This is a genomic window from Bradyrhizobium sp. HKCCYLRH3059 (genome assembly GCF_051168035.1).
Taxonomy (GTDB): Bacteria; Pseudomonadota; Alphaproteobacteria; order Rhizobiales; family Xanthobacteraceae; genus Bradyrhizobium.
On sequence record NZ_JBNPUF010000007.1, the window covers coordinates 344,087 to 398,715 of the forward strand.

General features: G+C 65.3%; 61 protein-coding genes (2 of these 61 running past the window's edge). 18 read left to right on the top strand and 43 right to left on the bottom strand.

The window, feature by feature from the left end; translation table 11 throughout:
* Positions 1–859, bottom strand: the 5' portion of a protein-coding gene (locus ACQR13_RS23205) for a quinone oxidoreductase family protein (RefSeq protein ID WP_315752890.1). 116 nt of this gene lie to the left of the window's left edge; the window shows 859 of its 975 coding nt (coding positions 1–859); its start codon is at positions 857–859; its stop codon lies beyond the left edge, outside the window.
* 211 nt (positions 860–1,070) lie between these two features.
* Here ACQR13_RS23205 and ACQR13_RS23210 point away from each other — a divergent pair, with 211 nt between their 5' ends.
* The 3 genes from ACQR13_RS23210 to ACQR13_RS23220 all read left to right on the top strand — a co-directional run bounded on the left by ACQR13_RS23210 (position 1,071) and on the right by ACQR13_RS23220 (position 3,345).
* Positions 1,071–1,331 (top strand): hypothetical protein, encoded by a 261-nt coding sequence (locus tag ACQR13_RS23210; protein WP_315825146.1) that lies wholly within the window; start codon positions 1,071–1,073, stop codon positions 1,329–1,331.
* Positions 1,332–1,508: 177 nt separating this feature from the next.
* Complete coding sequence (locus ACQR13_RS23215; protein ID WP_315713012.1) at positions 1,509–1,832, top strand: DMT family transporter; 324 nt, start codon at positions 1,509–1,511, stop codon at positions 1,830–1,832.
* Positions 1,833–3,123: 1,291 nt separating this feature from the next.
* Positions 3,124–3,345 carry a hypothetical protein gene (locus tag ACQR13_RS23220; RefSeq protein WP_315752889.1) on the top strand — a complete coding sequence of 74 codons (222 nt, stop codon included), beginning with the start codon at positions 3,124–3,126 and terminating at the stop codon, positions 3,343–3,345.
* Between the two features lie 47 nt (positions 3,346–3,392).
* Here ACQR13_RS23220 and ACQR13_RS23225 read toward each other — a convergent pair whose 3' ends face one another.
* The 9 genes from ACQR13_RS23225 to phnG are packed head-to-tail and all read right to left on the bottom strand — an operon-like array spanning position 3,393 to position 10,350.
* Entirely contained in the window at positions 3,393–4,004 is a 612-nt protein-coding gene (locus tag ACQR13_RS23225; RefSeq protein WP_315752888.1) for a pyridoxamine 5'-phosphate oxidase family protein, read from the bottom strand.
* Positions 3,982–4,623 (bottom strand): phosphonate metabolism protein/1,5-bisphosphokinase (PRPP-forming) PhnN, encoded by a 642-nt coding sequence (gene phnN, locus ACQR13_RS23230; protein ID WP_315752887.1) that lies wholly within the window; start codon positions 4,621–4,623, stop codon positions 3,982–3,984. The genes ACQR13_RS23225 and phnN overlap by 23 nt, the downstream gene beginning before the upstream one ends.
* Positions 4,620–5,777 (bottom strand): alpha-D-ribose 1-methylphosphonate 5-triphosphate diphosphatase, encoded by a 1,158-nt coding sequence (locus tag ACQR13_RS23235; RefSeq protein WP_315752886.1) that lies wholly within the window; start codon positions 5,775–5,777, stop codon positions 4,620–4,622. Before ACQR13_RS23235 ends, phnN begins: the two co-directional genes overlap by 4 nt.
* Before the next feature lie 14 nt (positions 5,778–5,791).
* Positions 5,792–6,490, bottom strand: a complete 699-nt coding sequence (gene phnL / locus ACQR13_RS23240; protein WP_315752885.1) for a phosphonate C-P lyase system protein PhnL — start codon at positions 6,488–6,490, stop codon at positions 5,792–5,794.
* 18 nt (positions 6,491–6,508) lie between these two features.
* Entirely contained in the window at positions 6,509–7,303 is a 795-nt protein-coding gene (gene phnK, locus ACQR13_RS23245) for a phosphonate C-P lyase system protein PhnK (RefSeq protein WP_434863276.1), read from the bottom strand.
* Positions 7,296–8,180: an alpha-D-ribose 1-methylphosphonate 5-phosphate C-P-lyase PhnJ gene (locus ACQR13_RS23250; RefSeq protein WP_315752883.1), complete on the bottom strand. Its 885-nt coding sequence runs from the start codon at positions 8,178–8,180 to the stop codon at positions 7,296–7,298. Before ACQR13_RS23250 ends, phnK begins: the two co-directional genes overlap by 8 nt.
* Positions 8,177–9,280: a carbon-phosphorus lyase complex subunit PhnI gene (locus ACQR13_RS23255; RefSeq protein WP_316192888.1), complete on the bottom strand. Its 1,104-nt coding sequence runs from the start codon at positions 9,278–9,280 to the stop codon at positions 8,177–8,179. The genes ACQR13_RS23250 and ACQR13_RS23255 overlap by 4 nt, the downstream gene beginning before the upstream one ends.
* 3 nt (positions 9,281–9,283) lie before the next feature.
* Positions 9,284–9,895, bottom strand: coding sequence for a phosphonate C-P lyase system protein PhnH (phnH, locus tag ACQR13_RS23260; RefSeq protein WP_315752881.1), 612 nt, complete (start codon positions 9,893–9,895; stop codon positions 9,284–9,286).
* Positions 9,895–10,350 (bottom strand): phosphonate C-P lyase system protein PhnG, encoded by a 456-nt coding sequence (gene phnG / locus ACQR13_RS23265; protein WP_315713029.1) that lies wholly within the window; start codon positions 10,348–10,350, stop codon positions 9,895–9,897. The genes phnH and phnG overlap by 1 nt, the downstream gene beginning before the upstream one ends.
* Before the next feature lie 119 nt (positions 10,351–10,469).
* On the opposite strand from phnG, the gene phnF reads away from it, so the two are divergent.
* A complete protein-coding gene (gene phnF, locus ACQR13_RS23270; protein ID WP_315752880.1) occupies positions 10,470–11,195 on the top strand; it encodes a phosphonate metabolism transcriptional regulator PhnF in 726 nt (241 codons plus the stop codon).
* 35 nt (positions 11,196–11,230) lie between these two features.
* Here the strand turns inward: phnF and ACQR13_RS23275 are convergent, their stop codons facing one another.
* The 9 genes from ACQR13_RS23275 to phnC form a co-directional block, all read right to left on the bottom strand.
* A complete protein-coding gene (locus ACQR13_RS23275) occupies positions 11,231–12,073 on the bottom strand; it encodes a phosphodiesterase (RefSeq protein WP_315752879.1) in 843 nt (280 codons plus the stop codon).
* A 7-nt stretch (positions 12,074–12,080) separates the two neighbouring features.
* Complete coding sequence (locus ACQR13_RS23280; protein WP_315752878.1) at positions 12,081–13,133, bottom strand: ABC transporter ATP-binding protein; 1,053 nt, start codon at positions 13,131–13,133, stop codon at positions 12,081–12,083.
* 5 nt (positions 13,134–13,138) lie between these two features.
* Positions 13,139–13,924: an ABC transporter permease gene (locus ACQR13_RS23285; RefSeq protein WP_315752877.1), complete on the bottom strand. Its 786-nt coding sequence runs from the start codon at positions 13,922–13,924 to the stop codon at positions 13,139–13,141.
* Positions 13,925–13,928: 4 nt separating this feature from the next.
* The gene (locus ACQR13_RS23290) at positions 13,929–14,744 is read right to left on the bottom strand and encodes an ABC transporter permease (RefSeq protein WP_315752876.1); all 816 of its coding nucleotides are present in this window, start codon (positions 14,742–14,744) and stop codon (positions 13,929–13,931) included.
* Between the two features lie 52 nt (positions 14,745–14,796).
* Positions 14,797–15,804 (bottom strand): ABC transporter substrate-binding protein, encoded by a 1,008-nt coding sequence (locus ACQR13_RS23295; RefSeq protein ID WP_315752875.1) that lies wholly within the window; start codon positions 15,802–15,804, stop codon positions 14,797–14,799.
* Between the two features lie 159 nt (positions 15,805–15,963).
* Entirely contained in the window at positions 15,964–16,812 is an 849-nt protein-coding gene (gene phnE / locus ACQR13_RS23300) for a phosphonate ABC transporter, permease protein PhnE (RefSeq protein WP_315713042.1), read from the bottom strand.
* The gene (gene phnE, locus ACQR13_RS23305; protein WP_315713044.1) at positions 16,809–17,693 is read right to left on the bottom strand and encodes a phosphonate ABC transporter, permease protein PhnE; all 885 of its coding nucleotides are present in this window, start codon (positions 17,691–17,693) and stop codon (positions 16,809–16,811) included. The genes phnE (ACQR13_RS23300) and phnE (ACQR13_RS23305) overlap by 4 nt, the downstream gene beginning before the upstream one ends.
* Before the next feature lie 95 nt (positions 17,694–17,788).
* Positions 17,789–18,721 carry a phosphonate ABC transporter substrate-binding protein gene (gene phnD, locus ACQR13_RS23310; protein ID WP_315741002.1) on the bottom strand — a complete coding sequence of 311 codons (933 nt, stop codon included), beginning with the start codon at positions 18,719–18,721 and terminating at the stop codon, positions 17,789–17,791.
* Positions 18,722–18,800: 79 nt separating this feature from the next.
* Positions 18,801–19,610 (bottom strand): phosphonate ABC transporter ATP-binding protein, encoded by an 810-nt coding sequence (phnC, locus tag ACQR13_RS23315; protein ID WP_315752874.1) that lies wholly within the window; start codon positions 19,608–19,610, stop codon positions 18,801–18,803.
* A gap of 174 nt (positions 19,611–19,784) precedes the next feature.
* Between phnC and ACQR13_RS23320 the strand changes: the two genes are divergently transcribed.
* From ACQR13_RS23320 to ACQR13_RS23350, 7 genes are all read left to right on the top strand, one after another.
* A complete protein-coding gene (locus ACQR13_RS23320) occupies positions 19,785–20,447 on the top strand; it encodes a DapH/DapD/GlmU-related protein (RefSeq protein ID WP_315752873.1) in 663 nt (220 codons plus the stop codon).
* A complete protein-coding gene (locus ACQR13_RS23325) occupies positions 20,444–21,628 on the top strand; it encodes an alpha-D-ribose 1-methylphosphonate 5-triphosphate diphosphatase (protein ID WP_315752872.1) in 1,185 nt (394 codons plus the stop codon). Before ACQR13_RS23320 ends, ACQR13_RS23325 begins: the two co-directional genes overlap by 4 nt.
* Before the next feature lie 6 nt (positions 21,629–21,634).
* Entirely contained in the window at positions 21,635–22,345 is a 711-nt protein-coding gene (locus ACQR13_RS23330) for a DUF1045 domain-containing protein (protein ID WP_315752871.1), read from the top strand.
* A gap of 770 nt (positions 22,346–23,115) precedes the next feature.
* Positions 23,116–23,670: a peroxiredoxin gene (locus ACQR13_RS23335; RefSeq protein ID WP_315713058.1), complete on the top strand. Its 555-nt coding sequence runs from the start codon at positions 23,116–23,118 to the stop codon at positions 23,668–23,670.
* Positions 23,671–23,672: 2 nt separating this feature from the next.
* Complete coding sequence (locus tag ACQR13_RS23340; protein ID WP_315752870.1) at positions 23,673–24,218, top strand: carboxymuconolactone decarboxylase family protein; 546 nt, start codon at positions 23,673–23,675, stop codon at positions 24,216–24,218.
* 503 nt (positions 24,219–24,721) lie between these two features.
* Positions 24,722–25,639, top strand: a complete 918-nt coding sequence (locus tag ACQR13_RS23345; protein ID WP_315752869.1) for a sel1 repeat family protein — start codon at positions 24,722–24,724, stop codon at positions 25,637–25,639.
* 103 nt (positions 25,640–25,742) lie between these two features.
* The gene (locus tag ACQR13_RS23350; protein WP_316192886.1) at positions 25,743–28,088 is read left to right on the top strand and encodes an ABC transporter substrate-binding protein; all 2,346 of its coding nucleotides are present in this window, start codon (positions 25,743–25,745) and stop codon (positions 28,086–28,088) included.
* 13 nt (positions 28,089–28,101) lie between these two features.
* On the opposite strand, the gene modD is transcribed toward ACQR13_RS23350, so the two are convergent.
* Entirely contained in the window at positions 28,102–28,977 is an 876-nt protein-coding gene (gene modD / locus ACQR13_RS23355) for a ModD protein (RefSeq protein WP_316192885.1), read from the bottom strand.
* Positions 28,978–29,050: 73 nt separating this feature from the next.
* On the opposite strand from modD, the gene ACQR13_RS23360 reads away from it, so the two are divergent.
* The gene (locus tag ACQR13_RS23360) at positions 29,051–29,614 is read left to right on the top strand and encodes a DUF2478 domain-containing protein (protein WP_315768941.1); all 564 of its coding nucleotides are present in this window, start codon (positions 29,051–29,053) and stop codon (positions 29,612–29,614) included.
* A 27-nt stretch (positions 29,615–29,641) separates the two neighbouring features.
* Here ACQR13_RS23360 and ACQR13_RS23365 read toward each other — a convergent pair whose 3' ends face one another.
* The 11 genes from ACQR13_RS23365 to nifH all read right to left on the bottom strand — a co-directional run bounded on the left by ACQR13_RS23365 (position 29,642) and on the right by nifH (position 38,721).
* Complete coding sequence (locus tag ACQR13_RS23365; RefSeq protein ID WP_315713067.1) at positions 29,642–29,848, bottom strand: TOBE domain-containing protein; 207 nt, start codon at positions 29,846–29,848, stop codon at positions 29,642–29,644.
* A gap of 152 nt (positions 29,849–30,000) precedes the next feature.
* On the bottom strand, positions 30,001–30,297 hold the full coding sequence (locus tag ACQR13_RS23370; protein ID WP_172112536.1) for a ferredoxin family protein: 297 nt from the start codon (positions 30,295–30,297) through the stop codon (positions 30,001–30,003).
* Positions 30,298–30,338: 41 nt separating this feature from the next.
* A complete protein-coding gene (locus ACQR13_RS23375) occupies positions 30,339–31,646 on the bottom strand; it encodes an FAD-dependent monooxygenase (protein ID WP_316192884.1) in 1,308 nt (435 codons plus the stop codon).
* A 22-nt stretch (positions 31,647–31,668) separates the two neighbouring features.
* Positions 31,669–32,775, bottom strand: coding sequence for an electron transfer flavoprotein subunit alpha/FixB family protein (locus tag ACQR13_RS23380; RefSeq protein ID WP_315713073.1), 1,107 nt, complete (start codon positions 32,773–32,775; stop codon positions 31,669–31,671).
* A 36-nt stretch (positions 32,776–32,811) separates the two neighbouring features.
* Positions 32,812–33,657 (bottom strand): electron transfer flavoprotein subunit beta/FixA family protein, encoded by an 846-nt coding sequence (locus tag ACQR13_RS23385; RefSeq protein WP_316174146.1) that lies wholly within the window; start codon positions 33,655–33,657, stop codon positions 32,812–32,814.
* 261 nt (positions 33,658–33,918) lie between these two features.
* Positions 33,919–34,257 carry a nitrogenase stabilizing/protective protein NifW gene (gene nifW, locus ACQR13_RS23390; protein ID WP_315713078.1) on the bottom strand — a complete coding sequence of 113 codons (339 nt, stop codon included), beginning with the start codon at positions 34,255–34,257 and terminating at the stop codon, positions 33,919–33,921.
* Positions 34,254–35,045: a serine O-acetyltransferase gene (gene cysE / locus ACQR13_RS23395; protein WP_315825159.1), complete on the bottom strand. Its 792-nt coding sequence runs from the start codon at positions 35,043–35,045 to the stop codon at positions 34,254–34,256. Before cysE ends, nifW begins: the two co-directional genes overlap by 4 nt.
* A gap of 2 nt (positions 35,046–35,047) precedes the next feature.
* Complete coding sequence (nifV, locus tag ACQR13_RS23400; protein WP_315752865.1) at positions 35,048–36,187, bottom strand: homocitrate synthase; 1,140 nt, start codon at positions 36,185–36,187, stop codon at positions 35,048–35,050.
* A gap of 316 nt (positions 36,188–36,503) precedes the next feature.
* On the bottom strand, positions 36,504–36,998 hold the full coding sequence (irrA, locus tag ACQR13_RS23405; protein WP_315713082.1) for an iron response transcriptional regulator IrrA: 495 nt from the start codon (positions 36,996–36,998) through the stop codon (positions 36,504–36,506).
* A gap of 17 nt (positions 36,999–37,015) precedes the next feature.
* Positions 37,016–37,750, bottom strand: a complete 735-nt coding sequence (locus tag ACQR13_RS23410) for a nitrogen fixation protein NifQ (protein ID WP_315752864.1) — start codon at positions 37,748–37,750, stop codon at positions 37,016–37,018.
* An 83-nt stretch (positions 37,751–37,833) separates the two neighbouring features.
* Positions 37,834–38,721, bottom strand: coding sequence for a nitrogenase iron protein (gene nifH / locus ACQR13_RS23415; RefSeq protein ID WP_315713086.1), 888 nt, complete (start codon positions 38,719–38,721; stop codon positions 37,834–37,836).
* A 449-nt stretch (positions 38,722–39,170) separates the two neighbouring features.
* Here nifH and ACQR13_RS23420 point away from each other — a divergent pair, with 449 nt between their 5' ends.
* Both ACQR13_RS23420 and ACQR13_RS23425 read left to right on the top strand, forming a co-directional pair.
* Positions 39,171–39,563 (top strand): response regulator, encoded by a 393-nt coding sequence (locus ACQR13_RS23420; protein WP_315752834.1) that lies wholly within the window; start codon positions 39,171–39,173, stop codon positions 39,561–39,563.
* Positions 39,564–39,608: 45 nt separating this feature from the next.
* Positions 39,609–40,070: a SufE family protein gene (locus tag ACQR13_RS23425; RefSeq protein ID WP_315752833.1), complete on the top strand. Its 462-nt coding sequence runs from the start codon at positions 39,609–39,611 to the stop codon at positions 40,068–40,070.
* A 270-nt stretch (positions 40,071–40,340) separates the two neighbouring features.
* Here the strand turns inward: ACQR13_RS23425 and ACQR13_RS23430 are convergent, their stop codons facing one another.
* The 7 genes from ACQR13_RS23430 to ACQR13_RS23460 form a co-directional block, all read right to left on the bottom strand.
* On the bottom strand, positions 40,341–41,582 hold the full coding sequence (locus ACQR13_RS23430) for a cysteine desulfurase (protein WP_315752832.1): 1,242 nt from the start codon (positions 41,580–41,582) through the stop codon (positions 40,341–40,343).
* Positions 41,583–41,585: 3 nt separating this feature from the next.
* On the bottom strand, positions 41,586–42,911 hold the full coding sequence (gene sufD, locus ACQR13_RS23435) for a Fe-S cluster assembly protein SufD (RefSeq protein ID WP_316183909.1): 1,326 nt from the start codon (positions 42,909–42,911) through the stop codon (positions 41,586–41,588).
* A gap of 14 nt (positions 42,912–42,925) precedes the next feature.
* The gene (sufC, locus tag ACQR13_RS23440) at positions 42,926–43,687 is read right to left on the bottom strand and encodes a Fe-S cluster assembly ATPase SufC (protein ID WP_315752830.1); all 762 of its coding nucleotides are present in this window, start codon (positions 43,685–43,687) and stop codon (positions 42,926–42,928) included.
* Positions 43,688–43,724: 37 nt separating this feature from the next.
* The gene (gene sufB / locus ACQR13_RS23445) at positions 43,725–45,245 is read right to left on the bottom strand and encodes a Fe-S cluster assembly protein SufB (RefSeq protein ID WP_315768880.1); all 1,521 of its coding nucleotides are present in this window, start codon (positions 45,243–45,245) and stop codon (positions 43,725–43,727) included.
* A gap of 38 nt (positions 45,246–45,283) precedes the next feature.
* Positions 45,284–45,478 carry a 4Fe-4S dicluster domain-containing protein gene (locus ACQR13_RS23450; RefSeq protein WP_008961670.1) on the bottom strand — a complete coding sequence of 65 codons (195 nt, stop codon included), beginning with the start codon at positions 45,476–45,478 and terminating at the stop codon, positions 45,284–45,286.
* Positions 45,479–45,937: 459 nt separating this feature from the next.
* The gene (nifA, locus tag ACQR13_RS23455; RefSeq protein ID WP_315752828.1) at positions 45,938–47,677 is read right to left on the bottom strand and encodes a nif-specific transcriptional activator NifA; all 1,740 of its coding nucleotides are present in this window, start codon (positions 47,675–47,677) and stop codon (positions 45,938–45,940) included.
* 422 nt (positions 47,678–48,099) lie between these two features.
* A complete protein-coding gene (locus ACQR13_RS23460) occupies positions 48,100–48,948 on the bottom strand; it encodes an SDR family NAD(P)-dependent oxidoreductase (RefSeq protein ID WP_434863277.1) in 849 nt (282 codons plus the stop codon).
* Positions 48,949–49,345: 397 nt separating this feature from the next.
* Between ACQR13_RS23460 and ACQR13_RS23465 the strand changes: the two genes are divergently transcribed.
* Together ACQR13_RS23465 and ACQR13_RS23470 are read left to right on the top strand one after the other, a co-directional pair.
* Positions 49,346–50,200, top strand: coding sequence for a xanthine dehydrogenase (locus tag ACQR13_RS23465; RefSeq protein ID WP_315752826.1), 855 nt, complete (start codon positions 49,346–49,348; stop codon positions 50,198–50,200).
* Positions 50,201–50,265: 65 nt separating this feature from the next.
* Positions 50,266–50,508, top strand: coding sequence for a (2Fe-2S)-binding protein (locus ACQR13_RS23470; protein WP_315752825.1), 243 nt, complete (start codon positions 50,266–50,268; stop codon positions 50,506–50,508).
* 81 nt (positions 50,509–50,589) lie between these two features.
* Here the strand turns inward: ACQR13_RS23470 and ACQR13_RS23475 are convergent, their stop codons facing one another.
* The gene (locus ACQR13_RS23475; RefSeq protein ID WP_434863278.1) at positions 50,590–51,450 is read right to left on the bottom strand and encodes an SDR family oxidoreductase; all 861 of its coding nucleotides are present in this window, start codon (positions 51,448–51,450) and stop codon (positions 50,590–50,592) included.
* A 135-nt stretch (positions 51,451–51,585) separates the two neighbouring features.
* Here ACQR13_RS23475 and ACQR13_RS23480 point away from each other — a divergent pair, with 135 nt between their 5' ends.
* A complete protein-coding gene (locus ACQR13_RS23480; protein ID WP_315713176.1) occupies positions 51,586–51,756 on the top strand; it encodes a hypothetical protein in 171 nt (56 codons plus the stop codon).
* A 229-nt stretch (positions 51,757–51,985) separates the two neighbouring features.
* On the opposite strand, the gene ACQR13_RS23485 is transcribed toward ACQR13_RS23480, so the two are convergent.
* From ACQR13_RS23485 to ACQR13_RS23500, 4 genes are all read right to left on the bottom strand, one after another.
* The gene (locus ACQR13_RS23485; RefSeq protein ID WP_315752823.1) at positions 51,986–52,141 is read right to left on the bottom strand and encodes a hypothetical protein; all 156 of its coding nucleotides are present in this window, start codon (positions 52,139–52,141) and stop codon (positions 51,986–51,988) included.
* Positions 52,142–52,167: 26 nt separating this feature from the next.
* The gene (locus ACQR13_RS23490) at positions 52,168–52,356 is read right to left on the bottom strand and encodes a DUF2934 domain-containing protein (protein WP_315713177.1); all 189 of its coding nucleotides are present in this window, start codon (positions 52,354–52,356) and stop codon (positions 52,168–52,170) included.
* Positions 52,357–52,493: 137 nt separating this feature from the next.
* Positions 52,494–52,850: a hypothetical protein gene (locus tag ACQR13_RS23495; protein WP_315713178.1), complete on the bottom strand. Its 357-nt coding sequence runs from the start codon at positions 52,848–52,850 to the stop codon at positions 52,494–52,496.
* A gap of 103 nt (positions 52,851–52,953) precedes the next feature.
* On the bottom strand, positions 52,954–54,300 hold the full coding sequence (locus ACQR13_RS23500) for an ATP-binding protein (protein WP_316166064.1): 1,347 nt from the start codon (positions 54,298–54,300) through the stop codon (positions 52,954–52,956).
* Between the two features lie 154 nt (positions 54,301–54,454).
* Between ACQR13_RS23500 and ACQR13_RS23505 the strand changes: the two genes are divergently transcribed.
* Positions 54,455–54,629, top strand: the 5' portion of a protein-coding gene (locus ACQR13_RS23505) for a response regulator transcription factor (protein WP_315713180.1). 446 nt of this gene lie beyond the right edge of the window; only the first 175 of its 621 coding nucleotides appear in the window; its start codon is at positions 54,455–54,457; its stop codon lies beyond the right edge, outside the window.

Consider the following 54,629-nt stretch of genomic DNA (forward strand, 5'->3'; position numbering starts at 1 on the left):
TGACCACGTCGAACAGCTCGTTGGCCATCGCGACCAGGCTCTCGCGCTTGGCGGCGTAGGTGAACAGCGTCGGCCGGGTCACGAACAGCGAGCCCTTCTGGGCGAGCAGCCCGAGATTGAGCGGATCGACCGTGCCGGAGGACTGGCCGAACAGCACGGCGTAGCCGAGCGGCGCGAGGCAATCGAGCGATTTCAGGAACGTGTCCTTGCCGACGGAATCATAGACCACGGGCACCTTCTTGCCGCCGGTGATCTCGCCGACGCGCGCGACGAAGTCCTCCCGCGTATAGATGATGGTGTGCTCGCAGCCGTGGGCCTTGGCCAGCTGCGCCTTGTCATCGCTGGATACGGTGCCGATGACGTGAACGCCGAGATGCTTGGCCCACTGGCTGAGGATGAGGCCGACGCCGCCGGCGGCGGCATGCAGCAGGATGGTCTCGCCCGCCTTGACGCGGTAGGTCTGCCGGATCAGGTACTGGGCGGTCAGGCCCTTGAGCATCATGGCAGCGGCGGTCTTGTCGTCGATCTCGTCGGGCAGTTTCAACAGCAGCGCGGCCGGCATCAGCCGCGCCTCTGAATAGGCGCCGAGCGGCGACGAGCCGTAGGCGACCCGGTCGCCCACCTTCAGGTCCGTCACCCCTTCGCCCAGTTCCTCGATCACACCCGCGCCCTCGCTGCCCAGTCCGCTCGGAAGCTGGACCGGATAGAGCCCGGAACGATTGTAGATGTCGATGAAGTTGAGCCCGACCGCCGTGTGGCGGATACGCGCCTCGCCGGGGCCGGGCTTGCCGACCTCGATCTGCTCCCAAGCGAGAACCTCGGGACCGCCGGTCTTGTGGAAACGAATGGCGTTCGTCATGGGTTATCCTCCCTGTCGGATCGCGCGACGCTGCGCCGCTCGGCCGCGCGCCGGCCCCCCTTGCGGGCCGTTCGAGCTTTGTTTTTCCGCGACCGAACCTCGGTCATCCGTAGCCGCTGTCGGCTCGGTTTGGCAATCGGCTTTGCCAGCCGGCACAGGAACAACGTTCACCGTTCCAGCGTTCATCGGCCATAGCGTGGAGTCCGAGCCCATGCCGCCCAAACGACGCAGCGCAGTAGTCAATCCGGCCATGCTGATCGAGCTGGCCTGCCACACCTTGATGGGCATCGCCATGGGGCTCGGCTTCGCCTTCGGGCTGACCCAACTGGATGCGTTCGGCATCTCGACCCTGATCGCCCACAGTGTCGATCCGCACGCGACGCTCGTGATCTTCGTCGGTGTATTGACGCTGTCCTTTGCTGTCGGCGCAACGCTGACAGGATTCGTATTCACGATGATGGAGGAGAGATAGACCCGACGCGCGCCCAGCTTGTCATATGCGCGTCGCGCAAACCATGCAGATGGACGGCAGGTTCGACCGGCGCGGAGATGACGAAATGGCCGGACTGCTCGGTGCAGGCGATCCGCGGCTTCGCGAGGCCCGCCTCGGATCTGTGGGCGATGTTACACCGTTGGGCGCGCGGCCCTCATGAACGGCTGGCTAGCTCTGTTCGCGGCCGGAGCTCTCGAGATCATCTGGGCGCTTGGCCTGAAGCATTCCGACGGCCTGACGCGCTTCTGGCCCAGCGTCGCCACCGTGATCGCCATTCTGCTCAGCTTCGCGATGATGTCGCTCGCGCTGCGCTCACTGCCGTTTGGCACCGCCTATGCGGTATGGACCGGGATCGGCGCGGCCGGGAGCATCCTCGCCGGTATGATCCTCTACAGCGAGCCGGCGGACCCGACACGGCTGATCTGCCTCACGCTGATCATCACCGGCATGATCGGGTTGAAGCTGAACTCGCCGGTCTGACACCATCGACGACCTCCGGCAGGAGCGCGACAGCTCGACGCTGCCGAACACGACCAGGGCGAGCACAAACGGCAACAGGTGATAGAGCGCGCGGAAGATCAGCAGCGCCGCCAGCAGGCGCTCCTGGTCAACGCCGCCCAGGCCCAGCAGGATCGTTGCGTCGAACAGGCCGATGCCGGCTGGGGCATGGCTGGCAAATCCAAGCAAGGTCGCGGCAATGAAGACCGCCATCAGCCGCGCGAGGTCGATGCCGAGTTCCGGCGGCATGAGGACGTACATTGCCAGCGCCGCGGCGCTGAGCTCGAACAGGCCGACCACGATCTGCAGCAGCACGGCGGGCCCGGACGGCAGTCGAACGGGCCAGCGCGCACTTCGCCGCCCGGGCCAGCTCCACACGACGAAGGCGGCAACGGCGCAAAGCAGTGCCGCGGCAACGAGACGGTTGATCGCCGGCGGCCAATATTCCATCCATCCGAAGGCATCCGGATCGATCATCAAGCTCAGGCCGAGCGCGGTGAGATTTCCGAGCCAGAAGGTCAGGCCGGTCAGGAAGCTGATATTGGCAATGTCGATCGCACCGAGCCGGTACGGCGCGTAGATCCGATATCGCACCAGTGGCGAGACCAGCGCGACCGCACCGATGCCGTGCGCGATCGGGTAGCTCGTGAAGCTGCCGAGCGCGGCGGCGCGATAGGGAATGTCCCGGCGGCCGATCGTCCGCAACGCGAACAGGTCGTAGAGCGTGAGGCTGGCGTAGGAGAGGACGATGAACGCCAGCGCCATCGCGATCAGATGAAGGTCCGTGGCCTCGACGATCGACAGAACATGAGCAAGGTCGAGCTTCTTGACGGCGCGTGCCAGGACATACACGGCCGCAGCTGCAATCGAGAGGCTCAAGGCCAGTCCGCCCAGACTGCGCAACCAGATTCTGCGGTTCGATCGCAGCGGCGGAACGTCGGTCAGGTCAGCCATTCAACGTGTTTCGCTTCAAACATGCGCCGGCCGATTCGAGCAGGACGATGGCGCCGTTTGACACACCGATGTGACAGCGGCGTTACCGTTGTGCGCTGCCCACATCGCTTAATTATCTGTTAACGACGGACGATCGTTCACCGCTACCAACACGGCGAGCTGCAATGCAGCACCACATTCGCGATCATTCAAATTTGAATTAATCGCGGGCGGGTTCGAGCGTAATGACGTGGACCGTATCAGTACGGATGCATGAAGGTCGCATCTTCGTCACGCGGACTTTCTAAGACGAGTGCCGGACGTCAACATTCGAGGCAGCATGAACGCGGAATTCGAACACGAACTCACGCCGGACCAATGGGAGACGCTGAAGGCGCTTCGCATTCCCGCGCGTGAACGCCGCAGGCTGAACGGCATGATTGTCGACGAGCTCACTGCATTTGGACTCGCCTCCATCGACAATGGCGCGGCAACACTCACAATGGCCGGCCGCAAGGCGCTCGTCAGGGGATCCTCACGCCTGCTCGATGTCGCAGCCTGATCTTTAGGAGCGCGGCCTCCCCTTTTTTGAAGAGCCGCGCTCCGAATTCACCACATCGATTTCCGCGCACGCTCGGGCCACTCGCGATCGTACGCCGCGCCGTCGATGTCGTTGGCCGTCATCGCCGCAAGGATCTGTCCCGGCGTAGGCAGTTGCTGCGGGTCGACCCGCTTGTCCGGGTTCCAGAGATCGGCACGAACGATCGCGCGCGCACATTGGAAGTAGATCTCTCCCACCGTCATGACCAGGACGGAGCGCGGCAGCTTGCCTTCCATCCGGAACGACTCCAACAGATCGGGAGCGGTCGACAGGTGACCGTGCCCGTTCACACGCAGCGTGTTGCCCGATCCCGGAATCAGGAACAGCAGTGCGATCCGCGGATCGCGCACGACGTTGCGCAAGGAATCCACGCGATTGTTGCCGCGGCGATCCGGCATCATCAGCGTCTTGTCGTCATGGATGCGGATGAAGCCGGGAAGATCGCCGCGCGGCGAACAGTCGAGACCTTCGGGACCACACGTCGCCAGCGCCACGAAAGGCGACTTCTCGATCATGATCCGGTAGTGCGGCGTCACGCGATCAGCCACCTTCGCCGTCGATGCCAGCCCCGTCTCGCCATAGATCGCCTCGAGCTGCTCAATCGTGGTGATGATCGACATGGCCGCTTCCTCCCTCGGATCCGATCGGTTCTGCGTCGATCGGTCGCTTGATGATGTTCGCCAGCCTGTGACCGTGCGGCTCGGGATCGCCGACATTGACGATCGTGACGTCCGCTGCGGCGTCCTCGCTCACCGCCCGGTGAAGACGCTCACCGATATCGCCGTCACTCGGGCGGTGCCGCTTGCCGAGCCGTTCGGCGAGAACATCCGCCGGCGCAGTGATGGCGATGACGACGACGTCGGCATAGTCCCGCCGCGCGGCGGGAATGATCGTTCGCGAGACGTTCACGACCACGATGCGGCCGGCCAGGATGTCATTCTTGATCGCGCGCGGCACGCCGTAGTCGTGTCCGTGGGCCTCCCAATGCAGCGCGAACTCACCGGCGCTGAGCGCCTCACGAAAAGCGGACGCGCTCATCTCGAGATTATCCTCGAAAGCCGAGGCCTCGCGCGTGACGATCCGCCGCGGAAAAACGATCCGGTCGTCGCCAGCGCATTCGCGGCGCGCCACATTGAGCAAGGTGTCCTTGCCCGCGCCGCTCGGCCCGACCACCAGGATCAGGCGGCCGGGACCGAGCTTCGCGGGCGTCTTCGCCGATGCAACCTCGGTTTCGCTCATGCCACCCGCTGTCCTTCCCGCCAGACGCTGCGCACGACCGACAACTGGCCCGCGACATGGACGCGGATCAGGTCCGCACGCTTGCCCACCGCGATCTCGCCGCGATCATGCAGGCCGACGGCGTCCGCAGGGGCCTTGGTGACGGTGCGGACGGCCGCCGCAAGACCGATGGACGGCACCCGCTGCGGCAATTGCAGCGCGCCCATCAGCAGGCTCGACGGGACGTAGTCCGACGACAGAATGTCGAGCAGGCCCTCGTGCGCCAGGTCCACGGCGGCGATATTGCCGGAGTGAGACCCGCCGCGCACCACGTTCGGAGCGCCCATCAGAATGCTGATGCCCGCCTGGTGAAGGCCCCGCGCGGCTTCCATCGTGGTTGGAAACTCCGCGACGGCGATGCCGTCCTTGATTGCATCGGCGACGTTCTCCTCCGTCGTGTCATCGTGACTGGCCAGGGGCACGTCATGGGTCTTCGCCAGTGCAACGATGTCGCGCATGTTCGGCGCCGCATAGGCCTGCTGATAGGCGAAGCGGCGTGCGAACATCACGTCGAGCTCCGCATCGGTCTTGCCGCCGCTCTTGCCGCGATAGTAGTCGCGCAGCTTGCCTTCGTCGCGAAACTGGCGCTGCCCGGGCGTATGATCCATCAGCGACATCAGCCGCACATCCGGACGCCCCGCCAGTTGCCGCGCCTCCTCGACCACGGTCGGCATCGGCACCTCGCAGCGCAGATGCAGGAAGTGATCGGACCGCAGCAGCCCGCCGTCGCGCGCCGTCGCGATCGCTTCCGCGAGCACATTGGCCTGGCCGTCGACGCCCTCGGCGCCCTCCTCGCTCCACACCCGCAGCGAATCCAGCACCGTCGTGATGCCCGCGGTCGCAAGTTGCCCGTCATAGGAAATGACCGCAGCAACGGGATCCCAATAGACCTTGGGGCGGGGCACGAAATGCGCCTCGAGGTGATCGGTGTGCAGTTCGACCAGCCCGGGCATCAGCAGGTCGCCGCCGGCATCCAGGCTGCCGGCCGGCGCCGCCCCCTCGCCCAGTTCCGCGATCAGGCCTCCGGCGATCGCCACCCAGCCCTGCTCGACGACCCGGTCGGCGAGGACCAGCCTGGCATTGCCTATCACGATATCGGACATGTTCGCGCTCATCTGCAATGTGTACCTCATGCCGCCGCAGCGAATGTCGTGACGTCGACCGTACGATCCGCAATCTGCGCACGGATATCGTCATCATGCACGATCGCGAGCATCGCCACCCCGTCCTTCTTCTTCGCCGCAATCAGGTCGACCACGACCGCACGGTTCGCCGCATCGAGCGACGCGGTCGGCTCATCGAGCAGCAGCACCGGGACGTCGGAGATGAAGCCGCGAGCGATGTTGACCCGCTGCTGCTCGCCGCCCGAGAAGGTCGATGGCGGCAGCGACCACAGCCGCTCGGGAATGTTCAGCCGCCGCAGCAGTCCTCCCGCCCGCACCCTCGCATCGTCGCGCGGCAGGCCGGCCGCGAGCAGCGGCTCGGCAACGACATCGAGCGCAGGGACACGCGGCACCGCGCGCAGGAACTGACTGACATAACCGATGGTCTGCCGCCTCGCATGGAGGACAAGGCGCGGCTCGGCGCCGGCGAGATCGGTCATCTCGCCGAGGTGCCGGACGCCGATGCGTCCGCCATCGCAACGGTAGTTGCCGAAGATCATCTTCAGGATCGACGACTTGCCGGCACCCGACGGTCCCGACAACACGACGCATTCGCCGGCCTTGACCTGGAACGACACGCCGCGCACCACGGGCAGCGATATGCCGCCCTGCAGATGCATGGTGAAGGTCTTCTCTGCACTTTCGACATCGATCATCACGGTCATCGCATTGGGCTCATTGCATCATGGCGGCAGGATCGAGGATACGAGTAGCTGCGTGTAAGGCTCGCGCGGATCGTCGAGCACCTGGTCGGTGAGGCCGGTCTCGATCACCCGCCCCTCCTTCATGACCATCACACGATGAGACAGCAACCGCGCCACGGCCAGATCGTGGGTCACGACGATGGCGGCGAGGCCGAGCTCGTTGACGAGGCTGCGCATCAGATCGAGCAGGCGCGCCTGCACGGACACGTCGAGTCCTCCGGTCGGCTCATCCATGAACACGAGCCTGGGCTCGGTCACGAGATTGCGCGCGATCTGCAGCCGCTGCCGCATGCCGCCGGAATAGGTCCGCGGCGCATCGTCGATGCGGGCAACGTCGATCTCCACGCGCGCGAGCCAGGACGAGGCGGTCTGCCTGATCTGACCGTAGTGATTCCAGCCGACCGCCATCAGCCGCTCGCCGACATTGGCGCCGGCGGAGACCGCCATGCGCAGGCCTTGCGTCGGGTCCTGATGGACATAGCCCCAATCGGTGCGGAACAGAAAACGGCGCTCCACCTCGCCAAGGCCGGCAAGATCGCGCAGCACCCCGTCCCGCATCCGATAGGACACGCGGCCCAACGTCGGCGCCAGTTGCGCCGACAGCATCTGCAAGAGTGTCGATTTGCCCGAGCCGGACTCGCCGACGATGGCGAGCACCTCGCCGGGATAGAGCACGAAGGAGACGTCGCGGCAGGCTGCCATCCGGCCGTAGCTCTTCGCAAGCCCTTCCGCGACGAGCAGCGGCTGATCGGATGCGCTGATCATCTCAGCCATGGGCGCTCTCCTTGTGCGGGGCGGCGCTCTGCTCGCCACGATGTCCGGACGCCTGGCGGCCCTCGCAGTAATCGGTGTCGGAGCAGACGAACATGCGGCTGCCCTTGTCGTCGGTCACGATCTCGTCCAGGTAGGAATCCTCCGCGCCGCACAGCGCGCAGGGTGCATCGAACTTGTAGCGCGTGAACGGATGGTCCTCGAAATCCAGCGAGACGACCGGCGTATAGGGCGGAATGGCATAGATTCGCTTCTCGCGTCCCGCACCGAACAATTGCAGCGCCGGGCAATTGTCCATCTTGGGATTGTCGAACTTCGGCGTCGGCGACGGATCCATCACGTAGCGCGCATTGACCTTGACCGGATAGGCGTAGGACGTCGCGATGTGGCCGAAGCGTGCGATGTCCTCATAGAGCTTGACGTGCATCAGGCCATATTCGGCCAGCGCATGCATGCGGCGGGTCTCGGTCTCGCGCGGCTCGAGAAAGCGCAGCGGCTCCGGGATCGGCACCTGATAGACCAGCACCTGCCCCTCGTGAAGCGGCGCCTCGGGAATGCGATGCCGGGTCTGGATCACGCTCGCCTCTTCCGTCGACGTCGTGGTCGCAACGCCCGCGGTCTTGGCGAAGAACTTGCGGATCGAGATCGCATTGGTCGTATCGTCCGAGCCCTGGTCGATGACCTTGAGCACGTCGTCGGGACCGAGAATGGCGGCGGTGACCTGTACGCCGCCGGTGCCCCAGCCATAGGGCATCGGCATCTCGCGGCTCGCGAACGGCACCTGATAGCCGGGAATCGCGATCGCCTTCAGGATCGCGCGACGGATCATCCGCTTGGTCTGCTCGTCGAGATAGGCGAAATTGTAGGTCGGCGCGTTCATTCCGCAGCCTCCTTCAATTCGGGAGCGGCATTGGCCTCGGCGAACTCCTGGCGCAGCTTGCGCAGCAGGCCGAGCTCGGACTGGAAGTCGACATAATGCGGCAGCTTCAGATGCTCGACGAACCCGGTCGCCTGCACGTTGTCGGAGTGCGACATCACGAACTCCTCATCCTGCGCCGGCGCAATCACATCCTCACCCAGCTCACGCGCCCGCAAGGCGCGGTCGACCAGCGCCATCGACATCGTCTTGCGCTCGCTCTGGCCGAAGGCGAGACCGTAACCGCGCGTGAAGCACGGCGGCTCGGTGGCCGACCCCTTGAACTGGTTCACCATCTGGCATTCGGTCAGCTCGATCGATCCGAGCGGCACCGCGAACCCGACCTCCTCGGCCACGAACTCGACCTCGACTTCGCCGAAGCGGATTTCGCCGGCAAAGGGATGGTTGCGGCCGTAGCCGCGCTGGGTCGAGTAGCCGAGCGCGAGCAGAAAGCCCTCATCACCGCGTGCGAGATTCTGCAACCGCAGATCACGATCGGCGGGAAAGCCTAGGGGATCGCGGGTGAGATCGCCGACCGGCGCGCCAACATCGGCTTGCGGCGACGGCTCGATCAGCCCGTCCTGGCCGAGAATATCGGTGACACGTGGCGTCGGCGCATTCGGCGCCTCGGCACGGGCCGGCGGCTCCGGCTCGGCGGCGGCCGCCAACTGCGGATCGAGCAGCCGATGCGTATAGTCGAAGGTCGGCCCGAGCACCTGGCCGCCCGGAATGTCCTTGAAGGTCGACGAGACGCGCCGCTGCACCCGCATCGCACCGGTGTCGACCGGCTCGGTCGCACCGAAGCGCGGCAGGGTCGCGCGGAAGGCACGCACCAGGAAGATCGCCTCGATCAGATCACCGCGTGCCTGCTTGATTGCGAGCGACGCGAGCTCGCGGTCGTACAGCGAGCCCTCGGCCATCACGCGATCGACGGCAAGCCCCAACTGCTCGGAGATCTGCGCCAGCGAAAGTTCGGGCACATCGCGATCACCCCGGCGTTCATGCGCCAGCAGCCGGTGCGCGTTCTCGATGGCGCGCTCGCCACCCTTGACGGCAACATACATGCCTCACTCTCCTGCGGAAACGAGTCGGGTCGTTCGCGGGATGGCGACGATGGACGAGCCATCGACCAGCACCACATCGACACCACGCGGAAACAGCTTCTCATTGATCGACAGCCGCTCGAACAGATCGGCGGGCGCGACCGTTGCACGGAACGATGTCGTCCCGTCGATGCCTGGACCGCGCAGCTTGAACGCCGGCCCTCCGGACAAGCTCGGCACCTGCAGGATCAGCGTCGTCGAGCGATCAGGGTATTCAGCACTGCCGAGCGCGAATGAATCCAGATCAGGCAGCGCTTCGGGGTCCGCCGCCACCGCAAAGCAGGCGAGCGCGGCATCGGCGACGATCGGCGCCCCGGTGTGAAACTTGAGCCAGGCGCCGACCTCGGGCGTGCCGGCGAGCGGCGCATCGAGCCAGATCGGCGTATCGTGATCGAACAAGGTCAACGCGATCGCGGCAGCACCAGGCATCAACGACGACGGCCGGCCGACATTGCCCTCGACCTGCCGCACATTGCCCGGACGCGCCATGGCCTCCATGACGGTACGGAAGGTGGATTGCGCGGACAGAACATTGTCGGCGAAACCGTGTTGCAGATCGGATGCCGCGAGACCCATCAGCCCTCTCCTCGCACCATGGTGTAGAAATCGACACGCGTGGCCGCAGCCTCCTCCGCTCGATGCTCCCGCGATGCGCGCATCTGCTCCTGCAGCGGCGCGACCACCTGAGTCTCGATCGATCGCGCATGGCTCGACGACTGGATCATCGCGTCACACAGCGCCATCAGACGCGCCTTGCCGGCGTCTCGTCCGAGCACATAGCCGAACCCGACCTCGCCGCTCTCCAGCCGTACCGCGGCGCGCGACACCGTCGCTTCGCCGACATTGAACGGCGCGCCATCACCGCCGATCCGGCCCCGCAGCATCACGAGACCATTCTCCGCCGGACGCAGGTCGCGATACTCAGGCAGCGCCAGTCCGTCGAGCCTGGCGCGGATGTCCGCATGCGAGGCATGCGCCAATACCCGCATCGCCGTCCTGCGCCGGTCCTGCATCGCGGTCTCGCCTTCCATCTTCACCCCGAACTTGCTATCGCGAAGTTGTCTATGTTAATAGACAACTTCGTAACGAAGCGCCATGACTGTTTGATGACATGGGCGTGATTTTCAGGTCGCGCAGCGGAGAACCGCAGATGAGCATGCAGGGCGCTGACTCGGGCGTGGCACTGTGGCGCCGGGTGGCCGACGGCATCGAGCGCGACATCGCCGACGGCCGCTTCGCGGCCGGCACCCGCCTGCCCGGCGAGACCGAGATCGCCGAAACCTACCGCGTCAACCGTCATACGGTGCGTCGCGCGCTCGCGACCTTGGCCGAGCGCGGCCTCGTGCGCGCCGAGCGCGGCAGCGGCACTTATGTCGAAGCGCCTCGTCTGTCATATCCCCTGAGATCGCGAACCAGGTTCTCCGAGATCGTGGGCGCCGGCGGGCGCGAGCCGCGCGGACAGTTGATCGCAGCGTCCGAAGAGTCGGCGACGCGCGAACTCGCGCACGCGCTCCGACTGAAGACGGGGGCGCCGCTGGTCCGAATCGAGGCACTGCGTCTTGCCGACAAGACCCCCATCTGCGTCAGCACGTCCTGGCTGTCGTCCGAGCGATTTCCCGAGGCCGGCCACATCTTCGCATCGCTCCGCTCGATGACGGCGCTGCTTGCGCATTACGGCATTCGCGACTATCGCCGCGGCGCGACCAGGATCACGGCGGCCATCGCCGACGCGAGCGACGCCGCACGGCTCGACCTCGCGCTGGGCCGTCCGGTGCTGGTGGTCGACAGCACCGACATCGATGCCGATGGGACGCCGCTGGTCAGCAAGCGCTCGCGCTTCGCGGCGGAGCGCGTGACGTTCGAGGTCGAGAGCTAGACCAGACCCCGCCGCCTCGCTTCGTTCTTGCGCCCTCAGTCGATGAGCGTGCCGTCCTGATTGAAGAACGGATGCGGCCCGTCGAAATCCCCGATCGGCACCTGATGCGTGACGACCGTTCCAAATCCCGGTCCCGGAAACCAGGCATGTAGGTGAAAGGCCGGTGGCTCGATCCGGAAGGATGGCGGGCGAAGCTCGGCCAGGTCGAGCGCGACGGCATGGTTCGGTGCCGGGCAGATCGTGCAGGGGATGCCCGCAAACCGGGTCAGCGTCGCGCGATGAACGTGACCGCACCCGATCAGTTGCACCCGCGGATGGCGCGTGAGGACGGCCGCGAGATCGTCGGCGTTGCGCAGGTTCTGCCGGTCCATGTGCCAGATGCCAGTGGCGAACGGCGGGTGGTGCAGAAACAGCAGGGCCGGCCTTTCGCTGGATCCGGCCAGCGCGGCGTCGAGCCATTGCAGACTCGCTTCATCGAGCTCGCCATGCGGATGGCCGGGCACGCTGGAATCGAGCAGAAGCAGATCGAGATCGGCCAACTCCACGCACCGGTTCAGCGGACCGGTGGGTTGACCATGCAGAGCGTCCGGAAACGCCGCGCGCATCAGCTCGCGTGAATCGTGATTGCCGGGCACGGCGACGAATGGAGTTTCGAGCTCGGCGAGAAGATCCTTGAGATGATCGTACTCGGCCGACGACGGCGTATCGACGAGATCGCCCGAGATCACCACCAGATCGAATTTCGGCTCGAACCGGTTGAGCTCCGTGATGCAACGGGCCAGCGCGCGCGCCGTATTGACGCGGCGGTAGGCGAGCCGGCCGGGCGCCTTGATGTGCAGGTCGGATATCTGGGCGATGACGACGGGGCTCTTGGTCATCAGCAGATCAGCCTTTCTCCGGCAACAGCCGAATGGAGTCCGGGGCAATCCATAGGCCGATCCGCTCTCCCGCAGCGACCCTGATCGAATTCGGCGCGTCCACGGTCAGTGCAATTGAGGCGGCGTCGCGGACGATGATCCGCTGCCGGTCGCCGACAAAGCGGACGCTGTCGACGACGCCAGTCAGACTCGATGCCGCGGCGTCGACGATCCCGATCGTTTCCGGCCGAACCATCGCCACCGCCAGGTTACGTGGACCGGGATCGGCGATCGGCTGCCGACCTCCCGGCAGAACGAGCTGGGCGCCGTCGATCGGCGCCTCGATGATGTTGGCCGCGCCGACGAACTCCGCGACGAATCGATCGGCGGGCGAGAAATAGATTTCGCGCGGCGTCCCGATCTGGGCGATGGCGCCCTTGCGCATCACGACGATGCGGTCGCCGAGCTCCATGGCTTCGGCCTGGTCATGCGTGACGTAGATCGCCGTGATGCCGAGCGTGCGCAACAAGCCGTTGAGCTCGCCGCGCAGGCGCTCTCGCAAGGCCGCATCGAGCGCGGTGAGCGGCTCGTCGAGCAGCAGCACGCTCGGCCGTATCGCGACCGCGCGCGCCAGCGCGACGCGCTGGCGCTGGCCGCCCGAGAGCTGATCGATTCGCCGATCTTCGAGGCCGGCGAGGTTGGTCAGCGTGACCAGCTCCGCGACCCGCGAGGCGCGCTCCGGCTTGGGCACGCCGCGGATCTTGAGCCCGTAGCCGATATTGTCCGCGACGGTCATGTTGGGGAACAGCGCGTAGGATTGAAACACCATGCCGACGTTGCGCTTCTCGATCGGCTGCCTCGTCAGATCCTTGCCGCCGAACAGCACGCGCCCGCCCGCATCGGGTGTTTCGAGCCCGGCCACGATCCGCAGCAGCGTGGTCTTGCCGCAGCCGGACGGCCCCAACAGCACCAGCGTCTCGCTCTGCGCGATGTCGAGCGTGGCGCGCGCGAGCGCGCAGGTCCCGTCAGCAAAGGTCTTGCCGCAATTCTCCACCTTGAGGGCGGCTCCATGCCGGGTCATCGTGCTCACCTCAGGCTTCCTCTCTCGCCGATCCATTGCATGGCCACCAGCAGCGGGATGATCATGACGAAGAAGATCAGCGTGTAGGCGGACGCGACCTCGAGCCGCATCGATGCGTAGCTGTCGGCGAGGCCGACCGGCAATGTCTTGGTCAGCGGCGTATGCAACATCCAGGTCAGGTTGAACTCTCCGAGAGATAGTGTCACCACCATGAGGCTGCCCGCCAGGATGCCGGGCGCGGCGTTGGGAACGATGACGTCGATGAAGCGGCGCCATGGCGCGGCTCCGACCGATGCGGCACCTTCGTCGAGCGACTTCACGTCGATCGTCGAGAACACCGCCATGACGGACCGCACCATGAATGGCATCGTAAAGATCACATGGCCGGCGAGGATGAACAGCCATGAGCGGCGGAAGCTTCCCGCCCCGCCATAGGTGAGCAACAGCGCAAGCGCGATGGCGAGCCCGGGAATCGCGAGCGGCAAGGTGATGATTTCCTCGACCAGCCGCGCCAGCCGTCCGCCGCGAACGTACAGCGCATAGGCAGCGGGAACACCGACCACGAGCGCGACCGCCAGCGTGCCCAGCGCGATCAGGATCGATGCCATGATCGTGCCCGCGTAGAGCTCCCAGACCTCGGCCACCCACTGCAGCGTCACGCCGGATTGAATGCCGCGGAAGTAGTTGACGGTCACGCCCGCGGCGATCGAAAGGCCGGCCGGCACGGCCAGGAAGGCGGCGACCAGCAGTGTGAACAGCAGTTGAAGGATGAAGATGGCTCTGTCGCGCACGTGCCTACCCTGCCGCTGCCACCGAGCTGCCGGCGAAGGAGCGCGCCAATGCGAGCATCAGCCAGGTCATCAGGCCAAGGCCGACCGAGAGCGCCGCCGACGTGGCCAGGTTTCCGGCCAGCGTGAACTCCGTGTAGATCAGCATCGGCAACACGTCGATGTTCGTGGCCAAGGTGAATGCCGTTCCGAACGCGCCCATCGCGGTCGCGAACGCGATTGCGCCGGATGCGATCAGCGCCGGGGTCAGTGCCGGCAGAATCACGTCGCGCAGCACGGCCCAGGGGCTTGCGCCGAGCGAGCGCGCGGCCTCCTCCAGCCCCGGGTCCAGCTTCTGCGCGGCAGCCATGATCGTGAGGATCACCCGCGGAATCGAGAAATAGAGATAGCCGAGGAACAGCCCGTAGATCGAATAGGCGAATACGAGCTTGTCGCCGGTGAGCCGGGACGAGACCTCGCCGATCAGCCCCTGACGGCCAGCCAGAAGGATGATCATGAAGCCGACCACAACGCCCGGAAAAGCGAGCGGAAACGTCAGGATCGCAACCAGGATCGCGCGGCCCGGAAACCTGTGGCGCTGCAGAAACAGGCCGGCGATCGTCGCAATGACCAGGGTCGCGATCGTGGTGGCCGCCGCCAGCGCCAGCGTGTTGAGGAGTGTCGTGCGGTAGCGCGGCTCGAGAATGATCGCGAGATATTCGGTCAGACCGTGCGGTCCCTCGGCGCCGGTCGCGAGCAGCCTCGCCATCGGCAACAGGAAGAATGCCGCGGTGACGGCCGCCAGGGGCAGCAGGCAGAGCCGGACGAAGGATTTGTGCGACATGTGATCAAGTGCACCTCCGCCGGATCGTCTCCGGCGGAGGCGCGGTGCTCCTTCAGCGGACTTCGGACAGATAGCGATCGACGAAGCCCTTTTGCGCAGCTTCCATATCGCCCCAGTTCACGCTCTTGGCGCGGGCGTAGTCGCTGTCCGGCAGGAACTTGTTCTTCACCGAGTCCGGCAGCTCGATCGGGCGCGCCGGACGCAGATAGGCATTGGTCCAGATCGCCTGGCCCTTGTCGGACAGCAGATAGTCGATCACCTTCTTCGCCTTGTCCTTGTCGGGCGCGTTCTTCACAAGGCCGACGACATAGGGAAAGACCACCGAGCCTTCGCAGGGAATCACGAACTCGAAATTGCCCTTCTCGGTATATTTCGCGCGGTAGGCGTTGAAGTCGTAGTCGAACAGGATCGGGATCTCGCCCGAGACGACACGCGCATAGGACGTCTGCTTCGGCACGATCGGATCGTTCTTGCGCAGATCCTTGAAGAACGTAAGGGCTGGCTCGAAATTGGCCTGCGAACCGCCGAGCGCGAGGTTGACGGCAACGGCGCCGACATAGCCGACGGCCGCAGAGCTCGGATCGAGGTAGCCCACCATGCCCTTGTAGTCGGGTTTGAGCAGGTCCTTCCAGCAGGCCGGAACGGGCTTGCCGCCGAGCGCGTCCTTGTTCACGAACAGACCGAGCGTGCCGGAGTGGATCGTGGTCCAGTAGCCGTCCGCATCCTTCAGGCCGGCGGGGACCTGATCCCAGTTTGCGGGCTTGTAGGCCTCCAGCGCGTCCTGCGTCTTCGCCTTCATGCCGAAGGTGACGCCGAAATAGCCGATGTCGCCGACCGGATTGCTCTTCTCGGCGAGGATCTGCGCCAGCGCCTGGCCGGAGTTCTTGTTGTCGTGTGGAATGTCGTAGCCGAGATCGGTCTTGATCGCCTTGAGCATCGAGGCCCAGTCGGCCCATTCCGGCGGGCAGTTGTAGCAGATGACGTCCGCGGCTTTGGCCGGCTGCCATGATGCGGCAACACATAGCGCGAGCAGCGCGAGAACGAGGCGAGTGAGCTTCATGAAGACGGACTCCGTATGTCCTGGCATGGCAGCCAGTTCCGGAGCTTCCCCTAAAGGCGGCACGTGAAGGATTTGCGACAGTCGGTGCAGCACACACAGCCGGCACTGCATCCTGATCGTTCGTAGGCGAACGATCGCAACCTTCGGATGCCGCGCTGTTCAAGCAATGGCGCGGCGGCCGATGATCGCAAAGCGCAGCTTGCCTGAGATCCAGTCGATCACAGCCACCGCAACGAGGATCATCAGGATCAGGAACGACACCTTCTGCCATTCCAGCACGCGGATCTGCTCCGCCAGCTGCAGCCCGATGCCTCCCGCGCCGACGATGCCGATGATCGTCGCCGAGCGCGTGTTGGATTCGATGAAGTAGAGCACCTGGCCGGCAATCACGGGAAGAACCTGCGGCAGAAGGCCGAAGCGGATCTCATGCAGCGGGCTGCCGCCGGCAGCGCGAACGCCCTCGACCTGCCGCCGGTCGGCGCTCTCCATCGCCTCCGAGAACAGCTTGCCGAGCGCTCCGAAATCCGAGACCGCAATCGCCAGCACTCCGGCGAACGGCCCGAGGCCGACGACATTGATCCAGACCAGCGCCCAGATCAGTGTGTCGACGCCACGAATGGTGTCGAACAGGCGACGCACCGGAAAACGGAAGATCGCCGACGGGATGATATTCCTGGCTGCAAGCAGGCTGACCGGAAGAGCGAACACGGCCGCCAAGGTGGTGCCGAGCACCGCGATCGAGAGCGTCTCGCCGAGCGCCTTGAGATAAATCGGAAGCGATGAGCCGGGATCCGGCGGCAGCATCATCCGCGCGATCCAGCCGAGCTGGCCGAGGCCGGACAGCATCCGCGACGGCGAGAAGTCGAGATCGACCAGACCGAAGACGAAGATCGCCACGGCCAACGCCAGCACGAGCGGCGTTGCAAGGCGTGCGGACAGCGGCCGATTGAAGATCTGCGGATAGCGCTCGGCGAGCTGCTTCGGGTCGGGTGAGCCGGAGATACTCATGTGCGGGCCTCCGAGCCGAACAGGCGGCCGCGCAGCCAGCCGGTACCGATGTCGATCAGGAACACGGTGACCACGATCATGACAAGAATGGCGCTGACGTCGGAATAGTAGAACTTGCGGATCGCGACCACGAGCTCCTGGCCGATGCCGCCGGCACCGACGAAGCCCATCACGGACGCCTCGCGCACGTTGATCTCGAACCGCAGCAGCGTGTAGCTGGAGAAGCCGGCGATGACCTGGGGCAGCACGGCAAAGCGCATGCAGGACAGCCAGCTCGCGCCGGTGGCGCGCACGCCCTCGACCGGCTTCATGTCGGCGTTTTCGACGACCTCGGAGAACAGCTTGCCGAGCGCACCGCTCGAATGAAGGGCGATGGCGAGGACGCCCGGGATCGGCCCAAGCCCGAAAGCAATGACGAAGATCAGGGCGAACACGACGCTCGGAACGGTGCGGGCGAATTCCAGGAGCCGGCGCACCGTGAAGCGGATCCACGGCGCGGGCGAGGTGTTCTCGGCGGCGAAGAAGTTGAGACCGAATGCGACGAGCATTCCGGCCATCGTGCCGACGTAGCTGATCAGCAGCGTCTCTGCCAGAAGCTTGATCCACTTCTTGAAGCCCCAGAACCATTCGGGCAGATTGGTCCAGACCCGCTGCCCGTCGTCGAGCGTGAAGATGCGATCGAAGTAGCTGATGAAGTTGCCGAAGTAGGTATAGAACGTCCGCGGATTGACCTCGGCACCGATGGCCGCGGCGAAGAGCACCGCCAGGAATACCATGGCGGACAGGGCAAGACGCAATCGACGGCGCGAAACGGCCCGCCGATAGGTCTCGTTCAGAGCCGCAAGCTGCTGGCTCGGAAGGATCGAAACGGCAACAGCCATCGGCTTCGTGCTGCTCTTGGTTCGGACGTGCGAGGGATTCTTCAACGGACGAGCCGGGCCCCACGAGACCCGGCTCACCATCGATGGATCGTCGATCAGGACGCCTTCTTGCGCAGGCTGTCGACGAATTTGATCAGGTCGATCGTGCCATCCCAGTCCTTCGTCGTGGCAGGGTGGAAGCCCTTCTTCTGGCCGTCGGAGAGACGGTCGAAGGCGGCCTTGTCCTTGATCGGCGCATCGAAGAAGGCCTTGGCGATCGCCGATTTCAGATCGTCCGGCAGGTCCGTGTTGTAGGCGTAGGGGCCGTTGATGATCGGCGCCGACTTGTGAATGATGCGGAAGTCGTCCTTCTTCATCGGCGAACCGTCAGCGTTCTTCAGCATGCCCTTGGTCAGCATCTGGGCCAACGTCGAATCGTTGTCGCTCGTCCATTGGTTGGCCGCGATGTCGACAGTCCCCTGCGAAAGGGCCAGCACCGCGTTCTCGTGGCTGCCGGTGAAGACAACCTTGCCAAAATACGTCTCGGCGTCGGTCACGCCCATCTTGTTGAGCTCGAAGCGGGGCACGTTGTTGCCCGACGTTGAGTTCGGATCGACGAGGCCGAGATTCTTGCCCTTGAGGTCTTCGACCTTCCGGTACGGGCTGCTCGCCTTGACGAAGAACACCGAATAGTAGCCGGTGCTGCCGTCGGAGTTGATGTCGTTGGCGAAGGCATCGGTCTTGACCCCGGTGAGCCGGGCGCGGGCAAACGACGCCGAGCCATAGCTCGCGATGTGGATGTTGCCGGCGCGCTGGCCTTCGATCACGGCCGCATAATCGTTGGCGATACGCAGCGTCACCTTCACGCCCAGCTCTTTCGAGAGATAGTTCACGAAAGGCGTCCAGCGCTCGGTGACACCCGAGGCGTTCTCTGCCGGGACCACGGCGAAGGTCAGCTCAGGATACTTCGCCTTCCAGTCCTCGGCTGACGCCGAGGCCGTGAAAGCCAGCGCAGCGACGCCCGCCAGAACGATGCGACGATTGATCATAACATGCCCTCTTGTTGCAGTAAGTAACAGGTCTCGCCCCCGCGCCATGCGGAAGCTCGAGCTTGCAGAAATCCGCGTCTCAGGCCACGGCCGCTTCGCCAAGTACCGGCACCGTTGCCGCCGGTGCCGGATGGATCGAACCCATCACCTCGTCCGCCTCGAGATCGTAGAGTTCACGTGCGATCTGCGCCGTCAGCGCCGACGGCACGTCGTCGAACACGATCCGTCCGGTCGCCATGCCGATCAGGCGATCGCAATAGCTGCGCGCCAGATCGAGCGAATGCAGATTGCAGACGACGGTGATGCCGAAATGCTTGTTGATGCGCAGCAACGCGTCCATCACGATCTTGGTGTTACGGGGATCGAGCGAGGCGATCGGCTCGTCTGCGAGAATGATCTCGGGGTTCTGCACCATCGCGCGCGCGATCGCGACGCGCTGCTGCTGCCCGCCCGAGAGCTGATCGGCGCGCTGCGCGGCGAGGGAGGCCATGTCGAACTGTTCGAGCGCGGACAGCGCCATGGCGACATCCTCCGCTGGCCAGAGCAGCGCCAGCGAGCGCCACGACGGGATTTCGGCCAGTCGCCCCATCAGCACGTTCGTCAGCACGTCCAATCGGCCGACCAGATTGAACTGCTGGAAGATCATCGCCGAGCGCGCGCGCCACTGCCGCAGGTCACGGCCGCGCAGCGCCGTCACGTCGAGATCCTTGAAGAGGACGCGCCCGCCACTCACCGGGCTCAGACGATTGATGGACCGCAGCAGGGTCGACTTGCCGGCGCCGGAACGCCCGATCACGCCGACGAAGCTGCCCGGTGCAACAGAGAAGGATGCATTGTCGACTGCGGCTTTCATGCCAAAACGGCACGTCAGGCCATCCACCACCAGCATTGAATTCTCCAGACGCCTCGCTTTGGCCTATCGCTAGCGTCTGGATTCTACAGTTATGTGACAGGGACACTGCGGCGCCACGTCCGTCCACATGCCGGTCACAGTCATGCAGATGTCACGCCTCTGTCATAGGGGAGATCCAACACCCTCACAGGCGTAGAGACAGGACGCGAGATGGCCGGCAAGTCGCTTTCGATTGAACCTACCGTTGATCCCTCGGCCAAGCTCCAGGACGTGACGCTCGGCGCCTATTGCGAGATAGGCGCCCGCACCATCCTGCAGGAGGTGACGATGGGCGACTACTCCTATGTGGTCAACGATTCCCAGATCACCTACACGAGGATCGGGAAGTTCTGCTCGATCGCGGCGATGACCCGGATCAATCCGGGCAACCACCCGATGCAGCGGGCGACGCAGGCCCATTTCACCTATCGCGCCAGCGCCTATTTTCCAGGAGAGCCGGACGATGCGGAGTTCTTCGCCTGGCGGAGAGAGCATCATGTCCAGATCGGACACGATGTCTGGATCGGCCATGGCGCGATCGTGCTGCCGGGCCGCAACATCGGCACCGGCGCGGTCGTGGCGGCTGGCGCCATCGTCACCAAGGACGTTCCGGCCTATACCGTCGTCGCCGGCAATCCGGCGCGCCCGATCAAGCGCCGGTTTCCGCACGAGGTCGAGCAGCGGCTGCTGGATCTGGCGTGGTGGGATTGGAATCACGAGGCGCTGCGCGCGGCGCTGCCGGATTTTCGCAAGCTCGCGATCACTGCGTTTCTCGACAAATACGAGGCTGCCCTCGACGCGCGCGTCGCGGTGCTGCAGAGTGCCGCCCCATGACCGATATCTGCATCTCGCGAGGCCGCTGCCTCGTCGATACCGACCTCGTAGACACTTCCTTGATCATATCCGGCGGCGTGATCGCCGGCATCGGGACACCGGGACGCCGGTCGGGTCTCGAACTCGATGCGGAGGGGCTCACTGTGCTTCCCGGCATCGTCGACATCCACGGCGATGCGTTCGAGCGCCAGATGATGCCGCGCGCCGGGGTCGATTTCCCGACAGACGTTGCGCTGATCGACAGCGACCGCCAGGCCATCAGCAATGGCATCACCACGGTCTTTCACGCGACGACCTGGTCATGGGAGCCGGGCCTGCGCAGCGCCGACAATGCGCGGCGCCTGCTCGAATCGATCGAAGCGCTGCGCCCGCGGCTCGCAGCCGACACGCGCTTTCATCTGCGTCACGAGACCTTCAATCTCGACGATGAGGAGGAGATCGGCCGGTGGCTCGCCGACCGGCGCGTTGACCTGTTCGCCTTCAACGATCACATGGATTCGACGGTGGCGAGTCTGGACAAGCCGCACAAGCGCCAGCGCATGGTCGACCGCACCGGCCTGCCCGGCGCGGAGTTCGACCGGTTGGTCGCGCGCATCGCCGCTCGCGCCGACGCCGTTCCGGCCTCGATCGCGCGGCTGGCCGAGATCGCACGCAAGGCTGGTGTCCGCATGCTGTCGCATGACGACAACAGCCCGGCCATGCGCAAGGCGTTTCGCAGCCAGGGAGTGACCATCGCAGAGTTTCCGGTCAATGAGGAGACCGCGCGCGAGGCCGCTCAAGGGGACGACGCGATCGTATTCGGCGCGCCCAACGTCGTCCGTGGCGGCAGCCATACCGGGTGGACGAAGGCCAGCGACATGATCGCCAAGGGCCTCTGCTCGGTGCTGGCCTCCGACTACTACTATCCAGCGCCGCTGCTGGCAGCGTACCGGCTTGCGGCCGACGGCGTTCTTCCGCTGGCGCGCGCCTGGGATCTGATCTCGGGCAGCCCTGCACGCGCAGCCGGGCTGGCGGACCGCGGCACGCTCGCCGAGGGCCGCCGCGCCGATATCATTCTGGTCGACGACCGCGTGCCGTTGCGCCCCCATGTCGTCGCCGTGATCGCGTCCGGCCGGCTGGTCTATCTCACCGAGACCGACCGGCTGAACGCCCGGCCGGCGCGTGCCATGGCGGCGGAGTAGCGAACCATGGCCAATCTTCTGCGCTATGCGATCTATTATGCTCCACCAGCGACGGCGGATCTGGCGGAATTCGGCGCGAGCCTGCTCGGATACGACGCGTGGAGCGGCGATGACCGCAGCTTTCCGAGCGAGATCGTCCGCGCGGTTCCAGACTGGGCTGAGCTGACCGCAGACCCGCGCAAATACGGCTTTCACGCGACCTTGAAGGCTCCGTTCGAGCTGTCCGATGCGGAGAACGAAGCCGCGCTCCGCAGCGCCTGTGCCGCGTTCGCGGCCACGCCGCGAGCCGTCCCGGCCATCCGTCCGATCGTGGACGCGATCAGCGGCTTCATCGCGATGATCCCCGGCGAGCCGTCGCCGGCGCTGCAACAGCTCGCGGCCGATTGTGTCCAGGCCTTTGAGCCATTTCGCGCTCCGATGACGGCCGACGACCGTGCTCGGCGCAAGCCGGATCTGCTGACACCACGGCAGCGCGATCATCTCGATCGTTGGGGTTATCCCTATGTCATGGAGGATTTCCGCTTCCACATGACGCTGACCTGCCGGCTGTCCGACGAACGGCGCCGGCCGATCCTGATGATGCTGCAGGAGAGATTCGCGGCACTGTCACTGACAAAGCTCCGGATCGACAGGATTGTGCTGTTCCGCCAGGCCAATGCCCACGAACGTTTCCGCATCATCGGAGACTGGCCGCTCACGGTCGTCCAGGGGGGATAGCGGCGTCAGTTCGGCATGGCCTGCATAGTGCGGCGGCGCCTCGCGGTCGAAGACCGAGAGTGGCGGCGAGATGTCGGCGCGCTCCCGCGGCAGGGCTCCCCATCCTGCCGCGAGCGCGGCTGAGGTCGCGAGAAATCGTCGATCGATCGACAGGCTCGCGCTTGCATTTGGTGCCGAGACAGTTTCGCTCATGGTGATGAACTCCTCCCAGGCCGATGAAAATCTGCGAGGAGACTATGGTCAGGTCATCGCGCAGCAAGGCGAAATAACAGACGCGATCTGCTGAAAAGCTGACAACACTGTGCGCCGTGCGACACCTTGCACCGTGCCGCGCCGTGATCTGCCGACGGCTTGTCGCCTTCATGCCGCTTAGCGAGTCGCCGTGGTCAAACGTGCATCGCGACGAAGGCGATAATGTCAATTTTGCCACTTCGGCCGCACAAAGAAATTGCACGTCGGGCGTCGTCGAGACCGTCAACACGACGTCGCATGGCGCTTCGACCAAGCGGATATCAACCTCATTTTGCCGTGGCGACGACGCGCGCGCTCCGGCTGTCGTCGCTCGATGTCCGATCGCAATGTCACGAAGCCGACGCTCCAAGCCAGCTCCATCCAAAAGCTCCCCATCGCCACGGCCTCGCACTCGCAGCATGTTGCCGCCACGTGTCGGGTTTTCGACAATCCACTGATACTAAAAACGAATGGCATATCGCTTGCAATGCACAATGCGCCTCGCTATTGCAGCGCAATAATTTTCTTGGAGTGCCCCAATGCTCGGAATCGGAAGCAAGCTGCCATCGTTTGAAATCGTCGGCGTGAAACCCGGCTTTCATCTTCAGGAAGAGAAGGGCGAGAGCGCCTTCGAGACCCTGACCGAGACCAGCTTCCCTGGAAAGTGGAAGATCATCTTCTTCTATCCGAAGGATTTCACCTTCGTCTGCCCGACCGAGATCGCCGAGTTCGCGCGCCTGGCGAAGGATTTCGCGGACCGCGATGCCGTCGTGCTCGGCGGCTCGACCGACAACGAGTTCTGCAAGCTCGCCTGGCGCCGCGACCACAAGGATCTGCACAAGCTGCCGATCTGGCAATTCGCCGACACCAAGGGCGCATTGGTCGACGGCCTCGGCGTCCGCTCGCCCGACGGCGTCGCCTACCGCTACACCTTCATCGTCGATCCCGACAACACCATCCAGCACGTCTATGCGACCAACCTGAATGTCGGCCGCGCTCCGAAGGATACGCTGCGCGTCCTCGACGCGCTGCAGACCGACGAGCTCTGCCCGTGCAACCGCGAAGTCGGCGGCGAGACCCTGAAGGTCGCCTGATCATGTCGATCGAGCAGCTGAAGGACCAGATCCCGGACTTCGCCAAGGACGTCAGGCTCAACCTGTCGTCCATGGCCTCCGACGAGACGCTGTCGCCGCAGGCCAAATATGGCCTGTTCGTCGCCTGCGCGATTGCGACTCGCAATCCGAGCGTCGTGGCGGCGTTGGAATCGGTTGCGGCCGCGCGGCTGTCGCCCGCCGCTCTGGCGGCGGCGAAATCGGCCGCCGCGATCATGGCCATGAACAACGTCTACTACCGCTTCGTACACCTTGCCTCGAACAAGGAGTACGCGACGATGCCGGCCCGGCTGCGGATGAACGTCATCGCCAACCCCGGCGTCGCCAAGGCCGATTTCGAGCTGTGGTCGCTCGCGGTGTCCGCCATCAACGGCTGCGGCACGTGCATCGATTCGCACGAGAAGGTCCTGCAGGATGCGGGCGTGCCCGCGGCCACGATCCAGACCGCCGTGCGCTTTGCCGCCATCATCCAGTCGGTTGCCGTTGCGATCGAAGCCGCTGGTGTGTCCGTCGCGCTGGCGGCGGAATAAGAATCGATCGGATATGTGAATGCGGCCGGCATTGTCCGGCCGCATTTGTCTTTCGCCATTTCTCGCCTGAGTTGCAGAATTTCCCGGCGCGCCTGCAACTCCTCGGTCCGCTAAGCCCCTGACCTCGCGGCAAAGTCGAGATGGCTGCGGCATCCTGATACTCCAACCGATCTTTCCGCAAAGCGCAGAACTCGCCCCCGGTCTCGCGCATTGCGAGTAGTCACCGATGCGGCGCGCCGGGAAATTTCCATCAAATAGCCTTACCTACTCACCCTTCCCGACAAGAACATTGATCAGCTTAGGGACCAAGCAACATCGATTGTGACCAGGGCGCGCGAAAACAATGGCGTGCATGTCGGAAGGAAACCGGACCTGTCGGTCTCGACGGAAGCGTTGATGCAATGTCCCCGATGTCGCATCATGTGCGCTTCGGTTGGACCGCGCGCGCCCGACGTCCTGAAGCTATCTCCCACGACCCGTTCGTCGGAGACAGGAGGCTAGTGATGAGTGCTCCAGATCAGAACGATCCGGCGAAACCAGCGCCGCCCTGGGCGAACGAAGAGCTCCGCAGATATGCGCCGCGCCGCCGCCAGACGGAGGCCGGCCCGACGGCATTCGATCCGCCCGCCGACGGCATCCCCCTGCCGCATCATCTGGTGTCCCGGCCAAGCTCCCTGCCGGCCCGGCCAGCGGCCCTTGACCTCGACGATGAGGAGGCCCACCGTGCCTGGAGCGCGAAGCTCGATCCCGTGGTGATGCCCCTGCCGCCGGAGGATCCGGACAAATCGTTGCGGCTGAGTAGCATCATCAAGATCGGTGCCGCCGTCGGCATCGCGGCCTCCATCGCCATGATGGTGGTCAACATGGTCTCCTTCGACAACAGCGCAGCGACACCGGGTGGCAAGAGCCCGATCATGCCGACCGCCGTGCTGGAAAGCCTGGCCCAGATCGATCCTGCGGAAGCCAAGGTCGCCCAGGACGACCCGCCGCAGACGGTCGCCGCGCTCGCGGCTCCCAGCGGTACAGAACTGGCGATGCGGCCATGGCCCTCGACGCCGACGTCGCCAGCGCCAGCCGCGGCAGCACCGGCGGTCTCGCCCCCCTCCGCTGCGCTCCCGATGGCCTCGCCTCGCCCGACCGTTCCGCTGCCGCGAGACGAGGTCGATGCGCTGATGAAGCGCGGACGCGACCTGCTCGCCGCGGGCGACGTCGCCAGCGCGCGCCTGATCCTGACGCGGCTTTCCGACGCCGGAATTGCGGACGCCTCCCTTCTGCTCGCGCGCACCTATGACCCGGCCGAACTGACGAAATCGCGGTTGCTCGGTGCTGTTCCCGACGCAGCCAAGGCGCGTACCTGGTATCTCAGGGCTGCGGAGCAAGGATCGCCGGAAGCCAGCCGACGCATCTCGGCTGCGCGCTAACGCATAAATCTCGAAGCGCTCGAGACGCGACCCGGACCGCTCCCTGCGAGACGGGCGGCCGCGATCTGCTGCGCCCGAGAACCAAATATCGATGGGAGGACTGATGATGCACGGCATCCATGCTGCAGTTCGCGCCGGCTTGGCCGCCAGATGGAGCCGACGTCGCAGACCACGGGATGCAAAGATCAGCCCCCCTCGAGCAGCCGCATGCCTCGCCCTGGCTCTGTCCGCTCCGCTGGCGCTGACCGGACATCAAGCGGTCGCCGCGGACAACGAGATCCGCATCGGCAACACCATGCCCTACAGCGGCCCGGCTCTCGCCTATGGCGTCATCGGCAAGACGATCGCGGCCTACTTCAACAAGATCAATGCCGAGGGCGGCATCAACGGCCGGCGCGTCAACTTCATTTCCTACGATGACGGCTATGCGCCGCAGAGGACGGTGGAGATGACGCGCAAGCTCGTCGAGGAGGACAACGTCCTGCTGATGTTTGCGAGCCTGGGCACGGCTCCCAACCTGGCGGTGCGCCCTTATCTCAACGCCAACAAAGTCCCGCAATTGTTCGTGGCATCCGGCTCCTCGCAATGGGACCAGCCGCACGACTTTCCGTGGACCATGGGCTTTCAGCCGAGCTACCAGGCCGAGGCGCACGTCTATGCCCAGTACCTGCTGGAGACCCACAGCCGCGGCAAGATCGCAATTCTCTATCAGGACGACGATTTCGGAAGGGATTACGTCAAGGGATTGAAGGACGGCCTGGGCGGCAAGCTCCCGATCGTGGCGGAAGCCGGCTACAAGGTCACCGACGCCAACGTCAATCAGCAGATCGCCACGCTGAAGGCCTCCGGCGCCGACATCTTCTTCGACGTGACCACGCCCAAATTCGCCGTGATGGCGATCCGCCGCGCGGCCGAGCTCGGCTGGCGTCCGGACCACATCATCTCGACGGTCTCGGAATCGGTGTCCGCCGTGATGCAGCCGGCCGGCCTGCAGAATGCCGAAGGCATCCTGTCCGCGGGCTATTACTACGAGGGCGAGGAGGCCGCGGCTGCAGGCGATCCATCCTACCGCGAATGGTCCGCCTTCATGGACCGCTATCTGCCGGACGTACCGAGGAGCAATGGTCTTGCGACCTTCGGCTACCTCGCGGCAAACGCGATGGTCGCAGTGCTGCGGAGTTGCGGCGACGACCTGTCGCGCGACAATATCATGAAGCAGGCGGCATCCCTGAAAAGCCTCAAATTGCCGATGCTGACGCCCGGCATCACCGTCAACACCAGCCCCCATGATCACGCGCCGCTGGAGCAGATGCAGATGATGCAGTTCACCGGCGGCAAGTGGCAGCGCTTCGGTCCGGTCCGGAGCGGTATCGATCCCGGCAGCGTCAGCGATTCCTTCAAGACCATCTTCCGTTACGGCACGGCGAAGCGCGATCTGGCCAACCAGCTGAATGCCAATACCGTCACCCTGATGACCGGCTCGTTCGGCAGCACCTACGCCAATATGGGCGCGGACCTCGCATCCGCGCTCGACAAGGGGACGGAGCTGCGCATCCTTCCCGTGATCGGCCGCGGCTCGGTGCAATCGGTCGCCGACATCCTGCTGCTGCGCGGCGTCGACGCCGGCATCATCCGGAAGGACACCCTGGCCTTTCTCGAGCGCAAGGACTTCGCCAACAACATCCGCGAACAACTGGTCTATGTCACCAAGCTGTTCAACGAGGAGATGCACGTGCTGGCGCCGAGATCGATCGCCAGCCTGAGCGAGCTCGACGGCAAGACCATCGCCGTCGACCTGCCCGACGGCGGCACCTTCGTCACCTCGATCAACGTGTTCGAGCGCCTCGGGATCAGGCCGCATCTGCTCTATATCGAGCCGCGGCTGGCGCTGGACATGCTGCGCAAGGGCGACATCGACGCCATCATCACGGTCGAGGGCAAGCCGGTGCAATGGCTGAGCCAGGTCAGCGATCCCAATCTGCATCTGGTGCCCGTCGACTACGACAAGGCTCTGCACGACGACTATCTGCCGGCGCAATTGTCCGCCGAGGACTATCCGAACCTCGTCGGCGCCTCGGCGCCGGTGAACACGATCGCGGCCGAGGCCGTGCTGGCGTCGTTCAACTGGCCGGCCGGGAGCGACCGTCACCGCCGGCTGTCTCTGCTGGTCGAGGCCTTCTTCAGCAACATGCAGGCGCTGCAACGGCCACCATACCACCCGAAATGGCAGGAGGTGGCGCCGCTGGCGCCGATCGCGGGCTGGACAAGATTCAAGACGGCGCAGGACTGGCTCGATCGCAATACACCGCCCGCCCAGATGCTGGGAGCGAACGCACAGGCCAACGATCTGCAGGCCAGCGGCGTATCGGCCGATCCCCGGCTGTTCCGTGAATTCATGGAATGGCGAGCCAACCGCCAGAAGCGCGCCGCTCCGCGGCACCCACAGTAGCCGGGTCGTGCGGTCAAGCCGCGGCCGAGGCAGGGCTGATCCGCACCTGCACGTCGCAGGGACGCGCGAGGTAGGGCGCCGAGGTGACCAGCACGTCCGCCCCCGCCGCAGCATAGGCTGCGGCGTTCTGCGCATTCACGCCACCCGCGGCCGCAATGATTGGTCGCCGCGGCAGCGCCGCGCTGATGGCGATACGCTCGGTCAGCGCAGCGATCTCGGCAGGCGGAAATTTCTCGGCCTGGATGACGTCGAAGCCGGCCACGGCGGCGGCGACGGCCTGCTCGACCGTGGTGACCTCGATCACGAGCCGCTTCTCCGGCGCGCTCCGCCGCAACCGCTCGGCGACATCGGCAAGCGGCGCATCGCCGAGAAACGCCCGGTGTTCCGGAAACACCAGCACCGACTCCGACAGGCCGAGCCGATGCATCACCGCGCCACCCGCCTTCACCGCGGCAACGGCGAACGGCTTGGTTCCGGGGACGTTCTTGCGCGTGCAGGCGACCACAATGCCAGGCCTGATCGCGCGCGCCGCGCCGACGATCGCAGCCGCCCCGGTGGCGACGCCTGACCAGATCTCGATGAGCGTCTGCGCCACCTTCCAGCTCCGCAACAGGCCGGCCGCCGTGCCCTCTGCACGGAGGATCGGAGCCCCCTCCTCCAGCACCGTTCCGCTGCCGGCGAACAATTCGACATGGCAGCCCGTGAGCTCGATCAAGGCCGCCGCGTCCTCGGCCAGGGCCAATACCATGCGGCCGCGCGCAGCGAAGTGCATCAGGCCCGGCTCGGCGCCGATCCCGAGCGTCTCCGTCGTCAGGTCGCCATAGGGGACATCGTCGCGGAGCAGCGCTTCCAGATCATGGTGCGTAGCGGTGGTCGGCGCGCGCGACATCTGCTCTTTCTCCACAGGCTGCATCCTCTATATAAACCCTGGTCGCCGCCCGCCCCCGATCGCCAGGCCCCGCATGATCCCGCACGATCTTCCTGCTTCCGCTGAGCCCAATCAGCCCCGTCTCGCCGCCATTCTCTACGGACCGGGCGACGACGCCGATGCCTTGCTGGACGCCTTTGCCCAGGAGCTGCTGCAACGGGGCGTCCGCGTCGGCGGCATCGTTCAGCGCAATACGAGAGACGAAGTCGGCAAGAAAAGCGGAATGGACGTGATCGATCTCGCCAATGGCGACACGATCTCGATCTGTCAGGACCTCGGCACCGGATCGACGGCCTGCAAGCTCGACACCGCGGGCCTTGCCGAAGCCGGCATGGCCGTTCACCGCGCCATCGCGGCCCATGCCGACCTCATCGTGATCAACAAGTTCTCCAAGCAGGAGGCTTCCGGAAGCGGGTTGCGCGGCGAGCTGGCCGACGCAATCACGTCGGGGATTCCGGTGCTGACGGCCGTGCCGCAGAAATGCATCGACGACTGGCGGACCTTTGCGGGCGATTTCGGCACGCTGCTCCAGCCGTCGCTTTCCGCGATGGAAACCTGGTGGCTCGACCTGCGCGCGCGACAGGCGTCGCGCGGCTGATCGGCGCAGCAATTCGGCGCCACGCTCCTATTTGCCGATCATCACATCCGACGACTTGATGACGGCGGAGACGCTGTCGCCGACGGCAAGTGCGAGTTCGTCCACCGCCTCGTTGGTGATCGCCGAGAAGACTGTCAGTCCCGGGGCGAGCTCCACCTTGACGTGGGCGGTGGTCGTTCCCTTTTCAACCGAGATGATTCGTCCCGGTAAGACATTTCGTGCGCTCAGCTTCACGTGCTGTTCCTCATCCGTTGCAGCCTCGTTGCTGCTGCTCAATGTAAACAGAACGCGTGCCAGAACTCAATGACCTATATCAAACACAATACAGGATTGATGATCCGGCGCTGCGTTTGCGGCACCCCGTCGACCGGCGTGATCTGACGGCGTCAGCCGAACTTGAACAGCACGCCATAGCCGCCGCGCGGATAGCTCCACTCGATGTCGCCGCTGGCCTCGCCGATGACCCGGCAGGTGCCGCATTCGATGCAGCCGTCCACCGTGATCTCGACCTGGCCCTTGTCGTTGAGCTCGTAGCAGCGTGCCGGGCAGGCCTTGAGAAGCGCCTTCAACTGCGGCGTCGGCGTGGTATGCGGACGGACCTTGATATGGGCCCGGCCGGGATCGACCTGATAGCGATTGTAGAACAGCTTGTCTTCGACCCTGACTGCGACGTCCGTGCTCATGTCTGATCTCCCTCGCCTGAGCTGTTTCGTTCATTCACCAATCATCGCCACGCCCGAGCAAACCTGAAGGCGTCGCCGAACAGGCCGGTCCATGACCTTGCATTCACGAAGGAGCGCACGGTGCTGCTTTCCTTCTCCTTCTTCGGCGTGCCGTCGACGCGCACGAAGTTCTGCATCGCCTTGGAGACAAGCTGCGGATAGGTCAGGAAGAAGTTCTGCGACTGGTTGTGCAGCAGCGCCGGCATGTCCTTGTATTTCTTCAGATCCTTGATGACGAAGGAGTCCTCCAGCATCTTCTTGTAGAGCGCGAGGTTCGCTTTCGTCATCGGATCGCGGCGCGACTTGACCTGGAAGATCGCCTCGGCGGCGATGCGGCCGGAGGTCATCGCGAGATTGGAGCCCTCGCGATGAATCGCATTGTTGAGCTGTGCGGCGTCGCCGACCACCACCCAGCCGTCGCCGCAGAGTTCGGGAATCGCGTTGTAGCCGCCCTCGGGAATCAGGTGCGCCGAGTACTCCTTGACTTCCGACCCCTCGATCAGCGGCGCCACCGACGGATGCTGCTTGAACCGCTCGAGCAGGCCGTAGGGCGTCTCGCCGGTCTTCTGGAAGTCGGAGACGAGGCAGCCGATGCCGAGCGAAATGCACTCCTTGTTGGAATAGATGAAGCCCATGCCGGTCATGCCGCGGGAAATCGTGCCGACGGCCTCGATGACGGCCCCTTCGTCGCCCTTCAGGTTGAAGCGCGCCTCGATCGTTTCGCGCGGCAGGAAGTGCATCTCCTTGACCGCGAGAGCGACGTTCTCCGGCTTCGGCCGCTCGCGCAGGCCGGCGCGGGTTCCGAGCAGGCCGTTGACGCCCTCGGCCAGCACGACGACGTCGGCATGGATCTCACCATCGCGCCGATCGGTTCTGACGCCGATCACCTTGCCATAGGCATCCTGCGCGAGCTCGGTCACGGTGGTCTCGCACAGCACGGTGGCGCCAGCCTCCTTGACCTTGGACGAGAACCATTTGTCGAACTGGGCGCGGATGATCGTGTAACGGTTCGGCTTTTCCTCGTTGAAGTCGTCCGACTTGTAGTGCAGGCCGACATGCGACTTGTCGTCGAGCATCCAGAAGCGCTGCTCGACCAGATGGCGTTCCAGCGGCGCTTCCTCGCGGAAGTCCGGAATCAGCTTCTCCAGCATGTCGGCGTAGAGGATCGCGCCCTGCACGTTCTTGGAGCCGGAATACTCGCCGCGCTCGAGCTGCAGCACCTTCATGCCGCGCTTGGCCATGGTCAGCGCAGCCGCATTACCGGCCATGCCGGCACCCACGACGATCGCGTCGAAACGTTCCTCGATCATTGCCCTGCTCCCTCTCTGGTGCCTAGCTTGCGATGCGATCGCGCGAATGCGGCGACAGACGCGCGCGGAATGCCTCCGTCAGCGCGGGCAGCAGCCGGATCGCATCGGTGACGATGCCGACATGCGCGAAGTCGAAGATCGGCGCGTTCTTGTCGGTGTTGATGGCAACGATCAGGTCGGCGCCCTCGACACCGACCCGATGCTGGATCGCGCCGGAGATGCCCGCGGCGATGTAGAGCTTGGGCCGAATGGTCTTGCCGGTCTGGCCGATCTGGCGATCCGAGGTCACCCAGCCCTTCTGCACCAGCGGCCGCGAGCAGCCGAAGTCGGCGCCGAGCACCGCGGCGAGCCCCTTGACGAGCTGGAAGTTCTCCGGCGAGCCAAGCCCGAGCCCGCCCGCCACGACGATGTCGGCATAGGCGAGATTGGACTTGGCGGAATCGCGATCCGGAATGAAGGACAGCACCTTGGTGACGATGTCCTCCTCGACGAGACCGAGCTTGTGCTCGATGATGCGACTGGCGGGTTTCTCGACGCGGTCCGGCATCGGCATCACGCGCGGGCGGACGGTGGCCATCTGCGGCCGATAGTTCAGCGTGTAGATCGTGCAGAGCAGCGAGCCGCCGAAGGTCGGACGCGTCGCGGCCAGCGAGCCGTCGGCATCGACGTCGAGCTCGGTGCAGTCGGCGGTCAGACCCGTGAGCAGCGTTGTCGCGACGGAGCCGGCGAGGTCGCGGCCGAGCGTGGTGGCGCCGAGCAGCAGGATCTCCGGCTTGAAGGTGTTGACGACGTCGGTCAGCGCCTTGGTGTAGGCTTCGTTGCGATAGTCGGTGAGAACGCCGTCCGCGACGATGTAGGCGAGATCGGCGCCATAGCAGAACGACTCCGCGGCAGCGTGCTGCACGGCTTCTCCGGGAGGACCGATCACGACGGCCGCGAGATCGACCTTCAGCTTGTCGGCGAGCTTGCGTCCGGCGCCCATCAGCTCCCAGGATACCGGGTGGACCTGGCCGCGCTCCTGCTCGATGAACACCCAGACGTGCTTGTAGGCCTTGAAATGCTCGGGCAGCTCCTTCTTGGTCGCGGCGCGACCGGCTGCGGCGGGCGGTGCTTTGGTGGGTTCGCTCATGGTCGTCGTCCCTTGGTCCGTCAAAAGCCGTTTGGATCAGAAGCCGTGCGCTGACGTCGTCAGCTCGGCTTCGAGCTTCGGCTGCCGCTTGAACAATTCCTCGATCAGCGCGTCGGCCGGCGCGCGGTTCGAGAAGTCGACCATGGTTGCCTTCTCCGCCCGGGGGGACGGCGCGAAGACCCGCTTCACGATGGTCGGCGAGCCCTTCAAGCCGCACTTCGAGATGTCCTCGACGCCGGCGTCCTTGGCGCTCCAGGTGACGATCTGAGCGCGCGCCGCACGGAGCGCATCGGCCATGGCGCCGCGGCGGATCTCGTTGGTCGCCTCGAGCATCGTCACCAGGCACGGCAGCTTGGTCTTCAGCACCTGAACACCGCCCTCGGAGCGGCGCTCGGCTTCGATGGTGCGCGCGACAGGATCGACCTCGCGGATCTTCGCCACATAGGTCAGTTGCAGCAGGCCCAGCCGCTTGGCGATGCCCGGGCCGACCTGCGCGGTGTCGCCGTCGATCGTCTGCTTGCCGGTGAACACGATGTCGGGCGCGCCAAAGGTCTCGCTGACCTTGCGAATGGCTGTCGCCAGCGCATAGGTGGTCGCCAGCGTATCGGCGCCGGCGAAGAAGCGATCGGTCAGCAGCACGGCGCGGTCGGCGCCGTAGGTCAGCGCCCGGCGCAGCGAGTCCTCGGCGGACGGCGGTCCCATGGTCAGCACCGTCACTTCGCCGCCGAACTTGTCGCGCAGTTGCAGCGCCGCCTCGAGCGCGAACAGGTCGTAGGGGTTGATGATGGTTGGCACACCCTGGCGCATGATGGTGTTGGTCACCGGATGAACGCGGATCTGCGCGGAGTCCGGAACCTGCTTGATGCAGACGACGATATGCATGCGATCACTCCGGGTGTGTAGTCCTGCGATCAGGACAGCAATTGTCGTACCAGTTTCGGCCACGATGAATATCGGTACGGATTCAACATCTTGGCGCATGAACCTGATCTGCTTCTGAGGACTCGCCGACGAGGTCCGACACGTCGCAAGCAACACGCGTCGGGAATGCGACAGGAACTTGAAAGCAAACGGCTCGCCTGAAAGCAGAAGCGCCGCCAGTCGTGCTGGCGGCGCGCGCGGGAGCGATCGTCAGTTCATGCGCTACTTGAGCGTCGTCAGCGACACGAACGGCTTTGGAGCCGGCTTCGGCGGCGCCACCGCCTCCTTGAGCACCTTGAACACCCGCTGATCGAGCGGCGTCGAGACGAGGAAGTCCTGATAGGCCTGCTCCAGGAACGATTTGCAGCGGGCTGCGACGTCCTCACTGGAAACGCCGGAGAAGTCTTCGCTGACGAGGTACTGCCCCATCCGGCGGAGGATATGCAGCCGGCAAACGTTGAGCACCTTGGGATCGTAGTCGACACCGAGCAGCTTGAAGAACTCCTCGGCCGCAGAGGTCTTCTTCAGTTCGTCCAGAACGTTCGGCGTTGCCGCAGTCATTGCTTTGCTCCTTGACTCGAAATCGGATCAACCTCGCAGAGAGAGGTCGGCGCCGGAGGCGGCGGTCCCTGACGCATCCTCTGCCTGGTGTGAGCGAGCTGCGCCTCGAGGAATTCGATCCGGTCCAGCATCACGGAAAGGGCTTCACCGACCGGATCAGGCATCAAATGATGGTCCAGATCGATCCGTCCGACGGTCCGCCGATGGGTGAACTCAGGCCGCACCACCTTGGCGGGGATCCCGACCACCGTGACGTCGGGCGGCGTGCTCTGGATGACGACGGAGTTGGCACCGACGCGGGTCCGCGGACCGATGGTGATCGGTCCGAGAATCTTGGCGCCGGCGCCGACGACGACACCGCTGTCCAGCGTCGGATGCCGCTTGCCTGGCGACCACGACGTACCTCCCAGGGTGACGCCGTGATACAACGTGACATCGTCGCCGACCTCCGCGGTCTCGCCGATCACGACGCAGGCGCCATGATCGATGAAGAAGCGGCGGCCGATTTCGGCGCCCGGATGAATGTCGACATTCGACAGGAAACGTCCGAGCCACGACAACAAGCGCGCCGGAAAACGCCAGCCGCGGATCCACAGCCGATGCGCCAGGCGGTGCCAGATCAGCGCGTGAATGCCGGGATAGGTCAGCAGTGTCTCGATTTCGCTGCGCGCCGCCGGATCGCGCGAGCGGACACACGCAATGTCCTCGCGGATCAGGCGAAGCAGCGAAGGCCGGCTCGCCTCGACGACGATCGGCTCTGCAATGGGGGTATCGACGATGTCGCTCATGATCAGGCAAAGCTCGCCAGCGGGTGATCGCAGACTTCGCGCCAGATGGCCGCAACGGCCTCCTTCGGCACCGGCCCCTTGTGAGCGACGGCATGCCTGCGCACCCGCGCCAGGATGCGCTGGGCCTGGTCGGCGCTCGCCGGCAGCCGCAAATCCGACAGCAACGAGGTGATCGCCGACAGCCCGGAATGCTTCCCGATCACGATCCGATTGGAGCGGCCGAACAGGACCGGATCGAGCGCCTGGTAGGTGTGCTGATCCTTCAGCAGGCCGTCGACGTGAATGCCGGATTCATGGGTGAAGACGTGCTCGCCGACGATGGCCTTGTTGAGTGGAATGGCGCGTGCCGCGGCGGCCGCCACGACATTGGCGACGTGATCGAGCTCGGCCAGCACGATGCCGGTCTCGCGCCGGTAGAGCTGCCGCAGCGCGACCGCGACCTCTTCCAGCGGGGCATTGCCGGCACGCTCGCCGAGGCCGATCACGGTGACCGACGCATGGGTCGCGCCCGCCTTGACCGCCGCCAGCGTGTTGGCGGTGGCAAGACCGAGATCGTCATGGCCGTGAAACTCGATCTCCAGGTCCGTGGTCGCACGCAAGGCGCCGACCAGGGCTGACGTCGCGTCGGGATCGAGCACGCTCAGTGTATCGGCGACGCGGAAGCGTCGGGCACCGAGCGACTTCGCGGTCGCGATCACCTCGGCGAGAAAGCCGACATCGGCGCGCGACGAATCCTCACCGCCGACGGCAACGGCCAGTCCGCGGCTTCGCGCATAGCCGACCACGCGCTTGAGCAGCTCCAGCGCGGCGCTGCGGCTGCCGCCGAGCTTGGCGGCGATCTGCACGTCGGATGTCGGGATGGAGACATTCACCATCGAGACGCCGGCCGCGATCGCCGCATCGACATCCGCCTCGCGCATCCGGCACCAGCCGATGATGGTCGCGGGCAGACCGGCCTCGACGATCGCCCTGATCGCCGCGATCTCGTCGGCCCCCATCGCCGGCGTGCCGGCCTCGATCTCGGGAACGCCGGCACGGGCGAGCGCACGAGCGATCGCGACCTTCTCTCCGAGGGCGAAGGCGACGCCCGGCGCCTGTTCGCCGTCGCGGAGCGTGGTATCGTTGAGGATGACCCGGGGCATCGGGCTCCCCGAGGCTGTGCCCCCGTGGGCAGAGCCGGCATCTCGGGCATTCCTAGACCCGCGCTGTCCGGAGACGTCTGGCATTCACTCGCTCCGTCGCAACCTGTGTGCGGCCGCCAGAAGCACGACGCTCCATTGCGGCCTGCCATTCACTCAGCAACGGCCATGCCACCGCCGGACACCACGCCAATCAATTGATTATCCAATTGTTTTTCCATTGCCCCGGATTGTCGGATTCGTAACAGCGTCGGACATCGAACGTCGACGCAGAGAGACATGCCCGCGCAGCGCCAAGCCGCGGCGACCTGCGCTGCCGTCAGGCGTGACGCCTGCGGCGCAGATGAATGACGATGTCGATCCGCTCCATGCCATAACCCGGCAGCGGCTCGGGCATCTGCTCGAACGCGACCTGTCCGGGCACATCGACGAGCGCGCCTTCGTCCTCGTAGAAGAAGTGCGGGTGCACGGTCGTATTGGTGTCGAAGAACGATTTCGAGCCGTCCACGCCAATTTGGCGCAGCAGGCCCAGCTCCACGAACTGGTTGAGCGTGTTGTAGATGGTGGCCTGCGAGATCTTCATGCCCGAAGCAACGGCTGCGGCATAGAGCGCGTCGGCGGTGATGTGGCGGTCACCGCCGCCGAACAGAATCCGGCTCAGTTGCTGACGCTGCTGGGTGGGGCGCAACCCGGCCCGGCGCAGCGCGTCCTCGCATCGACGCATCAGGATCTCGCCAGCTTCGCAGGTCTCCGCCTGAGGACAACGTCCGCCGTCGGAGTTGCACGGGGATCCAAGCTGGCTGTCCATCAACATCGTCACGGTCCTCGAACTCACATCGCGGCGCCCGCCGCCTCCCGCAGCGCCACCTCGCGCCGCCGTTCGGCCATCCGGCTCTCGCCGCTCTCCTCGCCGAAGCAGAGCTGGAAGTCGTTGCACTGGGTACAGACCGGCGTCGTGCACATCACGAAGCCATCATCCTCGCACAGCATGCGGTAGAAGAAGCGCTTCCAGCGCATGTTGCTGGTGTTGCGGCTCGCCAACGGCGCGAAGTGGCGCATCAGCAGGCGCGACAATTCGGAGCGCTCGCGCAGGCCCAGGTCTTCCCAGAGATGGTTGGGCTCCATCGCGCGACGCGCCACCATGGCCGCGAGCCAGCGGCCGACCTCGCCGTCCGTGGAGCGCTGCGCGGCGAGCAGATCGCGCACCATCGTGATTTCGTCCTCGTCCGGCGCGGCCGCGGCCCCGGTGATCGGCAGCCATGAGGAGTCGATCGAGGCTGCCGGAAACAACTGCGCCAGCAGTGCGATCAGTTCGACGGTCGAAAGCCCCGCGCGCTCCGCCAGCGCGCCATGCTCCATCGCTGAAACGGCGAGAACCGATGCGATGACGTGACGATCGAAACCGATGTCACTGTCGATCAGCGCCTCGTCGGGATCGACGCCGGTCAGCAGGCGGTAAATCTGGCGGCCGTGATGCCGCGCGTTCTCTTCGCAGGAGCCGCTGCGCGGCGACGGTTGCAGGCCGGCAGCGACGGACTCCGAGACGCCCACGATTGCGATGGTCATAGCTTGATCCCCTGCCGCGCGCCGACGGGACATGCGATGAGGTACCGGCCTTCCGACGGGAGGAAGGCCGGTACCAAGACTGCTTAAGCCGTTGCGGCGAGTTCGGCGGCAGTCTTTCCGATCTGGGTTTCGTCGACGGCCTTCATGATGCCGTGCTCCATCAGCATGTCCTCGAGCTCGTCCATCGTGATCGGGGTCGGGATGATGCCCTTGCCGCCGTTGTTGTGGATCTTCTGCGCCAGCGAGCGGTAGTGCCCGGCCTGGACGGAATCCGGCGCATATTCCAGCACGGTCATGCGGCGCAGCTCGGCGTGCTGCACGATGTTGTCGCGCGGCACGAAGTAAATCAGCTGGGTGCCGAGCTTCTTGGCGAGAGCCTCCGCCAGCTCCAGCTCCTTGTCGGTCTGACGCTCGTTGCAGACCAGGCCGCCCAGGCGCACGCCGCCGGAATTCGCATATTTCAGGATGCCCTTGGAGATGTTGTTGGCGGCATACATCGCCATCATCTCGCCGGACATCACGATGTAGATTTCCTGCGCCTTGTTCTCGCGGATCGGCATCGCGAAGCCGCCGCACACGACGTCGCCGAGCACGTCGTAGGACACGTAGTCGATGTCCTCATAGGCGCCGTTCTCTTCCAGGAAGTTGATCGAGGTGATGACGCCGCGGCCGGCGCAGCCGACGCCCGGCTCCGGACCGCCGGACTCGACGCAGCGGATGTCGCGATAGCCGACCTTCATGACTTCCTCGATCTCGAGGTCCTCGACGCTGCCGGCGGCAGCAGCCAGGCTCAGGATCGTGTCCTGCGCCTTGGCGTGCAGGATCAGGCGGGTCGAATCCGCCTTGGGGTCGCAGCCGACGATCAGGATCCGATGACCCATCTCGGCGAGCGCCGCGAGCGTGTTCTGCGACGTCGTCGATTTGCCGATGCCGCCCTTGCCGTAGAATGCGATTTGTCGAAGTGATGACATTCTGCTCTCCATCAACCGATTGCCAATGTCCCGCATGCGCCTTGCATCGCGAGACCGCGTCCTCTCTCCAGAACCGGCAGACGGGTTATTGGGAAGGAGAGCATCGCTCGTCCGAAGCGTCGGCGTGCACTCAGCCCTCAACCATTGCCTGAGCCCAGTTTTGCAACGGCTGTGCCAGAGCTTTGGAATCGTTAAAAAGGCCATGTTTTGAAAGAGATGCGGCCAAGCTCGGCGCTAGGATGGACTTGTTGCAAATCCGACATCGGGGGTTTCCACCCGACGCTCCCGCGCCGTGCTGTCCGAAACGACACATGCCGCCGCGGCTCCGAGCGGCGCTTCCGTAGAGAACACCGCGGAGCGCTCGCGGGGGGCCGGTCAGGAGCGGCGGTACGGAGTTTGCTTGATGCAGATCAAACCCGCTTTCGAACGGGCCAGCAGGAGTACTTTTGATGGCGAGCAAGGCGCGCGTCTTTGTCATTGAAGCCGATCAGGTGATCCGCTCGGCGCTCGGCTACATTCTCAGTGAGCGTCACGAGACCTTCACCTTCGCGGAGACCGCCGACGCTTTGACCAAGGCGGCACGGACCTCGCCCGACGCCGTCCTCATCGGGATGAGCATCCTGGAGGACGACGGCGCCGAGACGGTCGGCATGCTCGCCCGGAAGATGCATCAGGCCGGCATCATCGTGGTCGCGGGATCGCCCCGGTCGCCGCTCGCGCTGGCCGGCCTGCGGCAGGGCGCGGAAGCCATCATCGCCAAGCCAATCACCTTCGACGGGGTCACGCACGCGGTCGATTCCGTGCTGGCGCGGCGCGGCAGCGAGCCTGACATGACGGCATAGCTGGCCCCGCATCTACGGAGATCGGCCGATGACGAGGAGAGGATGATGTTGAGGATGACCCAGACTGCGACGCCGGGGATACCGGACATCGAGGACATCGTCGAGAATTTCGCGCTGCTCGACGACTGGGACGACCGCTACCGCTACGTGATCGAGCTCGGCCGCGGCCTGCCGCCGCTGCCTGACGCCGACCGCAATGATGGCAACAAGGTGCAGGGCTGCACCAGCCAGGTCTGGCTCGCCACCGCCGTGCGGCACGACGCCGCCGCGCCCGTGCTGCATTTCGTCGGCGACAGCGACGCGCACATCGTGCGTGGCCTGGTCGCGATCCTCCTGGCGATGGTCTCCGGCCGCACCGCGCCGGACGTTCTCGCCGCCGATCCGATCGCCCTGTTCGAGAAGCTGGGCCTGCGCGAGCATCTCACGCCCCAGCGCTCCAACGGCTTCCGCTCGATGGTCAGCCGCATCAAGGCCGATGCGCAGGCGGCGATGGCTGCGGCGGCGTAGGTTTTGATTTGTTGCTTTGATGAAGCCGCTATAGCGCGGCACATTCAGTCTTCGCCTCTCCCCGCGTGCGGGGAGAGGCCGGATTGCATCGAAGATGCAATCCGGGTGAGGGGGACTCTCCGCGAGTCTGGTGCGTGTGGAGAGTCCCCCTCACCCCAACCCTCTCCCCGCAAGCGGGGCGAGGGAGCGCACCGCCAGCTTGGCGAATGCTCGATTCCAACTCGCCAGATGCGAGTCAGTAGGAACTCTGCCAGGACAGAGCGAGTGCTCTTAAGAGAAAAACTCCTGTGCCTTCTTCAGCGCACGGACCAGCACATCCACCTCTTCGCGCGTGTTGTACATCGCGAACGACGCGCGGCAGGTTGCGGTGACGCCAAAACGCTCCAGCAGCGGCATGGCGCAATGGGTGCCGGCGCGGACCGCGACGCCGGAGCGGTCGATGACGGTGGCGAAGTCGTGGGCGTGGGCGCCCTGCATCTCGAACGAGACGATCGCGCCCTTGTCGGCGGCGTTGCCGATGATGCGCAGCGAGTTGATTTCGCGCAGCTGCTCGGTGGCGTAGGTGACGAGATCATGCTCATGCGCCGCGATGCGCTGCTTGCCGATCGAGGCAACGTAGTCGATCGCGGCGCCCAGCCCGGCGGCCTCCACGATCGGCGGCGTGCCCGCCTCGAAGCGGTGCGGCGGATCGCCGTAGGTGACCCGGTCCCGCGACACCTCGCGGATCATCTCGCCGCCGCCGTTGAACGGCGGCATCGCCGCCAGCAGCTCACGCTTGCCGTAGAGCGCGCCGATGCCGGTCGGGCCATAGATCTTGTGCCCGGTGATGCAGTAGAAGTCCGCGTCGAGATCCCTGACGTCGACCTCCATGTGCACGGCGGCCTGGGAGCCGTCGATCAGCACCGGAATGCCGCGGTCATGCGCGATGCGGATGACCTCCTTGACCGGGACCACCGTGCCGAGCACGTTCGACATCTGCGTCATCGCCACCATCCTGGTGCGCGGCGTCAGCAGCTTCTCGAACTCGTCGAGCAGGAAGTTGCCGTCGCCGTCGACGGGAGCCCATTTGATCACGGCGCCCTGCCGCTCCCGGAGGAAATGCCAGGGGATGATGTTGGCGTGGTGCTCCATGATCGACAGCACGATCTCGTCGCCCGGCCCGATCCGCTCGCGCCCGAAGGTCTGCGCCACCAGATTGACCGCCTCGGTGGCGCCGCGCGTGAAGATGATCTGCTCCGGACTTTCGGCATTGAGGAACGTCGCGACCTTGGCGCGGGCGCCCTCGTAGGCCTCGGTGGCGGCGTTCGCGAGATAATGCAGGCCGCGATGCACGTTGGCGTATTCGGACGTGTAGACCTGGTTCATCCGGTCGAGCACCGCCTGCGGCTTCTGCGCTGACGCGGCGTTGTCGAGATAAACCAGCGGCTTGCCGTGCACCTGCATGCCGAGGATCGGGAAATCCGCGCGGATGCGGCCAACGTCGTAGCCGCTTCCCTGCACCGCTGCATGCATCACCTACTCCCGTTGTCCGAGCCAGCCCAGCATCGCCTCCGTTAGCGCCGCCCGCACGCTCTCATTGGCGGCGCCCTCGATGATCTCGCCGACGAAGGCCTGGATCAGCAGCGCCTTGGCTTCCTTCGGCGGAATGCCGCGCGCCATCAGATAGAACAGCAGCTCGTCATCGATCGCGCCGGTCGTGGTGCCGTGGCCGCATTGCACATCGTCGGCGAAGATTTCGAGCTCCGGCTTGCTGTCGGCTTCGGCCTCGTCGGACAACAGCAGCGCCCGTGACATCATCTTGGCGTCGGTCTTCTGCGCGCCGGGGCTGACCGTGATCTTGCCCTGGAACACCGCGCGCGCGGTGTCGCCGACGACAGCCTTGAAGGTCTCGCGGCTCTGGCAGTTCTCGGCGGCATGCTCGATCGCCAAGGTCGTGTCGGCATGCTGGGCGCCGGACAGCAGCGATCCGCCGCGGATGTCGGCTACGGTTCCCTCGCCCGCGATGTGCACGAACAGCTGGCTGCGCACCAGGCTGCCACCGGCGACGAAGCCGAGCTGATTGAAGGTCGCGCGCGCGCCGATATTGGCGAGCAGCGAGGAGATGTGCAGCGCGCTGTTGCCCTCCCGGGTCACCTTGACATGGTCGATCCGCGCCTCGTCGCCGACGACGAGCTGCATCGCGGTGTTGACCTGATATTCGCTGCCGTCGGGCCCCTGATGCGACTCGACGATGGTGGCGCTGGCCCCAGTTCCGATATTGACCAGCGACCGCGTGTACATCGAGGTTGCGACCCAGTTCGTCGTGACGAACGCGACGTGGATTGGCCGGCTCAGCGCCGTGCCCGGCGCCACCAGGATCACGACGCCATTGGCAGCCAGCGCGGTGTTGAGCGCCAGCGCCGGATCGTCGTCCGGCACGACCGGACCGAGCCGCTGCGACAGCAGCGGCTTGTCGGCCGCGAGCGCGTCGGCCATCGGCTGGATGGTGAGGCCGGGCCCGAGATCGGCGAGGTCGGACAGCTCGGGCACGAAGGCACCGTCAACGATCATCAGCTTGCGGAAGCCAGTGCCCGCGAACAGGTCGCTCGCCTCGCGCGCCTTGGTCTTGGCGGCGTCATCGGGCAGCGAGGCCAGCCGCTTGGCCTCCTTCATCTGCGTGCGCAGATCGGTGTAGCGCCACGCCTCGACGCGCCGATGCGGCAGGCCGACCGCGTTGAAGCGGTCAAAAGCGGCGGCGCGCACCGCCGTGATCTCCTCGCCGCCCGGCAGATAACGGCGGGCGCCCTGGTACAGATCGGCCAGCCCGAGCTCGGCCTTGGTCTTGCGGATCGCGACGCCCATGCTCGTGCTCCGCCCTACGCCGCTTCGCTCTGATACTGGGCGTAACCGGTCGCCTCGAGCTCGCGCGCGAGGTCCGCGGTCCCGGTGCGGACGATGCGGCCCGCCGCGAAGACGTGAACGATGTCGGGCACGATGTAGTCGAGCAGCCGCTGATAGTGGGTGATGACGATCATGCCCCGCTCGGCCGAGCGCAGCGCATTGACGCCGCTGGCGACCACCTTCAGCGCGTCGATGTCGAGACCGGAGTCAGTCTCGTCGAGCACGCAGAGCGAGGGCTGCAGCAGCGCCATCTGCAGGGTCTCGTTGCGCTTCTTCTCGCCGCCGGAGAAGCCGACATTGAGCGGCCGCTTCAGCATGTCGGCGTCGATGTTGAGCGTCTTGGCGATCTCGCGCACGCGCTTGATAAGATCCGGCGACGACAGCTCCTCTTCGCCGCGCGCCTTCCGCTGGGCGTTGAAGGCGGCCCGCAGGAACGTCAAGGTCGCGACACCCGGGATCTCCAGCGGATATTGGAACGCCAGGAACACGCCCTTGGCGGCGCGCTCATCGGCCTCCATTGCCAAGAGGTCCTCGCCGTTGAGATAGACCTCACCGGCGGTGACCTCGTAGCCGGGCTTGCCGGCGAGCACGTAGGACAGCGTCGACTTGCCGGCACCGTTCGGCCCCATGATGGCGTGGATCTCGCCCTTGTTCACGGTCAGGTCCAGGCCCTGGATGATCTTCCGTCCGCCGGCGATCTCGGCATGGAGCCCCTTGATTTCGAGCAAGGCCGTCATCGAACACTCCTTGTGATGTTGTCGCCGCGCGACGCCGTCATCCAACCGAACCTTCCAGCGAGATCGAGATCAGCTTCTGCGCCTCGACCGCGAACTCCATCGGCAGCTGCTGCAGCACGTCCTTGACGAAGCCGTTGACGACGAGCCCAACCGCCTCTTCCTGCGACAGACCGCGCTGGATGCAGTAGAACAGCACGTCCTCAGAGATCTTGGACGTCGTCGCCTCGTGCTCGAACACCGCCGACGAGTTCTTGGCCTCGATGTAGGGTACGGTGTGCGCGCCGCATTTGTCGCCGATCAGCAGCGAATCGCAGGCGGTGAAGTTGCGGGCGCCAGAGGCCTTGCGATGGGCGCTGACGAGGCCGCGATAGGTGTTCTGCGACTTTCCGGCGGCGATGCCCTTGGAGATGATCCGGCTCGACGTGTTCTTGCCGAGATGGATCATTTTGGTGCCGCTGTCGACCTGCTGGAAGCCGTTGGAGATCGCGATCGAGTAGAACTCGCCGCTGGAATTGTCGCCGCGCAGGATGCAGCTCGGATATTTCCACGTGATCGCCGATCCCGTCTCGACCTGGGTCCAGGAGATCTTGGAATTGGTGCCGCGGCAGTCGCCGCGCTTGGTGACGAAATTATAGATGCCGCCGACGCCCTCCGAATTGCCAGGGTACCAGTTCTGCACCGTCGAGTACTTGATCTCGGCATCATCCAGCGCGACCAGCTCGACCACGGCGGCGTGCAGCTGGTTCTCGTCGCGCTGGGGTGCCGTGCAGCCCTCGAGATAGGAGACGTAGGCACCCTTGTCGGCGATGATCAGCGTGCGCTCGAACTGGCCGGTGTTGCGCTCGTTGATGCGGAAATACGTGGACAGCTCCATCGGGCAGCGCACGCCCGGCGGGATGTAGACGAACGAACCGTCGGAGAACACCGCCGAGTTGAGCGTCGCGAAATAATTGTCGGTCGTCGGCACGACCGTTCCGAGATATTTCTGCACCAGGTCCGGATGCTCGCGCAGCGCCTCGGAGATTGGCATGAAGATCACGCCGGCCTTCTTCAGCTCCTCCTTGAAGGTCGTCGCCACCGAGACCGAATCGAACACGGCATCGACCGCGATCTTGCTGCGCGGCGTGGCCGCCTCGCCATCGGCGTCGGCTTCCGCGCCTCCAGCCGGGCGCTCGACGCCTTCGAGGATCTCGACCTCGCGCAGGGGAATGCCGAGCTTCTCGTAGGTCTTGAGGATCTCCGGGTCGATCTCGTCGAGCGAGGCCACCTTCTTCTTCGGCTTCGGCGCCGCGTAGTAATAGAGATCCTGATAGTCGATCTTCGGGTATCCGACACGCGCCCAGCTCGGCTCCGTCATGGTCAGCCAGCGGCGATACGCCTCCAGCCGCCATTCCAGCATCCAGGCCGGCTCGTTCTTCTTGGCCGAGATGAAGCGGATGGTGTCTTCCGACAGCCCCTTCGGAGCCTTCTCGGATTCGATGACGGTCTCGAACCCGTAGCGATATTGATCGACGTCGATGCCCTTGACCCGATCAATGGTCTCCTGAACCGCTGCCATCTCTCACTCCGCTTGCAATGTTTCCGCCGCGGCCCGCGTCAAGCGGGGACGCAGGTGTCCGGCACCGGACAGACGGCGGCGCATTGCGGCGCATCGAAGTGGCCCTCGCACTCCGTGCACTTCTTCGGATCGATGATGTACATGTCGTTCTTGAGCCGAATGGCCGCATTCGGGCACTCGAACTCGCAGGCCCCGCAGACCGTGCATTGTGAGGCGATGATCTTGTAGGCCATGTGCAGCTCCCCGCGATCCGTGCGACATCGAGCGATGTCATTCGCGCGATATCTTTCAAGCGCCGTGCCAGAGAGCATTTGGTTGATTTCTAAGGAGGATTCTAAACGTCGCAGGTCGCGGCGAGCTGTCGCTCTCCCGACAGCATGTCGCAAGTGCGACAGGGCGGGAGCAGCGTGTCGTCGGAGTCGAGGTCTCACTGCGCAATTGTCCGATGTCACCTCGCGCGCGAACGCCGGTCGTGACCCAGGTCGCTCCTCCGTCATTCCGGGGCGTGCGCAGCACGAGCCCGGAATCCACCGTGCGGCAGATCGCGCGGCGAAATGGATTCCGGCTCGTCGCGCTTCGCGCGTGCGTCGCCCCGGAATGACGGAGGAGATTGGGGCAACGCCGGAGCGTCAAAGTCCAAACGAAGAAGGGCGCGCTACTGCGCGCCCTTCGATCCCATCAAGCCGCGCCGCTCAGAACCGCTTGACCTCGATGTTGTGCTTCTTCAGCGCGTAGCCGATCTGACGCGGCGTGAGGCCGAGCAGGCGGGCGGCCTTGGCCTGGACCCAGCCGGACCGCTCCATCGCCTGCACGATTCGGTCGCGCTCCGGCACGGCGCCGCCCTCCGAACTATCGGAATACTCGCCGTCATCGGCATCGATCGCCGGCAACTCGACGGGAGCCTCGACCGGCGCCGAGGTCCGCGGCAGGATCGGCAGCGGCACGATCGGCTGGCCGCGCGGCGGCGGCGGGGTCACCGTGTTGCCCTTCCACAGGATCGCCGACATGCACTCGTTGCGGCTGCAGGCGAAGTCGTCCATACCGATCGCCGAGCCCGTCGCCATGGTCGCGGTCCGTTGCACGCAGTTCTCCAGCTCGCGCACGTTGCCGGGGAAGCCGCAATGCATCAGCACCTCGATCGCGCTGACGTCGAACGTCAGATCGCGCTCGTTCTCGCAATTGAAGCGGCGCAGGAACTCGCGCGCCAGCTGCGGAATGTCGCTGCGACGCTCGCGCAGCGGCGGCAGTTTGATGGGCACCACGCTGATCCGGTAGTAGAGGTCGGCGCGGAACTCGTTGCGCGACACCGCCTCCTCGAGGTTGCGGTTGGTGGCGGTGACGATGCGGACATCGACCTTGATGGTCTGGTTGCCGCCGACGCGCTCGAACTCCTGCTCCTGCAACACCCGCAAGAGCTTGGCCTGGAACGCCGGCGAGATCTCGCCGATCTCGTCGAGGAACAAGGTGCCCTTGTCGGCCAGCTCGAAGCGGCCTTTGCGCGCGTTGATCGCACCGGTGAAGGCGCCCTTCTCGTGGCCGAACAGCTCCGACTCCAGCACCGTCTCCGGCAATGCGGCGCAGTTGATCTTGATGAACGGCCGCTTCGCGCGATTGGACAGTTCATGGATCGCCTTCGCCACCAGCTCCTTGCCGGTGCCGGATTCGCCCCGCAACAGCACCGGCGCATTCGACTTGGCGACGACGTTGATCTTTTCCAACAGTGCGCGCAGCGCCGGGCTGTCGCCGACGATGCCGTCGACCAGCACCTTCTTGCGATCCTTCGGCGCCGGCTTCAGCTCCGACAGCTCCTTCTGCAGCCGGTGGCTTTCCGCCATCAGCCGCTCGCGGTCCCGCGCGACGACCCGATGAAGCTTGATGGTCTGGCCGATCAGGTTGGCGACCATGGTCAGAAAGCGGACGTCGGAATCGAGCCGGAACACGGCGCGGCCGTCCCAGACACGGTCGATCGTCAGCGTGCCGACGACGCGCTGGTCGATGCGGATGGGAACGCCGAGGAAGGAGACGCGGGTGTCGGCGCAGGCGCCGAGCGTGACCGCGTCGGCGGCGCTGAAGGCGGGATGATCGGCGACGTTCTCCGCGATCAGCGGCACGGCGGTGGCGACGATCTGGTCGATCGCCTTCTGCGGCAGACGTTCGCGATAGCGCTGATCGCTGCCTTCGCTCCACCCGGCCCCGACTGCGAGATCGGGAATGCCGTCATCGGCGAGCAGCGACACCACGCCGTGGCGCATCTGCATGAAGGACTGCAGCAGGTTGACGACGTTGGCGAGGGTGATCTCCAGCCGCGTCGGCGCGGCGAGGATTTTCGAGATTTCGAAAATTCCGGTCAGCGCGATCTCGCTGAGCGGGATCGGCACGGCGTTGGACCTGACGTCCTGAGCTTCGACCTGACGTGTTTCCGTTTGGACCATGGTCGCTTCTCTGATCGTCACGAACGCCTTGGTGAAGCCGCCCGTGATTGTAGGTGTTCTAACATCCTCCCTTAACTGCAGATGATTGTCGTGCCTAACTTTGCTGCATTGCCGCAGAAGTAGTGTGCAACGGACAGGCCAGAAAAGCTGCAGGCTTTCATGATGTTAACAAATTAGTTTACACCCGTCGCGATGCGTGCATTGCACGTCCGCACGGGCGGCAAAACGGTGCGCCTGACGATTTCGCGTTGTCTACTCGACACCTGATAGCTGCGCATCCGCCGGCCTGTTTGCGACCGGATCGCAACGGACGACACCTGAACACCAACTTTCCACTTGCGGCCCGCCGCTCGTCTCCTTGCGGCCAGCCACGGCATGACGCGTTCACATCCGCGTGTCGGCCGCGCGCGGCGGTGATCAACCTAGAGGTGCTGCCCCCCATTGATCTGAATCTCCTCGCCGGTCACGTAGCTCGCCGCATCCGAGCACAGGAAGAACAGCACCTTGGCGACCTCTTCCGGCGCGCCGATCCGGCGCATCGGAATCAGCGGCGAGAACCGCGCCTCGGTCTCCGGCGACACCATCTCGGTCTTGATCTCGCCTGGGGCGATGGCGTTGACGCGGATGCCATGCGGCGCGAAATCGTGCGCCATCTCGCGGGTCAGGCAGGCGAGCGCCGCCTTCGAGGTCGCATAGGCAGTGCCCGCAAACGGATGGACGCGGGTGCCGACGATCGACGTCACGTTGACGACCGCGCCCTGCCCGCGCTTCAGCTCCTCGAACAGCCCGCGCGCGAGCAGGATCGGTCCGAGAAAGTTGACGTGAAAGACGGTCATCCAAGTCTCGACCGAGGTCGCGAGCGAATCCAGCCGGCCACCGTCCTCGGCCTTCGGCGAGATCGCCGCATTGTTGATCAGGGCATGCAGCGGCGCGCCGTCGAGCCGCTGCTTGATGTCGGCAATCGCACGCGGGATCGCCTTGCGATCGCTCAGATCGACCTGGACGTGGTTGTCGGGACCGGCGTCCCACGGACAGCGGCCGCCGTCGAACGGCTGGCGCGAGCAGGTGATGATGCGCCAGCCGGCGTCGGAGAACAGCTTTGCGGTCGCATGACCGATGCCGCGCGAGCCGCCGGTCAGCACGAGCGTTTTCTGCTCGGCGCGCGCGGGCCGCTCGGCGGCCGCCACGTCTCGACGGAACGGGCACGCCGTGATGGTCTGAGCCGCCTCCATGGCGGGATCGCGGACGTCCTGGTCGAGATCGAGGCTCACCTCATCCGTCCTGATCCTGCGCCGCAACGCCACCAAGACGCCGGCTGCCAAGCTTCGGCTGCTGCCTTTGCCGCAGACGTGATCTGGGCGCAGGCTCCGTAACGATCGGAAATACCAGGGGTATCGCCATGCGCTGGTTGTGCAGATTCCGGGCCAGCGAAAACGGCGGGCAAAGCAGCTTTTCCTGTCGGGTTCGCGACAGATTGGCGGGTTCTGGACACATCCAGCGTCGGCTTTTGTGCCGCGTCCTTTGCAGGACCTTCACAGAGCGATCGTTTTCAGAACGATGCCTGATGGTCCAACTCTTGCTCGACGGATCTGATCATTCGAACTGGAAGACCGCTTGTCAGTCGCACGACCGACAGCCACGAGACGCCAACACCGTATGGACCAGGACATGGGGACGAATGCAGTGCGCTTCGCCGTGGTCCTCGGGACCAACGATGTCGCGTCGGCGATCGGCGTGCATCTGCATCGTGCGGGCTTCTGCGTGGTGCTGTCGCATGATCCCAATCCGCCGGTCATGCGCCGTAAGATGGCGTTTCACGACGCCCTGTTCGGCGACACGGTCCGCATCGAGAACGTGACGGGCGAGCGCATCGAGAGCACGATGGAGGTGTTCAAGGCGCTCGGCAATCCCCGGCACGTCCTTGTCACTCCACTCGGGTTGCTCGATCTCCTGCCGGTCCGTACCATCGACGTCCTGATCGACGCGCGGATGCAGCGGCGCGCGGTGACCCCGAATTTGCGCGGCATGACGCGGCTCTCGATCGGCATCGGTCCGGGCTTCTCGCCATCAGCCAATTGCGATATCGCAATCGAGACTCGGCCGGGCCGGCTCGGCCAGATCGTGCGCGAGGGCTGGACGCTGGCAACGGATGACGTCGGCGCGCTCGTCGGTGTCGAGCGCCTGGTGCATTCGCCGCATGAGGGCCGATGGCATACCCCGATCGAGATCGGCACGCGCATCTACAAGGGCTTCGTGATCGGCCATCTCTCCGGCGCACCGGTCACGGCCCCCTATGACGGCATCCTGCGCGGCATCGTCCGCGACGGCAGCGACGTGCCGGCCGGCGTCGCGCTCGCCGAGATCGATTCCCGCGGCCGTCATGCGCAGTGGACCGGGATCGATGCGCAGGGACAGGCGCTCGCCCAGGCGACGTTGGCCGCAATACGGCTGCACGCCGCGAACCGCATCGGGACGACCGCAAGCGTGCCCGCGCATCAGGTCGCTTCGAACGATTCTGACTAGCCCGCGCCGTGCGCGCCGACCTTGGCATCCCGGTTGCTTATCGTTTGCAGGAGCGAGCAACAGCCATGATCATCTGTTCCTGCAACGTCATCAGCGACACGGCCATTCGCGACATCGTCACGGCGGCCGACATCGTCTTCGGCTCGCCGGCGCAAGTGTATGATTGTCTCGGCTGCACGGTCCAATGCGGCCTCTGCTCGCGCTCGGTGAAGCGGATTCTCGACGAGCGGCAGGGTGATACGGCCGCTGCGGCGGTGTGGCCGGTGCAGGCCGAGCCCGCGCCGTGCGCGATGATGTCCGCCGCGTAGCACCGGCATGCGTATGACGTGCCGACGCACGGACTTGTCGGATATCGGACAAATGCGACAGCAGACGATGTGCACTGGTCCTCAGATGACCGGCTTGCCGCCGGTGACGGCGACCGTCGTCCCCGACGTGTAGCTCGACAGGGGATCGGCGAGCATCACATAGGCGGTGGCCAGCTCGGCCGGCTGGCCGGGGCGCTTCATCGGCACCTGCTGGCCGAACGTCTTCACCTTTTCCTCCGGCATGGTCGAGGGGATCAATGGCGTCCAGATCGGACCAGGCGCCACCGCGTTGGCGCGGATGCCCTTATCGGCCAGCATCTGGGCGAGACCCGCGGTGAAGTTCTGGATCGCGCCCTTGGTGGTGGCGTAGGCGAGCAGCGTCGGATTGGGCATGTCGGAATTGACCGAGGCCGTGTTGACGATCGCGCTCCCCGGCTTCATGTGCGGCACGGCCGCCTTGGCGAGATAGAACGTCGCATGGATGTTGGTGCGGAACGTCATCTCCCATTCTTCGTCCGAGATGTCGCCGACGTCGCTGAACGTCGCCTGATGGGCGGCGTTGTTGACGAGAATGTCGACGCCACCGAGCTCATCGACGGCGCGCCGGATGATGGCCCTGCAATGCGCGGGGTCCTGGATGTCGCCGGGCATCAGCACCGCCTTGCGGCCCTCCTTCTCGACCAGCGCTTTCACCTCCCTGGCATCATCGTGCTCCTGCAGGTAGGCGATCAGGATGTCGGCGCCCTCGCGCGCATAGGCGATCGCGACCGCACGGCCGATGCCGCTGTCGCCGCCGGTGATGACGGCCTTCTTGCCGGTCAGTTTTCCCGAGCCCTTGTAGCTGGCCTCGCCATGGTCGGGCCGCGGCTGCATCGCCGCGGTCGTTCCCGGCATGGCCTGTGACTGCGGCGGAAACGGCGGTTTGGGATGATGATCGGACATCTTGATCTCCTACAGGTTGCTGCAGCTTCAATCGCAGCGCCGGGGCGGCGTTCCTGCCGCCGCGGCGCGCGGATCGCGCGGAACGTGAGCACACCGCGCGCATTGCCCTGATGCGAACAGCGAGAGGATCAGGCGATGGCAAAAGACCTCCCCATCAACGGACGCGAGCCCGACCGCTCGGAGGACGACATCCAGCGCGATCAGCTCGGCCCGCGCGGCGTGCCGGGCGCGAAGGATCCGGCGAAGATGACGCCGCAGCGCGACAAGAAGACGCCGGATGATGTCGATCCGGGTCACACCGCGTGACGGCACGGGTCCCCGTCAACGGAGAGACGCCTTCATCTCGGCGTTGTTCATCTCATCCTTGCTGAGGCGATACGGACCATGGTCCCGGCTGCGGCCGGCCCCTCCCTCCTTCCCTTGAAGGGCAGAGAGAGGCAGCGCTGCGGCTCGCAACGACGGCCGGGTTGAACGAGGCCTTCCTCGACACTGCCGGAGTTCATCGATCGCGCGAGAGCGGCCACCTCCGCCCACCTCAATGCGTTTTGCTCTCGCCCCACTTCTCGAGGTCCTTCGCCGCTTCCGAGCGCTGCTCCTTCTCGGGCTTCTCGGCCCAGGGCTTGTCGGTCTGCTTCATCGAGCCCCAGTCGCTGTCCTGGCGCGGATCGTCCTTCGGCGTTTCCTTGCTCATCAGTTCGTCCTTTTTTCTGCTCGCACTCACCCCGGCAGGATCGTCGGCGGCGGCGCCGTCGCCTCGTCGTGAAGCTCGCTCATCTCGCCGATCTCACGCTCGGCCTGATACCAGAACTCATCCTCGCGGCCGTCAGGCCGGCCGGCCTGCTCCCAGAGCTGGTGAGCGCGCCTGCGAATCCTCTCCTGAAGTTCAGTGTCGCTGGTCCGGTCCATGGTTCTCCCTCGCATGAGGCTGCGTCGGCGGCGTGACCTTGCGTGGCAATCATCCGAACGAGACGAAGTTCCAAGGCACGGCGCGCACGGGCGATCCGCCGCAGCGGCGCGGCGAGAGAACGCGGCGCACCGCCTCTTCAGCTCAGATTGCCCGGCATGAAGCAGCGGATGGAAGTGCCGAGCGATCCCTTGATCGGCCACACCATGGTGCGCCCGGCACGGTTGGGCTCCGTGATGACGGCATCGTCCGGCACGACGATCCATTGACCGTCGAGCCGCACCCGGTAATGCGTGCCTTCGAGGTCCCAATCCGGATCGGACACCGCGAAGCCGTCGGCGTCCGAACAGCACGGGCCGCGACCGCTTCTGAGGCTGTCGAACCAGCCCTTGAGCGGCGAGTTGGCGTAGCGGCCGTCGTCACGCGCGACGGCATTGTGGAACGACAGCGCGGCCAGCAGGGCTGCGCCGCTCAGCACAGGCAAGGTTCTGGACATCTGATCACCGCGAGCTGCCGGCGCGTGCTCCGGATTGCGGCTCACGCCCATCGCAAGTAGCTCGTTGAATGCGCCGCGCGATCGTTGGTTCCTAGCCCACGGCTCACGCTGCATCCGCCGGCACCATGGCCTCGATCGTGACGCCCGTGCCGGTAGAAGCCACCGTCAGGGTGCCGCCGAGCGCCAGCAGCCGCTCGCGCATGCCGGTGAGGCCGAATCCGAGCTTGTGCTCCGGGCTGAACCCGCGGCCGTCGTCGCGGACGCGCACCCGCGTGTAGCTGCGGCGATGACCGGCCGTCGTCTGCTGCAGCGGCTCGATGGTGACGTCGACCGTGGTGGCCTCGGCGTGGCGGAACACGTTGGTCAGCGCTTCCTGCACCACCCGGTAGATCGTCAGCTCCGCCGTCTCATTGCTGCGCGCGACCGTGTCGGTGAACCTGGTCTCGATCGCGACCTCGGGCCGCGACTCCCGCCACAGCCGCACCAATGCGCCGAGCGCTTCGCGCAGGCCCAGCTCGGCGAGACCCACGGGCCGCAGCCGCTCGAGGATGCGGCGGTTGAACTGCTGCACGGCGTTGACCTGGTCGAGGATCGCCTGGCCGTGCCGGCGCATCGCCGCGACGTCGAGCGTCGCAGCGTCCGGCAATCGCATCAGCGCGCTGGCATGGGCGCGCAGCGCGAACAGATGCGGCCCGAACTCGTCGTGCAGCTCGCGCGCGATCTCCTTGCGCTCGTGGTCCTGCAGCGACACCGTGCGCTCGGCCAGGCGGCGCTTCTCCTCCACCGCCTCGCCGAGCGCGCCGGCGAGATGGTTGAGCTTGGCGCAGAGCGCCGCGAGCTCGGGCGCGCCGCCCGGCTTGACGCGGGTATCGTAGGCGCCGGCCTCGATCTGGCTCATCGCGTCCGACAGATCCGAAAGCGGCGCCAGCGCGCGACCGACCACGAGCATGGTGATCGCAAACAGCGCCAGCCCGACCAGCGAGCCGACGACGAGCTGGGTGACGATGCCGTCCCAGATCTCCGCGATCTCGTCGTCGGGGTGCGACGTGATCACCAGCGTTTCGCTCCGCCCCGCGACGATGACCGGCATGCTCACCGAGGTCTTGTCGGGATGCACCAGTGCGATGAACCATGCCGGCGCCGCGCGGCCGACGCCCGGAGAGGTCGGGGTCTGCGCCGGCATGCCCTGCCGTCTCACGCTGACGTGACGAAGCTGTCGGAGATCGCCGACGATCCGATCGAGGCGCGCGCTCGGATCCGGCGCGTCGTTGACCTCGTCCATGATGGTCTCGACGAAGGCCCGCGTCAGGCGGATGACGCTCTGGTCCTCCGCCAGCACGCGCGGCGCCGCCTCCAGCACGAGACGGCCGATGTTGATGGCGAGACCCAGCGTCAGCAGCAGCGCCAGCAGCACGTTGATGCGGGTCCGCAACGACCAATTCTGCCACATTCTCTCCGCCCCACGGCCACCGTGTTTCATCCGCACTCACATTGACAGACAAATCCGCCGGCGATCTAATTGCAACATCATGCAATATCGCGCAGCATGCATCCATGATGCATCGCAACAATGACGCGAGTTGGAAGTCCGGGACCCCAAGGCCATGCGCGTACTGATCGTCGATGACCATCCCATTGTGGCATCAGGCTGCCGGGCCCTGCTCTCGACCGATCCGGACCTCGAGCTGCTCGAAGCCGCCGATGCCGAGAGCGGCGAAGCCAGCTTCATCGCGCGCCGGCCGGACGTCTGCGTCGTCGACATCAACCTGCCGACCGTCT

Bases quoted from the DNA above. Each gene is read 5' to 3' on its own strand.
- ACQR13_RS23210 (WP_315825146.1), top strand. From the start codon at position 1,071: ATGCCGCCCAAACGACGCAGCGCAGTAGTCAATCCGGCCATGCTGATC.
- ACQR13_RS23215 (WP_315713012.1), top strand. From the start codon at position 1,509: ATGAACGGCTGGCTAGCTCTGTTCGCGGCCGGAGCTCTCGAGATCATC.
- ACQR13_RS23220 (WP_315752889.1), top strand. From the start codon at position 3,124: ATGAACGCGGAATTCGAACACGAACTCACGCCGGACCAATGGGAGACG.
- ACQR13_RS23225 (WP_315752888.1), bottom strand. From the start codon at position 4,004: ATGTCGATCATCACCACGATTGAGCAGCTCGAGGCGATCTATGGCGAG.
- phnN (WP_315752887.1), bottom strand. From the start codon at position 4,623: ATGAGCGAAACCGAGGTTGCATCGGCGAAGACGCCCGCGAAGCTCGGT.
- ACQR13_RS23235 (WP_315752886.1), bottom strand. From the start codon at position 5,777: ATGAGCGCGAACATGTCCGATATCGTGATAGGCAATGCCAGGCTGGTC.
- phnL (WP_315752885.1), bottom strand. From the start codon at position 6,490: ATGACCGTGATGATCGATGTCGAAAGTGCAGAGAAGACCTTCACCATG.
- phnK (WP_434863276.1), bottom strand. From the start codon at position 7,303: ATGGCTGAGATGATCAGCGCATCCGATCAGCCGCTGCTCGTCGCGGAA.
- ACQR13_RS23250 (WP_315752883.1), bottom strand. From the start codon at position 8,180: ATGAACGCGCCGACCTACAATTTCGCCTATCTCGACGAGCAGACCAAG.
- ACQR13_RS23255 (WP_316192888.1), bottom strand. From the start codon at position 9,280: ATGTATGTTGCCGTCAAGGGTGGCGAGCGCGCCATCGAGAACGCGCAC.
- phnH (WP_315752881.1), bottom strand. From the start codon at position 9,895: ATGGGTCTCGCGGCATCCGATCTGCAACACGGTTTCGCCGACAATGTT.
- phnG (WP_315713029.1), bottom strand. From the start codon at position 10,350: ATGGAAGGCGAGACCGCGATGCAGGACCGGCGCAGGACGGCGATGCGG.
- phnF (WP_315752880.1), top strand. From the start codon at position 10,470: ATGAGCATGCAGGGCGCTGACTCGGGCGTGGCACTGTGGCGCCGGGTG.
- ACQR13_RS23275 (WP_315752879.1), bottom strand. From the start codon at position 12,073: ATGACCAAGAGCCCCGTCGTCATCGCCCAGATATCCGACCTGCACATC.
- ACQR13_RS23280 (WP_315752878.1), bottom strand. From the start codon at position 13,133: ATGACCCGGCATGGAGCCGCCCTCAAGGTGGAGAATTGCGGCAAGACC.
- ACQR13_RS23290 (WP_315752876.1), bottom strand. From the start codon at position 14,744: ATGTCGCACAAATCCTTCGTCCGGCTCTGCCTGCTGCCCCTGGCGGCC.
- ACQR13_RS23295 (WP_315752875.1), bottom strand. From the start codon at position 15,804: ATGAAGCTCACTCGCCTCGTTCTCGCGCTGCTCGCGCTATGTGTTGCC.
- phnE (WP_315713042.1), bottom strand. From the start codon at position 16,812: ATGAGTATCTCCGGCTCACCCGACCCGAAGCAGCTCGCCGAGCGCTAT.
- phnE (WP_315713044.1), bottom strand. From the start codon at position 17,693: ATGGCTGTTGCCGTTTCGATCCTTCCGAGCCAGCAGCTTGCGGCTCTG.
- phnD (WP_315741002.1), bottom strand. From the start codon at position 18,721: ATGATCAATCGTCGCATCGTTCTGGCGGGCGTCGCTGCGCTGGCTTTC.
- phnC (WP_315752874.1), bottom strand. From the start codon at position 19,610: ATGCTGGTGGTGGATGGCCTGACGTGCCGTTTTGGCATGAAAGCCGCA.
- ACQR13_RS23320 (WP_315752873.1), top strand. From the start codon at position 19,785: ATGGCCGGCAAGTCGCTTTCGATTGAACCTACCGTTGATCCCTCGGCC.
- ACQR13_RS23325 (WP_315752872.1), top strand. From the start codon at position 20,444: ATGACCGATATCTGCATCTCGCGAGGCCGCTGCCTCGTCGATACCGAC.
- ACQR13_RS23330 (WP_315752871.1), top strand. From the start codon at position 21,635: ATGGCCAATCTTCTGCGCTATGCGATCTATTATGCTCCACCAGCGACG.
- ACQR13_RS23335 (WP_315713058.1), top strand. From the start codon at position 23,116: ATGCTCGGAATCGGAAGCAAGCTGCCATCGTTTGAAATCGTCGGCGTG.
- ACQR13_RS23340 (WP_315752870.1), top strand. From the start codon at position 23,673: ATGTCGATCGAGCAGCTGAAGGACCAGATCCCGGACTTCGCCAAGGAC.
- ACQR13_RS23345 (WP_315752869.1), top strand. From the start codon at position 24,722: ATGAGTGCTCCAGATCAGAACGATCCGGCGAAACCAGCGCCGCCCTGG.
- ACQR13_RS23350 (WP_316192886.1), top strand. From the start codon at position 25,743: ATGATGCACGGCATCCATGCTGCAGTTCGCGCCGGCTTGGCCGCCAGA.
- modD (WP_316192885.1), bottom strand. From the start codon at position 28,977: ATGTCGCGCGCGCCGACCACCGCTACGCACCATGATCTGGAAGCGCTG.
- ACQR13_RS23360 (WP_315768941.1), top strand. From the start codon at position 29,051: ATGATCCCGCACGATCTTCCTGCTTCCGCTGAGCCCAATCAGCCCCGT.
- ACQR13_RS23370 (WP_172112536.1), bottom strand. From the start codon at position 30,297: ATGAGCACGGACGTCGCAGTCAGGGTCGAAGACAAGCTGTTCTACAAT.
- ACQR13_RS23375 (WP_316192884.1), bottom strand. From the start codon at position 31,646: ATGATCGAGGAACGTTTCGACGCGATCGTCGTGGGTGCCGGCATGGCC.
- ACQR13_RS23380 (WP_315713073.1), bottom strand. From the start codon at position 32,775: ATGAGCGAACCCACCAAAGCACCGCCCGCCGCAGCCGGTCGCGCCGCG.
- ACQR13_RS23385 (WP_316174146.1), bottom strand. From the start codon at position 33,657: ATGCATATCGTCGTCTGCATCAAGCAGGTTCCGGACTCCGCGCAGATC.
- nifW (WP_315713078.1), bottom strand. From the start codon at position 34,257: ATGACTGCGGCAACGCCGAACGTTCTGGACGAACTGAAGAAGACCTCT.
- cysE (WP_315825159.1), bottom strand. From the start codon at position 35,045: ATGAGCGACATCGTCGATACCCCCATTGCAGAGCCGATCGTCGTCGAG.
- nifV (WP_315752865.1), bottom strand. From the start codon at position 36,187: ATGCCCCGGGTCATCCTCAACGATACCACGCTCCGCGACGGCGAACAG.
- irrA (WP_315713082.1), bottom strand. From the start codon at position 36,998: ATGTTGATGGACAGCCAGCTTGGATCCCCGTGCAACTCCGACGGCGGA.
- ACQR13_RS23410 (WP_315752864.1), bottom strand. From the start codon at position 37,750: ATGACCATCGCAATCGTGGGCGTCTCGGAGTCCGTCGCTGCCGGCCTG.
- nifH (WP_315713086.1), bottom strand. From the start codon at position 38,721: ATGTCATCACTTCGACAAATCGCATTCTACGGCAAGGGCGGCATCGGC.
- ACQR13_RS23420 (WP_315752834.1), top strand. From the start codon at position 39,171: ATGGCGAGCAAGGCGCGCGTCTTTGTCATTGAAGCCGATCAGGTGATC.
- ACQR13_RS23425 (WP_315752833.1), top strand. From the start codon at position 39,609: ATGTTGAGGATGACCCAGACTGCGACGCCGGGGATACCGGACATCGAG.
- ACQR13_RS23430 (WP_315752832.1), bottom strand. From the start codon at position 41,582: ATGCATGCAGCGGTGCAGGGAAGCGGCTACGACGTTGGCCGCATCCGC.
- sufD (WP_316183909.1), bottom strand. From the start codon at position 42,911: ATGGGCGTCGCGATCCGCAAGACCAAGGCCGAGCTCGGGCTGGCCGAT.
- sufC (WP_315752830.1), bottom strand. From the start codon at position 43,687: ATGACGGCCTTGCTCGAAATCAAGGGGCTCCATGCCGAGATCGCCGGC.
- sufB (WP_315768880.1), bottom strand. From the start codon at position 45,245: ATGGCAGCGGTTCAGGAGACCATTGATCGGGTCAAGGGCATCGACGTC.
- ACQR13_RS23450 (WP_008961670.1), bottom strand. From the start codon at position 45,478: ATGGCCTACAAGATCATCGCCTCACAATGCACGGTCTGCGGGGCCTGC.
- nifA (WP_315752828.1), bottom strand. From the start codon at position 47,677: ATGGTCCAAACGGAAACACGTCAGGTCGAAGCTCAGGACGTCAGGTCC.
- ACQR13_RS23465 (WP_315752826.1), top strand. From the start codon at position 49,346: ATGGGGACGAATGCAGTGCGCTTCGCCGTGGTCCTCGGGACCAACGAT.
- ACQR13_RS23470 (WP_315752825.1), top strand. From the start codon at position 50,266: ATGATCATCTGTTCCTGCAACGTCATCAGCGACACGGCCATTCGCGAC.
- ACQR13_RS23475 (WP_434863278.1), bottom strand. From the start codon at position 51,450: ATGTCCGATCATCATCCCAAACCGCCGTTTCCGCCGCAGTCACAGGCC.
- ACQR13_RS23480 (WP_315713176.1), top strand. From the start codon at position 51,586: ATGGCAAAAGACCTCCCCATCAACGGACGCGAGCCCGACCGCTCGGAG.
- ACQR13_RS23485 (WP_315752823.1), bottom strand. From the start codon at position 52,141: ATGAGCAAGGAAACGCCGAAGGACGATCCGCGCCAGGACAGCGACTGG.
- ACQR13_RS23490 (WP_315713177.1), bottom strand. From the start codon at position 52,356: ATGGACCGGACCAGCGACACTGAACTTCAGGAGAGGATTCGCAGGCGC.
- ACQR13_RS23495 (WP_315713178.1), bottom strand. From the start codon at position 52,850: ATGTCCAGAACCTTGCCTGTGCTGAGCGGCGCAGCCCTGCTGGCCGCG.
- ACQR13_RS23500 (WP_316166064.1), bottom strand. From the start codon at position 54,300: ATGTGGCAGAATTGGTCGTTGCGGACCCGCATCAACGTGCTGCTGGCG.